Raw genomic sequence first — 54,336 nt, forward strand, 5'->3', positions numbered from 1 at the left:
CCATTGCTGATTTCAAATAAGCATCCACCATTCGCTCAGTCGCCTGTACGGAATCCAGATGGGTCCGCTCGTAGGAATGGCTAGACTCAATCCCCGCACCTAGTAGGGCGTGCTTAACATCTGCACCAGCTCGCATAGCCGCTGAAGCATCGGAACCGTAATAAGGATAAATGTCCAATTTATAAGGAATACCATCCCTCTCCGCCAAGGCTACCAAGTGTTGACGGAGTTCATAATGATATGGGCCTGAACCATCTTTGACACAGATAGAAACTGTGTACTCATCTGTCTGCTGGTCATCTCCCATTGCCCCCATATCCACCGCCAGATACTCAACCACCTGAGCAGGAATGCTGGAGTTGGCACCGTAACCAATTTCTTCATTATTGGAAAAATAGAAATGGGTCGTGTAAGGCAGGGTTACTCCTTCTTCCTTATAAACCTTCAAAAGATGGAGCAAGATAGCAGCTGAAACCTTGTCATCAAGGTGACGGCTCTTGATAAAGCCTGTTTCTGTCACAATAGTCCGCGGATCAAAGGAGATAAAGTCACCGACTTCAATCCCTAACGCCCGTGTCTGATCGGCACTGGTCACTTTTTCGTCCAAACGAATTTCCATATTGGTCTGGTTGCGCTCAGCGGTACTGGCATCCCGATAGACATGGACAGAGGTCTGATGCATTAAAATCGTACCCGTAAAGGTCTTGCCATTTTTTGCACAATGGATGAGGCAGTTTTCTCCCTCAATAGAAGGGTAACCAAATCCCCCCACCAAATCCATTTTTAGTCGGCCGTCTGGCTTGACTGCACGGACCATGGCACCCAAAGTGTCCAGGTGAGCAGTCAGCATCCGGTGTTGCTGGTCATTTTCTCCGAGAACTGTTACTAAAACGCCACCCTTAGCAGTCTTGATAGCCTCATAGCCGAAACTTTCCACTTCTGTCTTGATGTAGTTCATAATATCCGTCGTATAGCCTGTTGGCGACGGAGTGTTGGTTAGTTTAACGATGTAATCAAGTGTCTTCATGAAAACCTCCTTATTTTAAACTATTATAACACCTTTTTATCAGTAATCTTTCAAAGTTTAATAAATTTCTTCTTTGGAATTTAATGAGACAAAATAGAATCTATCAATTCCCTATTCTGTAAGGATTCTATCCAACTTTTAGGAATGGCTTCAAACCCATAAATGGCTCCTGCTAAAGCACCCGTGACAGCTCCAGTCGTATCCGTATCATCACCTAGATTAACTGCTAACAAAACCGCTTCAATAAAATTAGTAGAATGAAGTATGCACCACAAACTAGCTTCCAAAGTATGAACAACATAACCTGTTGATTTTATAGCTTCAATTGGTAATGAGAGCAGACAAGGAAGGCGGTCAAACGGTTTGGGATAGTCTTTATTACTGAGAAATTCATCAAGTTTTTCTCCCTTTAGTAAACTTTCCAAAAGTTCAATAAAAATAATACAGGCAAGTTTAGAAATGGGATGAGCATGGGTAATAGCTGACACCTCTGCAATTTCCCACCGACTTGTATTGAAAAAAGCAAGAGGAGCAATCCGCATTAAGGAACCATTTCCATTTGAACTAACATCTTCCAATCCTCTACCATTTATTAAGGCATGGCTAGTTGTCATACCATAGTCGAATACTTTGCCAGTTGCCGTATATTCAGCTTTGAACAGCCACTTACAAAATTGCTTACGCAGGTCCTCTATTCGAACACCATTATACGTCTTCAAAGAATCAAGGGTAGCTAATGTCATACTCGTATCATCTGACCAGGTACCTTCCGGCTGATAATAGGTTCCGTATCCAACCATTTCGCTTACCTTAAAACTCCCGCGTTCACAAAATTCAAAAGGAACTCCCAAAGCATCTCCAACAGCAATTCCATATATCACACTCTTCACCTGATAGCTATTCATAGTGCGGCCCTCCTATTATACAGTATATCATATAGATAAATTGTCTTGATTATCATTTTTTATTTACTACCTGACTTATGCTATAATGAAGACATGAAAACCTACCAGAAGATTTATTTACTGTTAAAAGAAAAAGAAGACTACATCAGCGGAGAGGATTTGGCACAGGAATTGGGTATTTCTCGGACTTCCATCTGGAAAGCTATTCGCCAGTTAGAGGCACATGGTCTGACCATTGAGGCAGCCCGCAATCGTGGTTACAAATTGGCCGAGGGGGATTTGCTACTGCCAGACTTGATTGCAGAAGAACTCCAACTACCTGTCCACATGAAAGCCGACAGTGATTCGACCCAGCTTGATGCTAAACAAGGCATTGAAGCAGGTCATGTCAGCCCAGCCCTCTACCTGGCTCCCCATCAGAACAAGGCCAAGGGCCGATTTGGGCGTCCATTTTATGCTTCCAAATCAGGCGGTATCTATATGTCCCTCCGCCTTTCTCCAAATGTCCCCTTCCTGGAATTTAAGCCCTACACCATTCTGGCTGCAGCCGCTGTTGTCAAGGCTGTCCGATCCCTCTGTGACCTGGATGTTCAAATCAAGTGGGTCAATGACATTTATCTAGGACAGAAAAAGGTAGCTGGCATTTTAACAGAAGCCATTTCCTCCATGGAAAACCAACGGGTGACCGATGTTATCATTGGAATTGGTATCAATGTTCATATCGATGATTTCCCAAAAGAACTCCAGCAATCCGCAGGAAACCTCTTTGACGACCAGCCACCATTTACCCGCAATCAGCTGATTACAGCCATCTGGAAAGCCTTTTTAGAAACCGATGAAAAAGATTTGATTGCTCTTTATAAAGAAAAATCACTTGTCGTGGGGCAACAAGTGAGCTTTGTAGAAAATCAGGTTGAATTCAGGGGAACTGCCATTGCCGTCACCGACACAGGCAATCTAGTCATCCAGCTAGATAACGGCAAGGCAAAAATCATCTCCAGCGGAGAAATCAGCCTTACTTCTTGGTCTGCTTCTCCACCAAACGAATAAATCGTGTCACCTTGTAGGCAAAGTGGAGATTACGAAAGGCGATGAAGGCAAAAATACCTGCAAGCAAAAAATCCTTGGAGAGAATAGAGATATTCATAAAGTAAACTGCAATAAGTGTCGAAATAGACAAGAAAAGAAATTGTGACATTTTCATAGCTAAATTATACCAAAAATTCAGTCCATCGGCTGAATTTTTTTACGCCTTCTTTCTATGTATGCTAGCTAAACAAGAAAGCACCAACTCAGTCGGTGCTTTCTTAAGGAGATTATGAAAAATATTTAGGATTGATTATAGTATACCTTAGTCAAGCACATTTCACATCAGTCCTAAGACCGATATTGCTATCAATCATTTACTATCTCAACTGTGTCTGCTAGAAAGCCAAATTCTTCTGGAACAGGGCTTTCTTCTTTTTCCCTTTCTTGTGTCTTTTGCCCCTTAGCCTTGGCTGAAAATTCAGCTCGAATGCTGACCCAATCTTCCTGAGCAATGGCCAAAATCTGTGGCGAAAAGCCTGCTGCCTTGCTGAGAATATTTCCAAACATGGTATTGAGATTGTCACGCTTCATGGTCTGTTCGGCATTGAGTGGGGATTCAAATGCAAGAATGGCGTGGTTTTCATTGGCAGCTACTGGCTGGGAACCAACAAGCAAGGCACGATCAGCCCCAGATAAGCTCTCAATAATTTCACCCCAGGCATTTTGCAGGCGGGTCAAATTCTCACGCGCCTGAGCTGGATTTTCCATGGCTTCCTGCAAAATAGCATGAACCTTGCTGGTATCCAATCGGTACTTCTTCGGTGCTTGTGGCTTGCGTGAAACGGGCTTGGCAGCACTTGGCTGGCTAGAGAGTTGGCTCAATTGCTTCTGTAAGTCAGCCACTTGTTCTTGTAGTTTACTGATTTGGCTGATCAAATCCGCTGGCAGCTCTGCCATTGCCCCCGAAGAAGAACTATCTTCAGCCAAACGAATAGTCATCATTTCAGCGTAAATCTTGGGTTGGGGGCTGGACTTGATGTCCGCCAATCCCTTGGTCACCAGCTCAATCATGGTAAAGATGCGAGCCTGATCCAGTGCTAGATTTTCCGTAAAACCAGCCGTCAGGTGGGTATTCTCACCGCCCGTCTGCACGATAAGGAGATCCCGCAGATAATGCAAGAGGTCTGTCGCAAAACGGCTCATACTCTTGCCCTGGTCAAACAAGGTCTGCAGGTGTCCCAGTGCCGACACACTGTCCGCCTGACGCAGACTAGCTATATAGTCATCTAGAGCGCGAAGGCTAATGGAACCCGTGATTTCCTCGGCAATTTCCAAACTAACCGTTTGGTCAGGACTAAGGCTGAGGGCCTGGTCCAAAATAGACAGGGCATCCCGCATACCACCTTCTGCCCGACGGGCAATGATGGTCAAAGCCTGCTCGTCAAAAGCCAGACCTTCCTGGCTCAAAATCTTAGCCAAATGGGCCTGAATATCCGTCACCTTGATTGACTTGAACTCAAAGCGTTGCACCCTCGACAAAATGGTCGCAGGAATCTTGTGCAACTCCGTCGTGGCTAGGATAAAGACCACATTCTCAGTCGGCTCTTCCAAGGTCTTCAAGAGGGCGTTAAAAGCCCCGGTTGACAGCATGTGGACCTCGTCAATGATATAAACCTTGTAGGTGGCAAGACTTGGTGCATAGGTCGATTTGTCCCGAATATCACGGATTTCATCGACACCATTGTTTGACGCAGCATCAATCTCAATCACATCTTCCAGACTACCCTCAGTGATGGCCTGACAGATATAGCAATCGTTACAAGGCTCGCCAGCCACCTGATTGGGGCAGTTCATGGCCTTGGCAAAGATTTTAGCTGCCGAAGTCTTCCCCGTACCACGCGGACCTGAAAAGAGATAGGCATGGCTGATTTTCCCCTGCTCAATGGCCTGCTTGAGGGTGGTCGCCACCACCTCCTGCCCCACCATTTCTCCGAAGGTCTGGCTGCGGTACTTCCGATATAAAGCTTGGTACATTAAGATTTTTCTCCAAACATCGTAAAATTCCAGTCCGTTTTCTCTACAAGGAGGGCAACGAACTCTTCTAGGTATTTTTGGTCAATGGCATCATAATCAGCTACCAGTCTGGAATCCAAGTCCAGAACGCCCAACAACTGACCGTTCTTCACCATAGGCACCACGATTTCTGACAAGGCTGCCGCATCACAGGAAATGTAGTTGTCATGCAGACGAACATCGTCTACGAGAATAGTCTGGCGCTTGGCAGCAGCCTCACCGCAGACACCCTTTCCAAGTGAGATATGGACACAGGAAACGCCACCCTGAAAAGGCCCCAAAATCAATTCTTGCCCATCATACAAGTAAAAACCTGTAAAGACAGAATTGGGCAAAGCCTGATTGAGAAGAGCTGAAGCGTTTGATAGATTGGCAAGTGCATTGGTTTCACCCTCTAAAAGAGCTTCCAATTGAGCTAAAAGTAATTGGTAATTTGATTTTTTTTCTTCTTTATTCATAGGTACATTATAGCATAGAAAGATTAACTTTAATAGTTCGAAAATAGTTCGAACAAAAAGAAAAAGGCCTTCGCCTATTTCCAAATCCAATAGATAATAAGAGCATCAATCAAGACACCTACAGCCCAAGCTAATTGAAAATACTTTTTCTGGGTTTTGTGACGGAAATGTGTTCCACCTGCCCAGGCACCTAGACCACCACCCAAGTAAGCCATAAGTAATAAGTTTTTTTCAGAAATTCGATAGGCATCCTTTCTGGCCTTACCCTTATCCAGACCATAGGTCATAAACACGATAAGATTCCAAACCAGCAAGACCATACTTACTATTTGTTGAATGGACATTATCTTCTCCTTCTCTCACATTACTTTTATAACTCTAACATAATCTATCTTAGAGTACAAGAAAAAACGGCTCGGAAAGCCGAACCGTTACAAACTTGCTAAGGTATCTTCCAACCACTTGAGCTGGGCACGATTGCGCTCAATTGCTCGGGTCAAAATCAAGTAGTGACCATAGTTGTCTTGAATACTCTCCTTGGTTGAGAATAACTCAACCTTGCGACTGTCTAGGTGTTTCAAGTGCTTGGTGACTAATTCAATTTGATTCTCCAACAAACCTGGTATCCGCGGGTCATTTTTATCACGGATAAAAAACATCTTAATAGAAAACAGATCCTTTTGTTGAGGAGTCTCATCATTTGGAATGGATAGCCAATCTTCCAAAAGCTGACGACCTGTCGCAGTCATAGCATACTGCTTCTCTTTTTCATTGCCAGGAACAGCATGACAGGTAATCAACTCTTCCTTGGTCATGCGTTTTAGCTCTGGATAGACTTGGCTATGAGCTACCTGCCAAAATTCTCCTAAATCGCGTTGAACATAGTCGGTAATCTGCTTACCAGTTACCATCTGACCGCTAGCACCCATTATCCCTAGTATTATATGGGGTAATATTCTCTGCTTGGGCATCTTAACCACGCTCTCTTAATATACTCTCCACCTTGGTGTTGATCAAGTCGATAGCTACAAGATTGCTGACGCCTTCAGGAATGACGATATCTGCATAGCGCTTGGTCGGCTCGATAAACTGGTGATACATAGGTTTCACCACCGTGGTGTACTGTTCAATGATACTATCTAAGCTACGCCCACGTTCTTCCATATCTCTCTTAATACGGCGAATGATGCGAATATCATCGTCAGTATCGACGAAGATTTTAATATCCATCAAATCCCGTAACCGCTTGTCTTCCAATACCAAAATACCTTCCACAATAAATACATCTTGTGGTTCCTGACGATAGGTCTTATCTGAACGGGTGTGCTGAGTGTAATCATATATCGGAATATCCACCGAACGCCCTGCCAACAATTCACCCAGATGGTAAATCATCAAATCTGTGTCAAAGGCTAGTGGATGGTCATAATTGGTCAATATCCGTTCTTCAAAGGTTAGGTGTGACTGATTCTTATAGTAAGAATCGTGTTCGATCATTGATATGCGAGCATTTGGGAAATTATCCAGAATGGCACGCGACACACTTGTCTTGCCACCCCCAGATCCGCCGGTTACGCCAATAATAATGGGTTTCTGAGTCATCATCATCTCCTTCTATTTTCAATACTATTTTACCATGAAACATGGTATAATGGAAAGGATAACACATAAAGAAATGAGAATTTATGCTAAATTTTGGAATTATTGGTACTTCAGACATCAGTCACAAGTTCATTTCCTCTGCTCATTTGAGTAAATATCTTCAATTATCAGCGATATTTTCAAGAAAACTGGAAACTGCTATGTCATTTTCAACAAATTACGAAAATGTAAAATTATACACAGAATGGATAAAATTCCTTTCTGCACCGATTGACTTGGTCTATATTGCCAGTCCAAACGCCTTGCATTTTGAGCAAGCTAAGGCAGTCCTTTCTAGTGGTAAACACGCTATCGTTGAAAAGCCTATGGTGTCCACACCTCAAGAATTGGCCCAGCTTCGTCAAATTGCCCAGGAAAATGGTGTCTTCCTATTTGAAGCAGCTCGCAATTACCACGAGGAAGCCATTGCTATCATTAAGGACTTCTTGAAGGATAAGACTATTTGGGGTGCCAACTTCTCCTATGCCAAATATTCTTCTAAAATGCCTGACCTCTTGGCAGGACAGACACCGAATATCTTTTCAACAGATTTTTCTGGCGGAGCTTTGATGGATTTAGGAGTTTATACTCTCTATACTGCCATTGGCCTCTTTGGCAGACCAAATGCAGCCCGATACGCTGCCCACCAGCTCCCTTCATCCATTGATTTAAATGGAACCGGGCAACTGATTTACAATGATTTTCTTGTGACTATTCAGGCTGGAAAGAATATCACCAGCAACCTTCCAAGTGAAATCTATACCAGCGAAGGCACCCTCACACTCAACGCCTGCCAGCATATCAGCTCTGCTATTTTTACAAAACACGATGGCAGCCAAGTAGTTCTACCTATCCAAGCTCAGGAAGATTCTATGCTGGAGGAAGCGCAAGCCATTGCCCAAGTCATCCAGCAGAACAATCATGAGCTAGCAGAAGAATGGCTGGATGTGGCTGAGGCGGTCCATCATACTCTCTACACCATGCGCCAAGACGCAGGAATAACCTTTAAGGCGGATACCCATGAAAACTAATTTCCCAACCAGCTGGACTGACCAGCTGACTCAACTTGGCTTTGAGGACTTTACGCCCATCCAAGTCCAAGCCTTCCAGCCAATCAAAACTGGAAAATCCCTATTGGCAATCAGCCCAACAGGTACGGGTAAGACCCTTGCCTACCTCTGGCCCAGCTTACTGGCTCTGACACCTAAAAAGGCCCAACAATTGCTCATTCTTGCTCCAAGTACAGAACTTGCGGGTCAAATCTTTGATGTTTGCAAAATCTGGGCGGAAGCGATTGGTCTAAACGCTCAACTCTTTCTATCTGGTTCAAGTCAAAAGCGCCAAATTGAGCGACTAAAAAAAGGACCCGAAATCCTAATTGGGACTCCCGGTCGAATTTTCGAGCTCATTAAATTGAAAAAAATCAAGATGATGAATATCAACACCATTGTCTTAGATGAGTTTGATCAGCTATTCTCTGATTCTCAATATCAGTTTGTGGAAAAGATTATCAACTATGTACCTCGTGACCACCAGTTGATCTATATGAGTGCAACAGCTAAATTTGACCGTCAAAAAATTGCTGAAGACATTGAAAGCATTGATTTATCTGAACAGAAATTGGATAATATTCAGCATTGTTACATGATGGTGGACAAGCGTGACCGTTTGGAAACTCTCCGTAAATTTGCCAATATTCCAGATTTTCGTGCTCTTACTTTCTTCAATAGCCTATCAGATCTAGGGGCCAGCGAGGATAAACTCCTTTATAATGGGGTCAATGCTGTTTCTCTAGCTTCGGATGTCAATGTCAAATTCCGCAAGGTCATCATTGAGCGTTTCAAAAACCACGAGCTCAATCTCTTGCTTGCAACCGATATGGTAGCGCGTGGGATTGATATTGATAATTTAGAATGTGTTCTTAACTTTGAAGTTCCATTCGATCAAGAGGCCTATACCCACCGTGCTGGACGCACTGGGCGCATGGGCAAGGACGGATTGGTCATTACCTTAGTATCTAGCCCAAGTGAAGTCAAGCAATTGAAAAAATACGCTGATGTCCAAGAAGTCATCTTGAAGAACCAAGAATTATATAAAGTATAGAGAAAAGGAGGTCGAAACCTCCTTTTAATATTGTGCCGGACCATTGTTTTCCTGGTCATAGTAAATGTGTTGAGGGTTTAGATTTGGTCCCAATAATTCTGTTACAGTCACCAGAGTGTAGCCCTCAGATGTAAGGAACTGTAAGACAGGTTCCAAACTATCCACAGTCGGTTGATGAATGTCATGCATGAGAATGATACAGCCTGGGCAAGCCAGATCTTTCACTCTACCAAAAATCGTATGGCTATCTCGATTTAACCAGTCCTCTGTATCCACATTCCAGTAGATTGACGGAAGTCCCATGACATCTACCACCGCCTGATTGACAGCTCCAAATGGCGGACGCATCATGGTTGGTCGCTTACCGATAGCTTTTTCAACGATGGCCTGTGTCATCTCAATTTCCTGCTGAATTTGCTCGGTCGTAAGATAGGTCAAATCAGGGTGACTCCAAGTATGATTGGCAACTTCATGCCCTTCTGCTACCATACGCTGAAGGATAGCTTCATTTCCTTCCACATTACTTCCCAATACAAAGAAGGTCGCCTTGACATTGTATTTCTTTAAAAAATCCAGAATAACCGGTGTCGTCGCAGGATTTGGCCCATCATCAAAGGTCAAGGAAATTTGACGAAGGGCTTTTTTATCCACTTGATTCTGGGCAAGATACTGATCATAATTAGCCTTGTCAACATCTGCTAGATAATCCCCTTTCATAATCGGGAAGAAATCTGAAATAGCTAATTCCAGACTAGCTGTCTTAAAAACTTCCTCAGACAATGCCAGAACCAATTGACTATTGGCATAACTAAAAACGACTGTTTCCAAGTCTAGATTTTGAAACTCTGCAATAATCCTTGCTTTTTCTGCCTCATCCAAGCCTTGACTAGTCAATTTTTCCTGCAACTTATTGACCATGATGGTCTTAGCAGCATTCAAGTCTAGAAACATATCTCCCAAGGTGAAGAGTTGCTGATCTTCTGTCAGCAAGACACGCTCTGACGTAACTTCTTCCTCTTTTTTCACTTGTAAGGGTTGGACAGCATACTGCTCACTATGGATCTCATGAGCCCGAACCTTCTTAAAATTGGTCTGTCCCTCCTTGACATGAACCACAAGGACATTTTTTATCTTTCCCGATGGCTTCTTATAGCCTAACTTATGACGGATATGTCCCACAATTTTTTGTTCTAGTTGGGTAATTCTCTGACCAGACGGGTCTTTTGGTATGGTCGCAACCACATGGGTAGAACCGATATTCCCCTCCTCTAAATCAGATGCTTGTCCTTTCAGTACCAGTTCTTCTTTTTCTTGAATAAAATGCGTTAATTGCCAATCTTGGAAGTTGCGGTATAGATAAATACTTGCAACCACCATCATGGCTACTAGAAATGCATTCAAGAGAAGCCAAAACAACCTTTTCATTTTGTATTTATTCCTTTTCATATTCACCTTATACTATAATATAGTTTTATCGTCTTTCTGTCAAGCATACCTATTTATATTTTAGGTAAAAACCGAACCATTTTTCTGTCAAAAAAAAAAGACTGCCGAGGCAATCTTTTAAGCTTAATTAGCGCGGATGACTTCTACACGGTAGCCATCTGGATCTGTCACAAAATAGTAGCGACCTGGACTACCTGGCAAGCCCTTAATGTCTGTCGTTGGATAGCCCAGCTCCTTATGCTTAGCATTATCTCCCTCCAAATCATCGGAAGAAAGGGCCAAATGTGAGAAACCATCTCCTACAATATATGGACCGTGATCATAGTTGTAGGTCAGCTCAATCTCAAAGTCATCTCCATCAAGTGCCAAGTAGACCAAGGTAAACTTGTGCTCTGGGTAATCTTTTCGACGAGTTTCCTTAAAACCGAATGCTTCTTCATAAAATTTCTGAGATGCTTCTAAGTTTTCAACACGCAAACAAGCGTGCAACATTTTTTTACTAGCCATCATAAACTCCTTTTGTCTGTTAATAGTCTAAGTATATCATATTCTCAGTAAAAAAACTTCTACTCTGTATGCAAAAACACCCGAGCAAGCTCAGGTGTCAATGAATTATGCTTCCAAGTAGTACTCTTTCACAATGTTCAAGTTTTCATCCAATTCGAAAACAAGTGGTGGGAAGTTTGGAATTTCCACATCCATGATTTCGTCATCAGACAAGCCTTTGATGTGTTTTACAAGGGCACGGATTGAGTTACCGTGTGCGCCTACGAATACATTTTTGCCGTCTTTCAAAGCTGGAGCAATCTTGTCTTCCCAGAATGGAAGTGCGCGCTCAAGTGTTACTTTCAAGTTTTCTGCATCTGGGATAACAGAACCGTCAAGGTGAGCGTAACGACGGTCAGTATGTGCTGAATGCTCATCGTCTTTTGCCATTTCTGGTGGCAATACATCGTATGAACGACGCCAGATGTGAACTTGCTCGTCACCGAATTCAGCAGCAGCTTCAGCCTTGTCTTTACCTGTCAAACCACCGTAGTGACGCTCGTTCAAACGCCATGATTTTTCAACCGGTACCCACAATTGATCTGCAGCTTCAAGAGCCAAGTTTGTCGTCTTGATTGCACGTTTCAATACTGAAGTGAAGGCAAGGTCAAATTCGATACCTGCTTCTTTGATCAATTTACCAGCATCGATTGCTTGTTGAGTACCTTTTTCAGACAAATCAACATCAGCCCAACCAGTGAAAAGGTTAGCTTTGTTCCATTCAGACTCACCATGGCGAGCAAAAACCAATTTTACCATTTATGGATTCTCCTTTATATTTTGAGGTTTCCCTCTTATACTTCTCTATTTTACACGAAAATGTAAAAAAATGCTAGCTTTTCCACAATCTGTTTACGCTTTCATTCACTTTCATGTAAATTCAGTCTGTAGACCTACCTTTCTTCTTATGAAAAAAAATAAAATCATGGTATAATAGTTGGGCTGAACACGACAGTTCAAAACGATACCATATAGGAGTTATCATGCAAAAAGTAGCTATCGTGTCTGCCTACCGTTCTGCCATTGGCAGTTTCGGAGGTAGTCTAAAAGATATAAACATCGCTGATTTGGGGGCTCAGGTCCTTGAAGCAGCCCTACAAAATAAACACATCCCAGCTGACCTTATCGACGAAGTAATCTTTGGTAACGTCCTTTCTGCTGGTCACGGACAAAATATTGCTCGCCAGATTGCTCTCAAGGCTGGACTTCCAGAAACCACCTCAGCCTACTGTGTTAATAAGGTTTGTGGCTCTGGACTAAAATCAGTCCTCCTGGCCGCCCAATCCATCCTACTAGGCGACAACGATGTAGTTGTTGCCGGAGGTATTGAAATCATGAGCCAGGCTGCCTACCTATCCAAATCCAGCCGTTTTGGCAGCAAATTTGGTCATATCAGCTTAGAAGATTCCATGCTGACAGACGGTCTGACAGACGCCTTCAATGACTACCACATGGGCATTACCGCGGAAAATGTTGCCGAACGCTACCAAATCAGTCGTGAAGCACAAGATGCCTTTGCCTACAGCAGTCAAGAAAAAGCTGCCAAGGCCATTGCCGAAGGTCGCTTCGCAGATGAGATTATTCCTATTAAGCTTCAAAGTAGAAAAGGTGAAAGTATCTTTGACCAAGATGAATATCCTCGTCTGACCCCACTTGATAAATTAGCAACACTTCGACCTGCCTTCAAAAAAGACGGTACGGTCACAGCTGCCAATGCCTCAGGTATCAATGATGGCTGCGCAGTCCTTGTACTTATGTCTGAAGAAAAAGCAAAGCAATTGAACATTGAACCACTAGCCTATATAGAAAGCTATGCAACCAGTGGTCTAGACCCTGCCTTCATGGGCATGGGGCCTGTAACTGCAAGTCAAAAAGCTCTTGAAAAACTTGGGAAAACCCTTGAAGATATTGACTTGTTCGAGTTGAACGAAGCCTTTGCTGCCCAGTCCATTCCCGTTGTTGACCAATTAGGAATTGATCCTGTAAAAGTCAATGTCAACGGTGGCGCTATCGCACTTGGTCATCCAATCGGAGCCAGCGGCAGTCGGATTTTGGTGACCCTCATCCACGAACTCATCAAGCAAGACAAAGAACTGGGACTATGTGCCCTCTGTATTGGGGGCGGTCAGGGAATTTCCCTTATCGTTTCCAATGCACAAAAACAATAACCTATCACTTGTAAACAAAGGATAAACTATGAACATCGGTATTGATAAAATCGGCTTTGCGGCACCCGATTATGTTTTAGATTTGGCTGATTTGGCCCAAGCCCGCAACATTGATCCCAATAAATACAAAGTTGGACTTCTCCAGTCAGAAATGGCTGTCGCACCTGTTACACAAGATATTGTTACCCTTGGTGCCCAGGCTGCCGCAGCTATTTTGACCGAAGAAGATAAGCAGACCATCGACATGGTCATCGTCGGTACAGAATCAAGCGTCGATCAAAGTAAGGCTGCTGCTGTATCCATCCACGGTCTGCTCGGTATCCAGCCCTTCGCTCGTTCCATCGAGATGAAAGAGGCTTGTTATGGAGCTACTGCTGGACTAAGCTTAGCCAAGAGCCACATCGCTCAATTCCCTGAATCAAAAGTCTTGGTGATTGCCAGCGACATTGCCAAGTATGGAGCAGCTTCTGGCGGTGAACCAACTCAGGGTGCTGGAGCTGTTGCCATGTTAGTTACAGCAAATCCACGCATTTTGGTCCTCAACAATGACAATGTCTGCCAGACCCGCGACATCTACGACTTCTGGAGACCAAACTACGACAAGTACCCTCGTGTTGACGGTCGCTTCTCTACTGAGCAATACACTGACTGCTTGACCACGACCTTTGCCTACTACCAGAAGAAAACTGGCAAGTCCTTGCAGGATTTTGCAGCCATGTGCTTGCACATTCCTTTCTCCAAACAGGGACTAAAAGGTCTACAAGCCATTGCCAAAGATGAAGAAACCCTCAACCGTTTGACAGAACGTTTCCAAGAAGCTATCGTCTATAACAAGGTTGTCGGCAACATCTATACTGGCTCTATCTTCCTTTCTTTCCTGTCCCTTTTGGAAAATAGCAGAGCGCTCAAGGCAGGGGAGCAAATCCTCTTCTATAGCTATGGTAGTGGTGCTGTCTGTGAAATTTTCAGTGGTCAGCTGGTGGAAGGTTTCCAAAACCAATTAGAAGAAAACCGCTTAGAAAACCTCAACCAACGCAAAAAAATCAGTATTGAAGAATACGAAAACATCTTCTTCCAAGAAATCAACCTGGACGAAACAGGTACGGCTATCGACCTACCCGTAGACCAAACACCATTTGCTCTTATCCAAGTAAATAAGCACAAACGGATTTATCGTAAATAAGCATTTTACCTATCATTCATTGGAATAATGAATGATAGGCTGATCGAATTTCCAGCACACTTTTCACAGTTAGCGTCAACATCTCAGCGCAGTGGTTGATTGGGTTTAACAGTCCAGTGGACTGTTAGAGATTGGAGATAAGATTTGCAAAGCAAATCTCAGCAATTCGTGTTACCACACTCTAAATCTGACCATTTCGACTGTTGCGAACAATGTTCGCTCTATTTCCAACTTCCAACTGTCTCCCAGACAGTTGGAACTATGCGGGGGCGGGCTAAAATAGTCCAGTAGACTATTTTAGCCCGAGCCTATTGTTTGGAAGCGAGGAAAACTCTTTTCTATCAGTCAAGTTCTTTCCCGCTCCCCAAAACGGCGCCCTTTGGCTCTCATCCAAGGGCGCTTTTCGTTAGAAATTAGAAAGAGGAAATCATGGCCCATTTCTCAGGATTATATAAAAAATCACGTCAAGAACGCATTGACATCCTCCATCAAAACAACACTTTGTCACCTGAAAACCTTGATATCCTTCATAAGGACAAAAACCTTTCTGAGGCCATTGCAGGCAAGATGGCAGAAAATCATTTAGGAACATTTTCCCTGCCCTTCTCAGTTCTACCTGAACTGCTTGTAGATGGACAAATGTATTCTGTCCCGATGGTCACTGAAGAACCTTCTGTGGTTGCTGCCGCTTCCTTCGGAGCCAAAATCATCGCTAAATCTGGCGGTTTTACCACCACCATCCACAACCGTATCATGATTGGACAGGTAGCACTTTTTGATGTTCCTGATCATAACAGAGCAAGACAAGCTATTCTTGACCAAAAGGACAATATTTTAGAAACTGCCAATCAAGCCCATCCATCTATTGTCAAAAGAGGCGGTGGCGCTCATGACCTGACTGTGGAAAGTAAGGAAGATTTTCTGATTGTCTATCTTCAGGTGGATGTTCAAGAAGCCATGGGTGCCAATATTCTCAATAATATGCTGGAAGCCATTAAGGATGACTTGGAAGTACTTAGCAATGGACAGGCCTTGATGGGTATTCTTTCCAACTACGCAACGGAATCCCTGGTCACTGCCCAGTGTCGTCTTGCTATCTCTAGTCTTGCAACTAGCTCGGCTATTGCCCAAGAAACCGCTCAAAAAATCGCCCTGGCTAGCAAACTGGCTCAGCTGGATCCCTATCGTGCTGCGACCCATAACAAGGGGATTTTTAACGGTATTGATGCCGTGGTGATTGCGACTGGAAACGACTGGCGGGCGGTGGAGGCTGGCGCTCATGCTTTTGCTAGTCGTGATGGCCACTATAAAGGCCTATCCACTTGGACAGTTGACGGGGAGCATTTGGTCGGCTCCATCACCCTGCCCCTTCCGATTGCATCGGTCGGTGGCTCCATTGGACTCAATCCCAAGGTGGCAGTTGCTTTTGACCTGCTCAAGCAGCCCAAGGCTCGCCAACTGGCCTCCATCATCGCTTCTGTCGGGCTCTGTCAAAACTTTGCAGCCCTGCGTGCCCTAGTCACCTCTGGCATTCAGGCGGGACACATGAAACTCCATGCCAAATCCCTAGCCCTGCTTGCTGGCGCTGAGGAAGATAAAGTGGACAAACTAGCCCAGCTCTTGCGTCAAGAAAAACACAGCAACCTTGAAACTGCGCAAAAGCTCTTAGCAAAAATGAGAGAACACTAAAAAAGAGGGAACCCCTCTTTTTTTAATCAATTATTTTCTCCATACGGAATTTTTGTGGTTTCATACCCAAACGGTCATAAAAGCGAACAGCCCCCGCATTGTCTGCCAATACATCCAAGGTTAGATTGTGGCAGCCCTGCTCCTTGGCATAAGAGAGAGCAAATGTATACAATTGCTCACCAATTTTTTGACCACGCGCAGAACTAGCCACACACAGATCATCAATATACAAGGTCTTGACTGGTTCTAATACATCACCAGTCGCAGTCGTGATTTCACAAAAAAGATGACCGACAACCTGACCTTCCAGTTCGTAAACAAAAACTGACTTAGCGGGATTGTCCAATAACTGCCTTAATTGTTCCTCAGAAAATTTTTGACCCCCACTCTTAAAAATATCTGGTCGTGCCTGATGATGAACCTGTAAGATATCTTGCAATAATTCATTTAATACTGGAATATCTGATTGTGTAGCTTTACGTATGGTCATAAAAATCTCCTCTTAATTTTGTTCTCTATTATAACAAAAGTTTGTTTTTTAACAAAATAGGTCTAAAGACCGATGAATTATCTGAAAATTCGGTTATACTATAAGTGTATCCTAAAATTTTTCATAAATCTCCTTAAAAATCAGTCTACAAGGCTGGTTTTTTTGTTTTTCCAAAGTTACAAGTACTGTGATACAATTTGTCGATTACCTGTCACAAGGTCACCTACTCTTGTCAGCCGTCTAGCAGAAAACAGAGTTCCCTTGAAAGCTATCATGGACCGTGTCGGACATGCAGATGCTAAGACAACAACCCAAATTTACACCCATGTCACAAAGAAACTCAAGGCTAATGTAGCTGAAATCATGGAAAATTACTGATTTTATGCCCCAAAAATGATGCAAAAAACTTTTTGCTACATTTCCAACCTCCCAGAGTCACTCCCATGACTCTTTGACGCAAAAGGCTTTTGCTTCATCTCCAACCTCCCAGAGTCACTCCCCTGACTCTGGGAGCCCCAAAACACAGAAAAAAGCCCGTCGGACAAGCTAGAAAGCTTGATATGACGGGCTTTTTCATGCTGAATTATTTTACAGCGTCTTTTTAATAGATGATAATTTCATAAGTATTATATAGCAAAAAACCTTGTTTTGATAGCGTTCATAAGTAGTAAAAATGAACAATTCCGACTGGTTAATATTGGTAAGTTTTAAACTTATGCCCCAATTTTGCCCCAACAAGATCTATTATGACTTTTGGGGCAAGAGCCTTAATTCCCTCATCACATCCCCTACCTTCTCCTCGCACACTACTTCCCACGGCCTGACCTTTTCGTCTGGCAAGACGTAATCAAATACCTTGCCATCTCTGCGGACAATCATGACCGTATCGCCTTTAATATGCCCGTCATCTATTGCCTGTTTTAATTCGTCATAATGTAACATAGTTTATTACCTCCTATCTGTTAATTCGCAAAAAATCTGTCTTTTTACTGTATTCTACTGTATTTTGGGCAACAAAAAAAGCCCAGCAGACCGCTGGACTAAAAATCTATTTAAATGTGCCGTAAGGAACGACATTACGCCGATTTGATTCTTCGCCTGCTGCGACATAGCGACGTACACCGCTACGGCTAACGTACGATACCCAAAAGTAACCGTCAGCAATATAGACCGAATCATAATTAAACTGCTCGCCATAAGTGTAAGTAGCCACAATTTTACCGTCAAGACCAGGTTTGTCTCGAACATTGAGCAAAGACACTTTAACAGTCATTGTCCCTTGCTCGTCTTTGTATTTTCCGAGATTGCCACTATTAGACTGAGTTGGTGCTGCAGTAGAGTCACTGTAAGGTGGATAAAACCAGCCGACAAGATTGCTGATTTGCTGACTAGAGTACTGAGCAGGACCACCGACTGACAAATTACCTACCAAGTTTTGCTCGATCGTTTGGACGGTATTGCCACTAACACCGATAATCAATCCTGTGTGCCCATAGTTGATACCGTCTCTAGCCCAGTAATTTTTGACAAAGATAGCCCCTGGACGAGGACGCTCAGAGGTAGGCATATAATGCACATCGAATCCGTGTTGCTTGGCTGATTTAATCAAATCAATCGCATTGCCCCAAAGAGCCTTGCCGAAATATTTGCCACAAATCCAGTTTGGCAAGTCTACACACTGCTTGCCGTACCAACCGTCATAGTCCACACCTTGACCGCGGTTGGCTAGGTCTTTGGCAAAATTAACCACTTCATTTACTGTCGTCATTTATCAGTCTCCTTCCAAGCATCATTCATCTGCTTAACTGCACTTTCGATAAACGTTTCCAATTGCGTCTCAGTCATATAGATATTGTACTTTTCTAGCTGACTAGTAATCCGTCGCTTTGCCATGTCTAACTTATCAACATGATGCTCTTGGTCTAGCTTAGCAATCTGCTCTACTGCATTGACGGCATTCCGTGCCAATATCTCAGTGATTTCTATGGCACGCTTACCACCTTTGGCAATCAGATACTTCTTGACCTCGTGGATTATCGTGCCACCGATAATAGTTAAAATACCTGCTGCAGAGCTAACAATTATTCCTGTGATTTGATTCATCTTTTTTTCCTCCTACGGCATCATCTGCCTATCTCGTATAGTATCCTCTAGCCCTTCGACTTTTTCATTGAGAGCCGAAATGTCGCGACGTGTTTCGCTAGATAAATTATTTACCGCTTCCGTCAATCTGGCCATCTGCGTCTGATTTTCTCTAGCTATCTCAGTGTTGGCTTTCAAGAGCTCTTTGTTAGTCTCCTGAAAGCCTCCCACTAGTTTCTTGTTTGTCCAAGCCTGCGCCACCACAATAAAAATAACGATAATGACCAAGGCGGTCGCTAAAATACCGCTAATCTTGTCAATCGTCCAATCTTGTAGCATGGCTTCCCGGACGATGTCTTGTCCTGGCATAGGCTATGCCTCTGTATCTAAGCCGATTTCAGCCATTTCAACCAATTCTTTTACCTTGTCACGATAACGTTTTGGAACTTGCTCCAAAGTAATCCACCCAAGTTGTACTTGCATTGCAAAATAGTTAATCATCATTGCTTCTCCTCCTGTTATAAAATCTTTAATTCGTTGTAATACTTTCTTCTGTAACATCATCTTCTGCACCCATGACAGATTCAATTAGTTCATTGACCATTGCTGTTGTCATCTTCATCATTTCCTCAACCCGTGTGTATTGTTTGTTAGACCTCTCTAACGATTCGTCAATTTGAGCGATTTTTGTCCCAGCAAAATCCAATTGCACTCGCAATTCTGCGTTGAGCGTTTTATTTTGCTTAATCGATTGTTCTAATTCGTCAATCTTCTGGACAGACTCCGCCATCGCACGGTCAGCGTACTCAGACTTAAAGTGAGCCTCACGAGCCAACTCAACTAGCTCGCTTTCTGGCTTGTCCATGTGGTTGCCCACCACTTTTTCTGTGTACGTTGCATAACCACCCGTCGTCGATGCGATGGCAATTTCAGTATGACTTACCGCTCCGTCTTTATAGATAGGGTATTTCCCTACCACATTCCACGCTCTCATTCTACTACCTCCACGGTCATATCATCGAGTTGCTTCAATAGCGACTCATTGTGTTCTTTTAAATTTGCATTCTCTGCTTCAAGCTCCTGGATGCGGTTAGCAAGAGTTTGCTCTGTATTCGCTTGTTGATCAACAGTCGCTTGCAAACTCTCATTTTGAGCTTCCAGTGTTGCTTTATCAAGCGACAATTGAGCAATATTGATAGCTAATTTTGATTTGATTAATTGGTCCATTTTTTCTCCTCTAAAAAGTTTTAATTACATCACCACGGCCAGTAATGTTTACCAAATGCATAAAATTAGTGTTAAATTGACGCAACCATGCCATTAGGTTAATTTTGGGACCACCATCATAGTTAACGATTAAGTAATCATTTTCGTATCCATAACCGTGTCTCATGCGTATCTCGTCTCCGATTAACTGCACTTGGTCAATTGTTGTGCCACTGTAACGATTAGGGTTAGTTCGGATTACGCGCACGCCGGCAAAACGACCTGACGAATAATCATTTTGAGTACCTGTATTGTCGGCATTTACACCCATAGCGGTATACACACCGTTGTAGCCATCATCTCTAAAATGGATAAAGGCCGACGTGCCATTGCGGGTCCGAAAGAGCGTATTATTTTCGCTCTGGAACTCAATTTTGGCATTATCTTTAAATCGTATAAATGCATCATTAAGACCTATTGTCATGGCTTCGTTTTGAGCAGTAATCGTTTTACCTTTCATCCACTCAATAAATGCATTTTCGATTTTCGCTTTGATAAATTCTGCATCGAGACCCTTGATGTTCGATACATCCAGATTGATTATTTTAGCTATCCCTGCATCAATCTCTCCGATATGTGCCGTACCGATTTGACCATTGCCAATCATGGCCGACTTGATAACACCATTTTTGATATAGGTCTTGTCGCCTATGCTAATAAGACCCTCATTAATCCTAACAGAGCCATCTGGATTTAGGTTAATCTGCCCAAGCACATCGCCAGCCTTTGTCAGGCTTTTGATCGCATAAGACCCAGCAAGCGTGCTGACTTGTGTCTTGAGTCCGTTAGAACCAGACACCTCCTGCACCAGACCGTTAGCAGTCTGAGTAACCTTGCTGACGTTGTCCAAAATACTGCCAGCCGTGCCGACAGCGCCGATAGTACGTGTGTGACTATCTACTGTGTCTGTAACGTTATGCAATGCTGTGACGGTTGCGAGGTCTTCAGGCGCTGGTGACCAGTCAGTTCTAACGTTCCCGCGTTCAACCTTTAATTTTCTGTGTCTAACCCAACCACTTGTCGCACCATCGACACGTAGTCTTGCAGTCCAAAAGCTATTCTTGATGTGATCCTCATTAACGGTCGCTGAATATTTAAACACGTATCCACCTGCGTTTGTATAAGATCGCCACTGGCTAATTGGGAAGTTTCCTGTTCCCCAGCCTGTCACATCTCCGTCTCCTTGCAGACGCATTTGGATATTGCTACCTTCTAATCCTGCTGATACTTCTACGTAAATTTGTATAATGTCTCCAACTTTGAGTCCGTCAGTCAAGACTTTTGCTAAAAGTATAATAACCGAAGTTCCGTCAGTGTTGAATTTGTTGTAGTCCGTATTCCATTCTGATGACGTTTCAAGTGCAAGGTTGCGAGTACCAACTTCTGTAGGTATCAACGCTTTTGTCTCACTAATTGTCCTACTAAAGCTATCTGCCGTTTCTCTGACGAGGGTTTGGACTGTCGTAGATAGCGCATAGGGTTGTAATGCACTATTCGTGATATACCCACGACCTGTGATATTGCTATCTACTTGTATTTTAGTCTGATAGCCTTTTCCAGTAATTGCCGACTCGACTTGTGTACTAGTCAATCGTTTGCTGATTTCAGTCGCATTTTGAGTAATAGCACTCTCTGCACTACTTACTCGACCAGTTAGCGTGTTGTAATCCGTTTGAGATACTTTACTTGATACGTCACTAATCAACTGATTAATTTTAGTCTCAGCAGTCGTGACCTTGTTATTAGTGGTAGATAGGCTAGTCGATAATTGTTCGACACCCGAAGCGGTTTGAGTGATTGTGGTTTTTACACTTTTTACTTCGTCCATCACTTCTTCCGGTGATGGCTCATATGTCCTCGCTACTCGGCCTTCAACAAGCATAACCTCGCCAAAATACATCACAGCCATTTGACCATCGGTAGAGCCATTATTGTCAAAACGGATGTACCCATTATCATTATCACCAGAGTTGAAAGTTACTGTCACGTACTCAGCTTTAATTGGCGAAAACTTCCTCGCTCCAATAAACATATTAGTTGACGTGAAGTTATTAGTTTCGCCAGACTTCCGTCCCAAGAACCAAACATCGCTAGAACTTACTCTGCTTGAAGAAAATGCATAAAATGATATTGTGTAATCTGTATTCCGCTTTACTTCAAAGCGATTGGTAGATGCCGTTACTTCTGCGGTTGAAGCTGTTTGCAACAGAAAGAGTGTCTTTTGGGCGTTGTAATAATAGTTGTGAGTTGCTCGCTTAAAATTCGTAGGGTTAAGCAATGTCCAGAAATCGAGACTTTCTGGGAATCCGCCATTCTTTATCAAATTGCGTCCACCGATAGTCGTCGGGATCTTACCCTCAACCTCGCTAATCTCAGTCCGTATCTGACCAGCGACGGTATCAACCTTCGCGCTTGCGGTGTTGATTTTACCGTCAAGCGTCTGCGTGCTTGATGTTAGTTCAGTCAACTTACGGTCAACAGTGTCTTGATAAGTCGCTAGATTTTGCTTTGTAGTGTCAGCAGTCGTCTTAATCTCATTGAGTTTTAACGTGGTGCCTCTAACATCCTCATCATATGTTGATTTTGCAACATAATTAGCCGATATTGCAGTACGCTCAGCAGTTAACTGTCTAGCCGTCTCAGTCTTAGATGCCTCAAAATACGACTGAGCACGAGTTAATTCACCGTCCTTATATGTTTCAAGGCTTGTTAATCGGTTTGATAACTGCGTAGCTGTCTGATTGGCTTCGGTCTTATTTTGAGTGACCTTACCATCTAACGTGCTGACGGTTGATTGCAAGCCAGCGTAGTTTTGGTCTGCGTTTTGCTTGTATTCTGCGATTTGATTACTTATCTCAATATCGGCCATTTGATGCGCTTGAGGCGTGTTCCCTTCGACTAGCATAACTTCGCCGAAGTACATCACAGCCATTTGACCATCGGTAGAGCCATTATTGTCAAAACGGATGTACCCATTATCATTATCACCAGAGTTGAAAGTTACTGTCACGTACTCAGCTTTAATTGGCGAAAACTTCCTCGCTCCAATAAACATATTAGTTGACGTGAAGTTATTAGTTTCGCCAGACTTCCGTCCCAAGAACCAAACATCGCTAGAACTTACTCTGCTTGAAGAAAATGCATAAAATGATATTGTGTAATCTGTATTCCGCTTTACTTCAAAGCGATTGGTAGATGCCGTTACTTCTGCGGTTGAAGCTGTCTGTAACAAGAATAGTTTTTTCTGCCCATTGTAATAATAATTATGTTGCGACACAATCATCTGTCCAGACCAATACTGAGTATTGGTTGGAAAGGCACTGTTTAATATTAAGTTGCCTCCACCAAGTCTTAAATTGTCAAATTTGTTATTGATGCCATCAATAGCAGTTTGAAAAGTCGCCGACTTGCTGTTCAAAACGTCGATATTCCCAGTGGCAGTATTTAATATACTCTCTGCACTAGCTAACTGTATTTTGGTGCCTGATAAATCATCTTCAACAGCTTTTGTGCGATCAGTAACCGATCCGAGCTCAGATTTAGTCTCACTGACATCTCGTCTAATTGTAGTTACGTCTTCGGTATAATTAGACTTAGCCACATAATCTGTGGCAGTTTTTGTTCGCTCTACTGCAATTAACTCAGCTGTCTTTAATGCACTTGTCGTTAAATATTCTGTTCTACGTGTACCCTCATCATCAACGTAGGATTGTAGCGACGTGACATCCTCACGTATACTGTCGACAGTTGTTTCGATTCTTGCAGTATTCTGCGCCACCTTACCATCCAATGTCAGGTATGAGTTACTTAGACTTGTCAACTGACCATCAATAGCTTGCTTATATTCAGCAAATTCCATTGACGAGTCTTGTAGCGAGCCAGCCCAATCTCTTATTGTGTTTCCTTCAAAAAGTGCCGGCATTGCAACATAAGCCCTGTCGGTTGAGTAGTTACGTCCAATTAAGACAGTTTTAGCCGTAGTACCTGCTGTTTGCGTCCATTTAATCCAGTAACGTTGCCAAGTTGTTGTCAGAGTGATCGTGATTTTTCCGTCAGCATCTGAAGTCACGGTACCTTGGTTACTTTCTGCTCTTGTCGTTGATGCTGGGTTGAAAAAGTAACAATATATCGTCTGGCCATCAACTACTCCTTTTGCATAAAACGTCATAAAGTAGTCCGTTTTATCAGCGACAATGTTCGTCGTTTGGCGGTATATGTCTGCATGATCTGTACCTGCCGAAACACCGCTGGCTACCGTAAAGCCTTGGTAAGTCTCGCTTGTATTATTAGTTTTGTTGATGTTGTAAAAAAGGTCACGAGTACGGTTGAGTAGATTAGTGCCACCAACCTGGATTTTCGATAACGTTGTATAAACACCATCGATACTGTCCTCGACAGTCTTAATAGATTGAGTAGCGTTTGTGACTTCTCCGCTCAAATCATTAACTGTCTTGCTAAGTTGGGTAACAGTCTCTTTCGTACCATTTGCGGTTGCCTCGACTGTGGTCACTCTGTTTTTCAAAACGGTCTGAGCAGTAGCCTGAGCTAAAATATCGTTTTTTGAATTTGCTAAATCAGCAGTTAATGTCTGTGCTTTAGCATCAATTTGAGAGACACTATTCGACAACTCTTGTTTTGCGGACAACAAATCATCTGCGATGCTGTTTGCTCTTATTTCTAGTGCATCTACATCTGTTTGTGCTTGCACAGCCTTAGCATCAACCGCGTTAACTTGATTTTGCAAGTCCGTTTTAGCCGTACTAAGTGCTTGACTGACCGTCGCAACCTGCGATCTTGCATCTGCGATAGTTTCGTCTTTTGACAGCAACGCTTGCGTAATAGCACTAGCAGCATCTGTCTTAGCTTGGTTAGCAAGCTCTTCGACAGACTGCGTTTTGGACAGAATGTCTGCGACCTGTCTGTCGTGTTCCTCAGATTGAGCTTGCATGGAGGTGTTGACTTGAGCGATTTCTTCCGCAATCCTATCGCGCAAAGATTCGCTTTCGTAGGTTCTCAGAATTTCTTCCCAAACTTCTCCAGTCCACCGAAGCATGATTTTGTGTCCTTCGTGCTCTGGATCTGGCTTATACCAAATATCATTGATCAGCACTTTACCTGGATACTTGACAGTAGGGTCTTCAGCACCGTACCAGTTATTATTAAAACCATCGGCACTTGGTAAGTAGTCAGGCAAATTCTGAACAAAATTGGAAAATTCGTTAGTGACAAACTGCTCCACAGCCTTATCCGCAATTGTTTGAGCTTTGGCTTCGTTACTTTCGCCAATTCGGTCTCCAAGCTTGATGTCGCTGGATTGATTATTCAGTCGGTTGAAGGTAATTTCGAAAATCCGAGTATCATAGTCCAGTTTTTTATCGTGCCGAACCACTCGAATGGTATCCCCAACCTTAACCCCCTTCAAATAGACACTAGATGTCTTTAAGGTCAACTGCGGACGAGCAGCATCAATCAAAGCCTTGTAAGTCCGTTCAATCAAGACTTCTGGATTCTCTTCTTCCGAAAAGTCCACAAAGCCGATTTTAGGACGCATAGAGCCATCAGCATTCTTGATACCATACTGCCTTGTCATCAAGGGCAATTCTAGGTATTTCTGCCCTTTAGGCTTATCAACCGGTTTGCCTTGTGTCCTTGACCAAACCACATCTTCAAATGTGATTTTCCGACCGTAGCCGTCACCAGTTTCCTCGCCTTTGCCACGACCGACAAGGGCGGTGAAGATGTTGGTGCGTTCCACCTCTTGCAGTATCTGCAAGGCATTGTGTCCATAAACCACACGCTTACCGACTGCCTCACCGATTCGTTGCTTAAAGTCGATATAACGGGCACCGATGCGATTGCCGTTCATCTCGACAAAGAATTGCATCTCCAAGTCCCAGACTTCACAGACCTTTTTCAAGGCATCAAAAACAGACGTGTAGTAGAAATTGGTACTGTGTGGAGTGGTTTCGCCAACAAAACGAGCTTGCCAGTTGGTACCAGCAAGCAAGTCTGTAATCACATCACGGGCAAAGGCATTCTTTGGACGCTTATCAAAAACAGGCGACTTCCGAAGCTCCTCAATCCCTGACTGGACACCAATCAGAGTTGTCAGACTATCTGAAAACTTCTGAGCCACGTAGAAATAATGAAAGGTATGAGCATCTTCCATGGTCTGAATAGCCATGTATTCGATTTGCTCCAACTCGGCCGTATTCAGCCCTTTCAACTCAACTGTCAAACGGTCAGATACGTAGCGTTCTATGGTTAGTGCGTACTTCTGCAGGGCAGTCTTGACAGCCGATTTTCTGACAATCTTTATCAGCTTCTCATCTTTATCGAATAAATAAATCACGCTCTCTCATCCCTCCAAACTACATTTTTTACTGTGGCATTCTTTGCCGTGATAGTGTCTCCATTCTTGACCGTGAATTGTTCCAGCGGGCTAAATCGATCTAGTTCGCCAAGAATATTCCTACCGTCGTATGTAGCTGTCACTTCATCAGCTCCAAATCTAACCACAATGTCTTTCCCAGCCACATACGAACCAGAGAAAGATAAAATCTTTGTGCCGTTGATAATCTGTACCTGATTGACCGTTCCAGTTGGTGTGACTGTGATGGACTCAGGTAAGACTTCCAAGGCATCTGACAAAGAAACAAGCCCAGTTGAGTTCTGGGCTGATTTTTTCTTATAACCGTCTGGCACAATCAAAGAAAACTTGCTGACAATGGTCAAAGATTTTTCCTCAATATCCTCTGCGCCGTTGTAATAGCCGTAATAGGTGTAAGTTGGTTCGTCTTTGAATGTGATTTCCAAATAGCCACTGCTTGCATGTGTGCGCAATATCTTGTTGAGTTTGGCGAACCTATCTCGCATTTGCAAGCTAGTTTCTGCGCTCAGTTGGTACCTGATTTCCAAGATACGTTCATCGTCTGAAACATCTTCCACCCAGACACCACGACGGCCAGGGACAGACGTTGACTTGACCGATTGATCAAGCAAACCCCTCCCTGTCACCGTCAAATGTCGGTAGCCCTCGACCAGTTGATTGAGGGGCACACCGTTGATGGACATGTTGTCACTAGGCTCGAAAGCCGTGATAGTTCCGTCAACTTTTTTCAAACTAGCGTAATTATACATAGCTTTCTCCTTCCTAGTAATGATCCAAAATCAATTCCATCTCTTGAGCGTTGGTAATATCTTCCGTAAAGGCCCGATAGACGGTATTGCCCATTTTCAGGACAATATCTGCCGCCTGTTGTCCAACAGTAAGTGTGCCACCACTAAAGGACACAGATGGGTCATAGGCCGTCAAACGCCCTAGCTCTCCGTCAACAGCTCCTAATTCACTTTGCAGACTACCAGCCACATCTTGACTTGTAAAGGCTGAGATAGCCCCCTGGGCCATTCCTGCCATTGATTTCAAGACTTTTCCAGTACCTGCTTTGACACCAATCACAAAACCTTCATCCGTGAATAAACCGAACTGGCGGAATACACGAGACGGAGATTTGATACCAAGCAAGTTTTTGGCTGCGTTGATAGCTCCATCAACAGCATCACTTACGGCTGAAATCAATTGACCTGCCGCATTAGCAACCCCTTGGACAAATCCACTGATAAGGTCATCACCAGCACCGATTGCCTGACTGACAAAGTTTCTTGCAGCATTTACAGCACCATTGAAACTATTGCGGACTGCTGAAACAATTCTTGGTCCTGCATTTGTGACTGTACTAACAACTCTGTTCCACCCATCTGAAACAAAATTCTTCACATTGTCAACTGCATTAGAGACAACCGATTTGATATTTTCCCAAGTATTGGACAAGAACGCTTTGAGAACATTCCAAATTTGTTCTGTATTCGCCTTAATCTTGCCCCAAGCCTTTGAAATAGCCTCTTTGACCATGTCAAAATTACCTGTTACCAAACCAACAATGACCAACAGCAAGGCAGCGAAGAACGTTTTTATGCTGTCCCAAGTCAACTCCCAAACAACCTGTATAGTCTTCAAAACCTGACTAATAAAGGCAGCTATCGGTTGCAAGACGCTCATTACTGTATTTTTAATCGACTCCCAAATAGTCGACAGCGTAGAGGAGATTGCATTCCAAATGGTGTCCCAAATTGATTTCAAAAAGTCAAGCCCTGTCTGGATAATTTGACCCAAACCGTCTAAAGCAACCTGTACCAGGGACTTGATACCCTCCCAGACAGTACCCAGAACCCCTTTGATGGTTTCCCAAGCTCCTGACCAATCTCCGTTGATCATCTGCATAACCGCCTTGATGATTCCTAAGACCACATTTAATGCTGTTTCAATGACGACCTTAATCATCTCCCATACAGTGGATATTATTGTTACGATACTACTCCACGTTGTTTCCAGCATTGGACCGATAATCGCCATAACAGTTTCAATAACTGCTTTAATGCCATTCCAAACTGTCTCTGCAGTTTGTCTAATTAGTTCTTGGTTTTCATTCCACCAGGCGACCATTTGGCCCCACAAATCCATAACAAAGGACACCACGGCTTCAACTGCGGTGCTAATAGCTGATTTAATTGCTTCCCAAACTTCCAAGACTTTCGTTCTAAACTCTTCGTTAGTGTTGTAAAGCAAGACAAAACCTGCGACTAATGCAGCAATAACGGCAATGACTGCCCAAACGGGCGCTGTAATACCTCCAATAATGCCACCAAGTGTGCCAAACACACCAGCTACAGCCGTTCCGCCTGTTTGTGCTGCAAGAAAACCAGCCTTCAGTAAACCAAAGGCTTTTGAAACACTACTGATTACTCCGACAATTTTACCGATAGCCCCAACGATAGATCCAAAGACCATCAAAAAAGGCCCTGCTGCAACTGCAATCAGACCAAGCCACTTCTGCCAAGGGGCAAGAGGGAGATTATCCCAGATGGTCAATACAACATTCTTGACATTGCGAACAAAATTCTGGACTGTTTCACCCAGGTTGCTCAATAGACCTTTGATGTCTGCATCTTTCTGACCAAGTCCAGCAACAAGGTTTTGAGCAGCTGCCTTCATTGAGTCAAAAGAGCCGGATACAGTTTCACTGGCTTCTTTGGCAGTAGTTCCTGTAATTTCGAGTCGTTCTTGTGTAACGTGGATAGCTTCAATGAGCTTGTCGAATGGTATATCCTTGACATTTTCAGCAGTTGCCTCAAATTCACCATTTAAGACTCCTGATTCATTGACCAAGCGAGCCATTTCTGATTGAGTACCGCCGTAACCGAGTTTCAAGTTGTCCAACATGGTGTAGTTATCTTTGGCAAAGCCTTGATATGCATTTTGGATGTCCTGGATGTTAGAACCGAACTTGTTCGCATTATCAGACATATCCACGATTGCCATGTCCGCATATCGTGCAGCTTCTACTGTGTCTCCGCCAAGACCTTGAAGCAGGCTAGCAGAGAATGACGTGACCTGTTCCATGTATTTTACACCAGACACACCAGCGCGTTTATATGCCGTTTCTGAATTGGCAACGACGGTACTAGCGGAGTTTTTGAACATGGTCTCAACACCACCAAGAGCCTGCTCTAATCCTGCGTAGGCTTTTACCACTCCGCCAATCGCACCAACCACAGGAACGGTAAAACCTGCAGTCATACCTGCTCCGACAGCAAACATAGAGGAACCAACAGTCGAAAGAGTTTGAGTAACCTTATCAAGACTTGAGCCCGTTTGGTTTCGGAGACTCTTTAAAGACATTTCAGCTTTCTTCATCCCGCTGGTAAAAGATTTGACATTGGCGCTTAATATTGCTTTTACATCAAATGTTGGCCCCATTAGCCTCCTCCTTTCATAGCTTGATTAAGTAGCCTATTTTTGTCAGCCAGGTCAAGAACCTTCCTGGCTGGTTGTTCAGGCTCAAACAACTTGTCAAATTCTTCTTTATGATTATAAAAATCCTCAAAATTCTTATAAGCTGACTTAGCACTTTTGCCCTTGCCTTTAGTAGCCTGGACACTCTGATTGAACCAAGCCTGTATCGCTGCATGGTACCGCCTGTCTTCTTGTTGAATAGCGTAAGCGGTATTGTAGATATAAAACTCCTCCAAAGTCGTGTTGGCCGCCTCAATATAGGTCATGCCGTGCCTAGCAACCAAGAGAGCAATCGCTTCATCGTAACCAAAATTTGACGTCGATGTTTTTCTTTCCCCTACTCGACTAGGTTCATGGCTTTTTTGAGTAGGGGTGATGTTTTTAACTCGTCCACAATCTCCTGGATAGTCTGATCATACTTGTCAGTTTCAATCAAGTCTTCCAGGTAAGCTTCGATAGCCTCGTTACTTGGCTTTTGATGTTCGTTGACCGTGCCAGCCTTGATGATGTCTACAAAGGCCATCGGGTCATTAAGGGCTTGCCCTGCGTTAAAGAGGGTCATGGCACCGTAACCTGTTTTCATGCCTTCAAGTTCTGCTGAGTGCTGTTTATTCATTTCACGCAAAAAGCCGAGGCCAAAGCGTAGTGTGTATTCACGTCCACCAATTGTTAAAATCATTTTGTAAAACTCCTTTTAAAAAAATAAGGGGCATAAAGCCCCTAACAGTCATCTAACCTAGACACCTACACCAGTTGCATCAGTTTCTTTTGCAAGTGTGTGGTAAGCGTATTGTGCAGCTTCAACGGCTGCCTTTTGCGTTTCAGTCAATGAGTCAACAGCTTGAACACCGTTGCCATCAATTGCCATTTCATAAGACAATTCAACCTTGTCATCAGAAGGCGCTGAGATTTCAAAATTCTTGAAGTAGCCTTGGTAGTAGTCAACGTCATAGACTGTTTTACTGTCTTCAACACGGGCGCTCCCAAGATCCACCTGCCAAACTTCAACCTTGTCTTTAGCCAGGTACCATTTACGCATTTCCTTCCACATGTTGACCGTGTCAACATTTTCACGGTAGGCCAATGAAGTGAAGTCAGCGCTGGTTTCGCCATCTGAAATGCTGTTCACAACACCATCCTTTGTGCTGGTGCTCTCAACTTCTTTTTCAGAGTTGATTGTGTGTTCCGTTTGAAAACGGACTTTGCCTGCATCTTGTTTCTTCTGGTCAGCTACTCGACGGAAGAACACGATCAGGTCTTTTCCTTGAATTAACATCTATTTCTCCTTTTTGGTGTAATCAAAAGTAAAGTCCAGCACAATGTGGAGCAAGGGCTGGACATCCGTATTATCTGGGATAATTTGCTTAGAGGTTGAAGCATGGTGTAGGTGGTAATCATAACCATCATGGGCACGCTTGACCTCACTTTCTAAATAGGCCGAAATATCGTCCAGATTGGCCCTATCCTCCCTCAAACCGTAGAGGTGGACGGTTTGTCTCAATCTGCCCAGAAGGTCCTTATTTGGGCTTTCTGTGCCGTTATTTTCGCCTATGTATACAAAGGGATAAGCACTCTTTGCATCTGGCAAGAAATCATAGGTCGCAACCCTAATGTTACTGATAGCAAACAGCCGTCTGAATAATGCATGAGTAGGGGTCATTTGAAAGCTCCTTTCATGACATCGGTCATGTCCTTTTGGAATTGAGGTTGAATCTCTTCAACAGCTGGACGCATAAAAGGTGTACCAGACTGAAAACGGGTCCCGTATTCCTGATAACCAGAATACACAGCCTCAGCATGGATATGAGCCTCCATACCTGGATAGGATGTGGTGATATGGTCCTTCAGAAAACTAGTATCGACTGGTGCATTCTTCTTAGCCAAAGCCTTCGTCTTTTCCCCGTTGTTCTTCAGGACTTTCAAAGACTGCTCTACAGCCTTTGGATGAGCGTTGCTAATGGTTGCGACCAACTTTTCCATGCCTTGCCACTTGATAGCCATATCAACCACCTACCTTCTTGAGCCTGACAGCTCCCTTGATAGGGGCATCAATCTGATCCATAGGAATGTACTTACCATCATCATAGATAGCGGATTGAAACGGCTCTTGTGCTTGCTGAAAACGGCAAATCATGACAACATCTGTCTGATTGCCATACTCTTTCAAGACCTTGGCCTGTTGGATGAAGTTGACCAGGCAGGGCACAACTTCTTTTTGACCTTCAGCAGCCTCATAGCTATCTGTTTCAGGATTGTACTTTGGCTGTTCGGCTTCCCTGATCAAGGTAATGCGGTGAGGTGTCTTCATAGAAACATCACCTTGCCTTTCTCTCTTAGAGAACCATCAAGACCAAAATCCTTGTTCAGAATTTTTATGTAGGGTTTAAAGAGGTCATCCAGTTCCTGGTAGGTGACTGAATAACCGTCCACAGTCTCAGAGGTCACGGCTTCAGAGCCTTTGCGACCATAGAGCTTGTAAACCACATTCTCAATCATGAAATTGTATTTGGCATCAATTTCAGTTGTATCTGTCAAGAGCTTAAAATAACTTTCAGCATCGTCAACCAGGTCTTCAATGAGGGCCTTTTCTTCTGTATCGTCAGGGGCAATACCCAACCGACGTTTGATTTTTGCAAGCTGGGCATCTGTCATATTACTCCCCTTCAGCACCATCAAGCAAGGCTTTCAATTCATCCTTGCTAGCACGGGAACCGTATTTGATACCAAGCTCATCCAGTTTGGCTTTGAGTTCCTTTGTATTCAAATCACTTTCTGCCTTGGTATCTGGGGACAAATCCCCTTCAGCACCATCAGACTCAATGACACCTTTACCAAGCAATTCCTTAATGCGGTTATCAGATACTGTTAAATCTGGACGAGGATAGGTTTCGCCTTTTTCATACAGACGGTTATTGTCCTTACTGTCCAAAATATTCTTTGTTACGATATAAGCCATAAATCAGCTCCTTTCTTAGACACGCTCAGCAGCTGTCAATTTGGCAAAGGCATCTGTCTTGGTGATCATCACTGCAATATCCATTGTGGCACGGATGGCAATCATTTCTTGTTCGAAGAGGTTTATTGGTGTACCGTCAGTATTTGTGATGGTAGAAATCTGACCTTCTTCTGAAATCTTGTAGTTGATGTTGTAAGGAACACCATAGATAAGATTATCAAAGTCACCAGCAAGCAAGTCACCTTTTTCAAAGTGTGCAGATTTGAGGTCAACCGTGGTGATGCCGTCGATGGTGTTAGCAGCCTTGTCATAGATAGACACTTTGTTGCCGTCACGAGCTTCACGAAGTGCGGAACGGTTTTGAATTTTAGACACGAACGCATTCGGCTCAACATCTGCATCATAGAGAGTATCTTGCAACTTCAAGATGTTGTCGTAATTGATAGGACCGCCAATAACTTTATTTGCATCTTTAGCAGCCTTAGCAACTGAGTTTGCAAAAGGTGTATCACGACCAAGCAGACCAGCTTCATCAATTTTCTTGTAGAAGGCTTCAACGATCTGTGGCTTCATATCGTCAAAGAACTTCTTCCAGGTGTAGTTTAGGGCTTCACGGGATGTCACCAAGATGATACCAAGCTTGTGAGCTTTCAGGGTTACTGGAACCACCTCTGGCTTATCAGTCTTGATTTTCTCAGTTTCATTTACCCAGTATGCTGAAATTCCATCCGTTTGAACATAAACGGTTTTTTCTTGCTGGCCATCCATTTCTTGGTACTGACCAAGTTGCATCACAAGGGAATTTTGAGCAACATCTTTCATTATGATGTCGGTAAATTCTTTGTGCAAAGTCCCATCTTTCTTTTGAGAAACCAGGACGTTTTCAGGGTTAAAAGTTTGTACTGTCATTTATTGACTCCTTATTTGATAATGCGAGAGTCTCGGAAAATGTCGCCAGGACTCTGTTTGCTAGAACCACCGAAAGAAGACGACACTTTGGGAGGTTCGGACTGCGTAAATTCAGCTTTGATTTCGCTGATGATGCTTTCAAAGTCAGCAATTGCCTGCAAGGTCCCGTCTGCGGTGTCTTTAACCACAAATCCAAGCACCTTGTCATTGACTGGCAATTTTCGCTCTGAAAGTGTTTTGATAGCTTCGTCTGTCAGCTCACGCTTGGTTTGTTCTTTCTCAAGGTCAGAAATCTTATCAAGCAATTTTTGCTTTTCAGATTCAGCTACTTGTTTGCGATACTCTTCCAGTTCTTTACCTGATAGTTCGTTCTCAGCTTTGTACTGTTCAAGAGCTTGTGCAATAGCTTCTTGTGTCGCCTGGGCATGCTTTTCTTCTGCCTGCTTCAAGCGACGCTGCATTTCAGCAAGTGAGACTGTTTTTTCAGGTTCTGGCGGATTGCTAGCCTGTCCGTTTTGACCTTGTTCAGGATCAACTGCTGGATTGTTATGTTCTTCTGCCATGTTCTGGCTCCTTTCTTTTACGCTTTAACGTGCAACCTCCACGAACTCATGCAGCCTTTAATGTCATCAGCACGGTCTGGACAAAAAGAAAACTGGTCAATTTCGACCAGTTTAGAGTAATTTAAAGTAGTTTATAGCAGTCTTTCCTGCTGTCAAGATGTCGGACCACCTCCTAATCTTTGATTGCTCTGTTCGATACCTTGGCATAGACATCTACATAGGTTTCTGCCTTATCACCATTGTGAGTTACTTCCGCATAGTCGCCACATTTTTCATCAGACTTGATTTGATTAGTGCCAACTAATGCTTTCCAATTTTGCAACGTTTTGCTAAACCACACGACGTAGCAGTCTTCTGGTTTGATTTCACGACCTGACAGACGTGAAAGTTCTTGAGATGCCAATTGTTTTGCTTTTTCTAACATATTTTTCTCCTCTATTTTTTACTAAACCAAGACTTCTTGGTATTGCTATCAGCTACTTGTTTCTCGATTTTATCAAACCTCTCATTAGTAGCCCGGGCATTGCGTTCGACGATTGAACGTAGATCAGAAATTTCATTTGCCTGTTTGGCATTTTCATTAAGTAGATTTTTAATGATGTTCAATGCAATATCAACAGCTTCTTTAGTCCCCCGAACTTGTTCAAACAGTTCACGTTTCTTTTTGATACGCTTATTCATGAGATTTATAGTCTCCTTTCTTCAGACCAGAAACAACTTGAATATCTGGTTTGAACTCAGATATTTCTTGCAAGGCTTTCTGATAGGCCTGTTGGGTCTCATCAACATTCTTCAACAAACGTTGAAGCTCTTCTTGGTTCTCCCAGTTTAGCGACAGGTCAATTGAACAACTAGCCATTGTAACCTCCTTTCCAAAGCCAACTGAAATCATTATCAGTAAGCACTTGATATAAAATTTTACCAATGCGGTCAGCCTCTTCTTCTTCGTGTTGACCATAACCAGCTTCAACCAAAATACCGTGAGTTATTTCGTGAATAAGTGTTTGGTCTTCAATTTGCTGACTGGTAGAGTCGTCAAGCACAATCTTACCTGTCTTGTACTCAATATGCCCCCATTCACCAGATTTACCTTGTAGGTCTGGTTCCTTGCTGACTTCATAAACTATACCGCCAATTTTGACAGTTTCCATACCTGGTTTCTTATCTCTGTTCATTCTTTACCTCTTTTCTTGATAATAATGATTATTTGAGTTATAATTTAAGTAAGAAATAGAGGTTTTCCATCTCCCCTTGAAACAGCTTGCTGCGGTAGGAGGTGGGACACCTCTATTTTTCTTTTGGTTCAATAATATCAACTAGCTTGTCAGATTTTTTGATGAGCGCTGTGTTCAATCCACGACGGCCTGATTTATAAACCTTATCAAGCAGCTCAAAAATTTCATCTTCGGATAATGGAGTGTTTGTAATGTCAAATACAATGTTTTCAGATTGTTCCTTGGCTTTTTTTGAAGCGTTATCAATGACATTTTTGCCACTTCCTGAAATTTCTTTCAAATCAAACTTTACACCATCAACTAGATAATCAGGGGTAGAGATATTTTTAGGATAATCGACCCTTGGAACCATTTCAACATGACGACCTAAAAGCTCAGACAGCCATTGTGCTGTCTCTTTTTCTTTTGGACTATAATCTAACACAACATTGCGACCATCCACTTGATATTTCTTACCGCCATGTTCCCAAAAATTTCTGTCAGTAAGTTTTGCTTTAGCAGGATCCACATTGTTCAACCACTCATCTTTCACAGAACGGTAATTTTTGCCGTCGTGAGGGGTTTGCTTCTGCCGTTGTCCTGAAATCTGTTTCTGACCTGCTTTCTTAGCTTCAGCTTTGTCATCCTCTCCCCAAACACCATTCGACGCTTCACGGCCAAGCGTGCTACCACCTGCTTTATACTCCATCTTGATATGACCATAAGAAGAACAGCGACAATTGGGGTGCATAGGATACATGTTAACCCCTTTTTCCACATCCTCAATTGGAATAGCTACCTTGTCTAAAGGTCCACACAGGTCACACGCTCCAGGTTCTGCCACGAAAATCATGTGAGTAAAGCCGTTATCTTTGAACATGCTGTACTGCGTGTCAGCGTTAATCCGTGCAATCTCAGTCTTTAACAATCGTTTAGCATTCTGTTCACTGGTGCCGTATTTCTTGGCCAGGCGCTTCATTTCCTGCTTGTAACCCATCATGTCTGTAAAGATACGGTTAAGCGAACCAAACACCTCTCTCTGAAGCGTGGCACGAAGTCCAAGACCGCCCCATACTCTAGCAGAAAATTTCTGACCGTAGAAATCAGCGTCTAAAACGCTCTGCATGCGCTTTTTCGCTCCGCTGGATGAAATACCTATAATACCTGCTTGACGCTTGTATTCGTTCAAATATTCATCTGTCCGTGCCTTATCAAAGACCTCGTTAACCTCAGCAGTCAAATTTTGGATTTCAAGAGTTAATTCTGCTTTCAAAAGCTCCAATCTGCTGACCTTCATCTTCAGATTGTATTCTCTCAACCAAGCATTAGTCCTAGGACTGAAATCTTTCTCCCTGACCGCTTTGGCAGCCTTGTCATTGAACTTGGTCACATCCATTTCAGAGACACGCTTCATGGCTTCCTGCTTGGTCAGACCTTCCCTTCTGGCATATCGCATGTAAAAGCCGTCAATTTCCCTTTGCATACGGTCAAATGACTCTTGATAGATTTGTGCCAATACCTTGTCACGATCCAGGTCACGCTTCATCAGCTCAGCTTGGGCTTTTCGCTCTGCATTATACCGCTGATTACTTGTTATCCGCTTGTCCGTCATCTGAATCACCTACAATCTGGCCAACTTCAAGATCACTGGAACCGCCCTGTTTCAAAATCCGACCTTGTTCTGTCTTGTAGTCGGTAAAGCTAGCATTTTCCATGAGCGTTTCTTGAGAAATCTCACCGCCTGCTTCAATGTAGGCCTTGATTTCCGTCCAAACATCTTGAGGGATATTAGGGTGGAAAGTAAAGGTCAACTTGTTAGCTTCAATCACTGGGGCGCTGATGGCTTTGTGAATGTTGCTGATAAGTTCATACCTGCGACGCAAAGCCTTTGTGAAATAGGTTTCCTTGTCTTTTCTGACCTGTTCTAAACCAATCATCTTGTAAAGCAGGGCAATACCTGATGATGTGGAATTGAAACGGTCATCATCAAGATTTGGGATTCTACTAAAACGGTGAATATCATTTGCAAGGCGATTTTTATAGGCCTCTGTGCCGTTGACATCATACTGTTTGTAAATGTAGTCAGCGTCCGCTGTTGTCTGTTGACCTGTTTGAGAAATTCCAGTCTTCAAAAGAAGCATGTTTGCATCTTTCATTTTGGCTGCACTTTCTGGGTCAAGGTTGATACTGTCAAGATCTCCCTTAATCAACAAAAGAGCATCATTCAGGTCACTCATATAATTAGCCGTGTCTGACTGGCCAGCATCATAGGCATCTATCAAGGAGAGTTCACTTTCATAATCTCCCATCCGGAAACGGTTGTTCCACCATTCGACTACTGGCACATCATTGTAGCTGTGTTTGTTTGCACCTTCCGAAACCAACCTCACTGCGTTGTGAGAAAATGGCTTGTAGGTGATGACCTGGTCCTTAGTATAGACGGTCATATTGACCTTATTGTCATAGACTGGCAAATGCACCGCTGCAATGATGTTCTGTTCAACAGTCAAATCACGTATGACAAACATTTCAAGTGGACTAATTAAGACCACACGATCAACCTTGTCCTTGTCTCTGAAATGATATTCATAGGCCCTGCCATAAACCGAGGCATCAAATGCCAGATCACTGTTTAGGGCATTGATGTCATTTTGCCACTCAATTTCTTTAAGGGTTTTGAGTTGCTCATCATTACCATCAATTAACCCTAGGGTCACGGGATTTCCAATGACGTAGCTTGTAGCGAAACTGGAGATATAACCACCCCACTTATGTCTTACTCGGTAATCTGCCTTTTCATCATCAAGGCGACGGTGTCCAGCCAAAATGCTGAAATTGTTCCCTTGAGCATATGAAGCAAGAATCTTCAAGCGGTTCTTCTGACTACCAAAAAAGGCTGCCAGCATATCCCTGAAAGCCTTCCTACCCTTGTCAGTATTCAGCAGATCATCAGAACTGCTGAACCTGAATTGTTCATTTGCCAGGTTATCAAAAACCAGGCTGTCACTTCGTGTTTTCGTCACGGTGTCAATGCCGTGTTCAAATTCGTTTATCTTGTCCACTGCTTACCTCCTGAACAGTCTATTGATTTTCTTGATTGTCTTATCAACGTCCAAGTCTTTCTTAGCCTGGTAAATTCTATCTTGGATAGCATACCTAATTGCATCTAGGCAGTGGTTATAGCTATCAACTGGCTCATTGATGTACTCATTTGTTTTCTTGTCCTTCTTCCATGTGTAGTTTTCCAATTCTTCAATGGTCTTGACACATCTTTCATCTACAACAATGTCATATTGCAATATGTACTGAATACCCTGCATCACTGACCCTGGTCCTTTGAGAGCGTCAATCACTCTGCTGATGCCACGGTTTCGCAATTCCTGATTGGATTTTTTTTCAGCTGAGTCAGCCCTGATTTCTTCCTTGCCATAGCCCAGGTTTTGAATAGCCTCAGCTATCTTGTCATTGGTCAAGTTCTTTCTCACATATTCTTCCATGATGTAGAGCTTTCTGTTTTCGTCATCAATCTTGACATGCAAAAATGCTGAAGGGTCATTGATGAAACCATAGTCCAGACCAAAGTAAGAGGGCAGATGTGCCAGCTTGTCCTTGTTAAGCAGCCTTTTCTCATATTTTGGAAAAACCAGCTTGTCCAGGGTTGCAAATTCCCCCAGGGCATAAATCTTGTAATAAGCTTCATTCCTGTTAGCAAGTTCCTCAATGTTCTCCCTTGTCACATCGTCTAAGAAACGATTGTCTTTGTAGGTTGTTTGATAGATAACTGTGTTTTTGGGACGCTTAATAAAAAACGCATTAAAAACCCAATTCACTTTTGAAACTGGGTTGAACATGAGATAAATTTGTTTTTGTTTGTGCTTGCGATCACGTAAACGAAGTGTAAGCTGGGTATAATCGTCCAATGTGAACTCAGACGCTTCTTCCATAACCACATCTGATATGCCTTTGATAGACTTTATTTTCTCAGGGTTGTCCAAACCTTTGAAAATGAACTGTGCACCATTTGGTAACTCAATCCTGTATGCTGAATTGTTGACCTTGCACTTGTCTAGCAAGTCCCAGGCATCTAAGCACTGTTTGACATCCTCAAAGATTGAGTCATAGACCGTTGAACCAACCTTGCGTAAAAACAGAACCTTGCGAGGATGCTTCCAGTCTTTGCAAGCCTTGTAAACAACCTTCTGAATAACACCGTGACTCTTACCAGATGAAGCGCCGCCGTAATGAACTTCAGTAAAAGTTGAGTAGTCATTGAGCTTATCATAGATATGCTTGTTGAAGACCCTGCTAGGATATGGGATTGAGATTTGAATACTTAGCTTTGGTCTAGTCTTCGTCAGCATCCCACTCACCTACCTTGATTTCAATCGTTCGTTGAGTGATTTCTTGCTTATCAACAAATAGACCATAACGCTTACCGAGATCAACAGCAGCACTTTTCCTAGTTGAAACGCTAGGTTTTGCCATGACCATCCGCTGAGTACCCTCGCCGTCCAGGATAAGCAAAGGCTCCGTGACCTCTCCACGCATAACGGAAGTGAGAAACTCTAGGACTTCCTGCTGATCTGCAACCCGTTCAGACTGCAACTTTTCCAGCTGTTCATCTATATAGGCTTTGACCATAGCATTTGATAGCAATCTACTACCATTTGCTTGAGCAACTGCATCCTTCTTAACATTCGGATAGGCTTTTTTATAGGCCCTTGTAGCGTTCAAACTTATAATGTACTCATCAGAAAAAATCTTCTGTTTTTCGGTCATCCCATGTCCATCACCTCCAATCAAAAATAAAAAGCCACACTTCGTTGTGTGACTTTGCTTAGACTTCCAACTAAGCTGTGTGGGTTTGCGATGTTACTGTTGCCACATCTAAGAATTGTGCTGTTTCCAGCTAGGTTGCCACCACATTTTAACAACTTAGGCACACTGTAACAGTTGACTGCCATATTGTTTATACGACAAGTGAAGGATTCGAACCTCCAGCCTCTTGGTTAGGAGCCAAGCGTTCTGCACATGCGCTTCTTTTTGATGCGTCCACCAACTGCCTACGCTTTGAACTACCTTGTCTAAAGGAGAGTATGGGATTCGAACCCATGCACCGAAAATTCGGCCTAGCAAGGTAGCAACCTGCCCTCTTTAGCCTCTTGAGTAACTCTCCATAACAGGCAAGGCTTACTGCCTTACCCTTAATTCTTGATACTACCATTCTAGCAGAATATAAAAACTGTGCTAACAAGTATTGATTTGTTCAGTACGGTTTTGTAAAGTTCAATTTAGTTCCATTTGTTCCAACACATCATTCAACTCACAGATAGCCGTATTCCTCCAAGTATAGAAAGTGGTTCTACTGATACCCATTTTGTCACAAACATCATCAACATACATCTTAGTAATGTAAGTCATTCTGAGGACTGATCTGCTCTTTGGATTTTTCAGCTTGTTAATCAATCTACCAAGTTCAAGTTTTCTGTTAATAACTTCGTTAGTGTCTTGTTCAATCGCCTCTTTCATCACGATCAGCTGGGTATAGACATCATCAACCTTTTTAGCCTGACCACCCTTGACCTTGTCTGCTGTCCACTTGGGGCTTGAGAGCAAACCTGCCTCAAGCTCATTGATTTCATCTATACGGCTTTGAATATCCATATCAAGATTTTGTAGCTCATTCAAGAGCTCTTTAGCCTTGTTCACTCTCTGTCTCCTTTTTGTGGTATAATGTATATGAGTTATTACCACAGCCAGGGCAGAGAGTGCCTTGGCTTTTTTTTATAATCTTGAAATTCCGTAGTATTCATAGCCACAATATTCAGAGCAAAAACCATATGTATTAAAATACTTATCAAAAACTCCTATTTTATCTTCACAGACTGGACAATGTGTCCGACGGTATCTTTCTTCTTTGTTCAGGCCGTTCAGCATTATCTTTTTACGTTGTCGCTTGTTCATTCTTCACCTCACAAAAGTCAATTTCATCAAGTTTTAACTGATACAATTTACCACCAAAACGAACAACTGCAACTGGATATGAAACCTGTCCAGCTTTATAACCACCAACCATTGGGCTATCTCCGTGAGTATAAGAATATTGAAATACTCCAACAAAATCAGCTCTTTCCCAATATTTACCCATTTTTGCCAAACAAGGCTCTTGTTTTTCTGTCATCCTAACTTCCTCTTTTCTTCAAATAATCAGGTATTGGGTCACCAACTTTGATAGCCTCGTACTGTTCTCTGGTAACCAGAAACTTCCCGTAAGCATGAACCGTGACCGTGTAGCGTCCTTCTATGATTTCCTTGTCTGTGATTTGTCCTACCATCACACCGTCTGCATTATCTACCTGATAAATAATCACTGGTTGCTGTTCGTTTTTAGCGGTTTGATAACCTACTTGGTAAATCATGTAGATAAATCCTAAAGCAGCAAGCAGCACTATAATCATACTTGCTGTAAATTTTACGGTATCTTTCACTCAACTTACTCCATCTTCACACTATACAACCGCTGACCTAGATACCTAGCTTCAAGGCCTGATTTGCATTTCAAAGCATCAGCTTCATTTTCGAAGTAATGCGTTTCATCAACTACCATGTGATCAAATAATACTGTTACTGTATATGCCATTTTTACTCCTTTTTATTCATTTTTTTGCATAAAATTAAACTGTGACACTGTGACATCACTTTTCCAAAAACATTTTTTATAAAAAACGAGAATCCTATTATACTGGGCTTTATAGCACTTACTATTTTTATTAACTTAAATATTTAAATAATGGTGTCACAAAGTTATAAAAATAGGTTATAACCTCAATAATATCAAGGGTCCAAAGGGTGTGACATCACTTTTTTTATTTTATTATTAAAAATACACCTAAACCCTTGATACATAAGGCTTTATAAGGTGTGACATCAATGATGTCACAGTGATGTCACATGGTGTCACATTTTTTAGATTCTGTGACATCAAATTAACTTTTTGTGACATCAAAATTTATTCACTATTTCTTCGAAAATATCCTCGAAATTGTTTTCCAGCAACACGGCCTCTTCGGTACTCCCAATCCTGGTTGTTGTCCATAATCAGCTTAATCTTCCGAGCTAATTTATCTCCTTTGGCGACATCGATGTCAAAAACATTCTTCAGAATCTGCTTCGATGACACACTTTCTTGCGGTTTAACACCTTCGTAAATAAAACCGGCATCATTCCGATATATACCATTGTTGAAATATGCCCATGTGTACTGATGCTGTTGAACTACGGACATACTATCCCACTCTTCCGGAACTAGCATATCCAAATAATCATAGATTTGGTTTTCTGCCTCATCCCGATACGTAAAGCGTTCCTTGTAAACTGCCAGCTCATCCTCGAAATCTTCGTCAAAGGTCAACGTGAAACCTTTTTTATAAATCGCAACTGCCTCACCCCACAACTGCAGGACATCATCGTCCGTCATGTCGAATGGCTTGACGAATTGTTTAGATGCATCCACCAAGACCGGTAGAAAACGACGCTCACCAGTTTTATCGCCCAGGTACTCGACCTTGTTGCTGGTCCGAGCAATCACAAAGTTCTTGGGAAACTTTTCAGCACGACGACCATAGGATCTACGGAATGTCAAATCGGTCTTGGTCACAAAAGCCTTGAGTTCATCGAAGGTTGTCTTCCTGCTGGCCACCATCTCGTCGTCATTGACAATCAGGGATTTTAGCATAATCTCGTAGTTGTCCTTATCCATGAAATCCTTAGCAGAATCCGTGTACCAGTCAACTGCAATCTTTTGCAAAAAAGTTGTCTTACCTGCCCCCTGGCCACCGACCAGGTCAAGAGTGTAGTCAAACTTTACCCATGGATTGAAGACCTTGGACACAGCCCCGACAAAGAACATTTCTGCGATTTTTTGGACATAGATACTGTCTTCAGCGCCAAGCCAGGTCTGAAAGACTTGATTCAAGCGTTCCTTATGATCCCAACTATCATAGGCATGTTCCATGTATTCCTGGACAGGATTATAGGTCTTTTCAGCAAAGAATGCCTCAATACCATCTTGCAAAGCCCTGGTCCTGAACACCACCTTGAAATGATTTTCTAAGTAAACACTGAGATAAGATTCAAATGCAGAGGGCAACTGACCTTTTCTTATGCTGATAGCATCCAATTTGACATCCACCACAATCTCATGTTCTCCAGTAAATTCATTGTGCCGGAGGAAATCATTGAGTTTGTTATCACTCTTCATGGCCAACAGCACGTTTCGAGGACTGTCTGAGACAATGACATCAATCTCAACCTTTTCTCCGTTTTCATCCAAGACCTTTTTCTTCGTCCTGGTAAATTGCTTAATTGAGATATTTACAACATCACCAATCACTGCCACCTCCCCTCATGTGTTTTTGAATCATACTATCTACTGTCCGACTAAGCTCTCTGTCACTCAGCGGATCAGCAGAATTATTATTCGCAATCTGTGCCAATTCCAAAACACAATTTGGGTCAACACTTCTGGCCAATAATGTTCCAGCAAACTTGGCTGCCGTATCGTTTCGACTACCTTCCTCACCAAAGCCTTTGACAATCATTTCAAAGACCTCCGTGGTCCGATTTCGCTTGCCTGCACCATTCCGAATTTGATAATAAATGTCATCAAGTTCGCTTCGGTTGTTCTTTTTTAGATACTCCTGCTTAATGGCCATGACTAGCGCTCGACTGGCAGTGACCATTGTCCCGCCTTCTTTTGACTTTTCCAAGTCCCATACATACTCCCCTTTGGGTGTTTTTGACGGAGCGACCAAAACATAGTTATTTGGATGTGCTTTGACATCGACACCAGGTAGGAATCCAATCATCTGCGTCATGGAAATATCTGGATGCTTAAAGTAAAAGATATGCTTGCCGCCGCTGGCAGTCTTTGCTTGTAATGTCGGAGTAATCAAGTTGAGATGTTCCCAGTTGGCCAGACTCTCATATCCGTTGTGTTTCCCATGCAAATCAACATCGATTACGAAGAATTTGTCAGTCCGGACAGCGATATTACTATCCGGATACTGATTCCAAAAATCTTCAATTTCCTGCGCGGTCATTGCTGGTTTATCAGCAAATTTAATCATCGGTTGCTTATTTGAAGGGCTTACAGGAATTACAGAAAAGCCCTTTTTTTGATAAGCCAAAGCCGCTTTTTTCATTCCCATCTAGCACCTCCTAGAACGGCAAATCTTCGTCTTGGATATCCATTGGGCTTGAATTTCCAAATGAGCCATCTTGAGAATTCGACTGTTGTCCACGGCTTTCCAAGAGTTGGAAACTTTCTGCAACTACCTCAGTCACGTAGACACGTTGCCCTTGTTGGTTATCATAACTACGAGTCTGAATGCGACCTGTAATTCCAATCAAGGCACCTTTTTTAGCCCAGTTTGCCAAGTTTTCAGCTTGCTGACGCCAAATGACTACATTGACAAAGTCCGCTTCACGCTCGCCATCTTGATTTTTGAAATTGCGGTTGACAGCCAAGGTAAAAGTCGCAACAGCCTGGTTTGACGGAGTGTAACGAAGTTCTGCATCACGAGTCATGCGACCTACCAATACTACGTTGTTAATCATAATTTATCCACCTTCAATGCCTTTCTTACCAAATATTCATCAATCATTGAGTAGTCTCCTGGAAAAGATCTTTTTAATGGTTGAATGACTTTCTTAACAATTTCTTTCAATGTCATTCCATGGATTCTAATCCAATGGAATTCTTTTTTCGTGTAATTATAAACGCAATCAATCTCGCCGCCTTTATAACACACGCCCCAAACTTCGCCTTTATATTTGTAAATCAAGATTTCGTCATAGATATCACCTTGAATTACAATTGGACGTTTTCGTCCGAGTTCTGTATATCCCATTATTCCGTTCCCTTCGCTTTCTTTGTTTTTGCAATCAGATCTTGTGCTTCTTGCAGGCGGTCGGCTGGAATGCTTTCGATTTTATCCACTCCAAGCTGGCCAATAAACCACACTCCAACAGTATTAACCGGACCGCCTGAAGCCTCCGCAATATTCTTGATGTCTTCACGTAGCTTTTTCGCTTGAGCTCCTGTAATGTACTTAACACTGCCAGATGCTTTCTGATTCTGTTTCGGATTTGATGCAGGTTTACTTTGCGCTGGTTTCTGAGCTTGTGCTTGCTTTCCAGTTTGGTTTGCAAACTCATCCGTATCAGGATCCTTGTTATCATCAATGGCAAACAACCCGTTAAGAGCATATTTTCGAGCGTAACTGGATGCAGTTCCGGTGATCTGACTACCATCCATACCTTTCTTTGTATCTTCTTCCCTTGCTGACGCTTGAGTACTAATAGAACTGCCACAAGCAAATAATGTTACTGTAGCACGAACATAATAGCGGTCCCCAATCTGTTCGATATCGTCATTTAAGACCAGGGAGGCATCATGCTTTTTGAGTAAAGGCTTTAGTGCCTCCAAAATATCCTCCGCACTACGATAGTTGTATTTTCCGAAAGAATTGTATTGTCCTTTAGGTGCAACCAGCTCTGCCTGAATACTGCACAGTGTTGCAAATATTGGCGATTCATTTACTGTCATGTATTCTCCTTAAAATTGTTTGAATGCTTCCATCAAATCATCAAATAAATTTGATTCTTTTGGAATAATTTTAGAAACATCTCCTCCATTTGGATAAGTAAGTGTGTACTCAGCATCTACCAAGATGATTTCACAATCGTGCATTTTCGCAAGAGCTTTAATTTCGGATTTTTGTTCCAAATAATACTCGTATGGAAGTGATAGGGCACCGCGGATTTCTTTTACAAAACCTGCTTTCGTTGCTAACGAATGTGGATTATTTTCGATACTTTCCATAAAATAACCCCTTTTTTTCTCACGCAATACGATTAACTTGTTTGAAATTTTCATTTTTTTTGCTCCTTTTGTTTTTTAAAAATGGGAACTATATACCAGTTTACACCACCAACAACATATTGTATTTATGAGAATATCAAAAAGGCGATTTCCGTTTTGGAAGTCGCCTTTTCAATTTTAATAGTTGTTCCCTTTTGAAGAGTTGTGCTTTTTACATAATAGTTGGCAATTTTCAGGGACAGTTTTTCCACCTAAAGACCACGGTGTAATATGGTCGCCTGCTAGTTCTTTAAGAGCATACTCTCTGTTGTTTCCTTCATCCACACAATAAACGCAGTGATGGCTCTGTTCTTCATATTTTTGCTTGATGGTTTTATCATCAAAAGCTCTAAGTTGGAGATATTTGGAATCTCCGTAAATGATGTACTGATAAATCCCTTTCATTTTAGTTGTGACTTCATCATCATTTACCAACTCTGCAATTTTTTCGTTAATGACAGAAGCACTATTTTTGATGATATTGTTGTCTAACTGTCCTAATTGATACTCTTTGTAGATTGTTCCCCAATCCATCCCTTTCAAACTGTTTTGATAGCTTATAAACTTTCCACGAACCCATTCAATTATGGCAGAAAAATTTTGCCATAATTCAGAAGCATCTGCATCTCCTTGATGCTTCAACATATAATCTTCGATTGTATTTGTACTATCGTCATTATCATTTTGTGAAGCCCATTTAATAGCAGTTTGTAGATACTCTTGTCTATTCCAATTACCATTTAATAGTGGTTCTGCTTTATCGTTATTCGGATTCTCGTCAGCAAGTACAACGCCACGTCCAGTCTTTGTTGAAAATCTTTGTTTAGCATCAGAAAGCCAAGTTCCTGTATAAGCAGAGTTTCTTAATTCTTGCTCATTTAATGGTTCGCCTGCTGTATTGATAACATGAAACCATTTCATTTTTTCGGAAGCAGTTCCTTCACAAACATATATGTCTAACTCATAATCAAGAATTTGTTCTGCTAAGTCAGTTAGGTTCATCTGAAGATTTGGGAAATCTTGTTGTGGAGCACTGGATGGAAATTTACTTGATTTTACAGAGTAATTCCCCATAACATAATTACAAATAGCTAAAATACGTTGTTGACCATCGAGAACTTCATATTGTCCGTTTCCTAAATCAACCCAGTACATAATACCTAAAGGACACTCATCTAAAACGGTTTGAATTACAGCTTGTCTCTTATCTTCGTTATATACGCTATTTCTCTGATAAGAAGGACGAATATTCAAGTTACCATTATATCCTTTTACAGCGTCAGTAGTAGCACCATCATCATTATTGGTATACCCACTAGCTAAATCTCTGATAGTGAATGGCCTATCAAGTATATCTCTTAATCTTCTTACTTTCATTTTATTCTCCTTTTATCAATATCCCTTATCTTCATCACGACTAATTGGATTTAGATTTCTAACTAAAATTCTGAAATATGGAGGTTTCCCATCTATTGTTAAATCTTTATCGTCATCTCCTTTTCTGAATTTAATAATCTCGAATTCAGTTGGATTGAAATAATTGATAAAAGTTATTGGTACTCCCATTACACCATCATAATCAATTGGAATGTCTTTAACATTATCTACATTTATTGCATCGTAGTTATCGTATTTAGGGTATTTACTCTCAAACCCTTCGTAATATTTATGAGCTTTTGTTTGGTCAAATACATCACCTACATGCCATAAACCATCATGTCGTTTTTGTAAATCTAAGTTAGTAAACCAACAACCCATTATATGCTTTACTTTTTTTCCATCTTCATCCAATTTTTCATAATCAGCTCCCTCTGGAACGTACAACCAAAAGTCTGAATTCATACTTCTAGCACCAATCCAAATTTGGTTATTCTGAATAAGTGGAAAAATTTCCTTATATGTTACAGAGTTTTTGTTTCCGATAACGATAAATTTTTTTTGATGTTCCACTAATTGAGAAATATATTCTCTAAACAAACTGAACGGAGGATTAGTCACAACAATATCAGCTTCTTTCAGATAGTTTATACTGTCCTCGCTCCGGAAATCTCCAGCGGTATACTCATCATCTCCATAAATAGTTTCAATATTTCCAGCTTCCATATTGAAGTCATCACCACCTTCATAAATCAGAGCATACGAAGGTTCGCTATCTTCTTGAAAATGTGTTGCTATCAGTTTTTTAATACCCAAACTAGCAAAATTGTTATGAAAATAACGCCAAAAATTTGATTGTGTTGGGTCATCACAATTACAGTAGATAACCTTATCTCTAAAGTGTTCTCTATAATGCCCCATTTCCTCAGCAATATCTTTATAACGAGTATAAAACTCATCGTTTTTGGCTTTTTTAGCGTTGTGGAGTGAGCCAGCCATTATGCCACCCCACTTTCGTAGGGAGCATAAAAGGCTTCCTCACAAAAATGTGAAAAAGCCTGTTTTAGAGCTTGACAAAAAACACGTCCGATTACATAATCAGCGTGAGCTGTGAGCTGTGAGCTGTGAGCTGTGAGCTGTGAGCTGTGAGTGCGTTCATAATGCTTAATTTCCTTTATTTTTGATACTTCTATTATATCAAAATTCTGGCTTTTTGCATAGTAGAAGTTTACATTTTTATTGACAATCATTCTTATTTTCGATATAATATACTTACGAAGTAAGGAGTACCAGTTATGAAGTTTGAGTTTAAATCATTATTTGATTTACAATCTGCTTTTCCAGACGAACAGTCATGTATTGACCATTTAGAAAATATGATTTGGGGCGATGTGATTATCAGCCCTTTTGATGCTACCTCAAAGGTCTACAAATGTAAAGGTAACAAATACCGTTGTAAAAATACTGGAAAATACTTCAATGTCAAGACTGGTACTCTTTTTGATAATACTAAAATTGAACTTCGTAAATGGTTTATGGCAATTTGGCTTGTGACTTCTCACAAAAAAGGAATCTCATCTGTACAATTATCAAAAGATATTGGTGTTACGCAAAAAACAGCTTGGTTCATGCTGGAACGTATCCGTAAGTGTTTTAGTTCTGAAAACAACAATAGTCTTGATGATGTTGTGGAAGTTGATGAAACCTACATAGGTGGTAAAAACAAGAACCGTCATAACTCCAAAAAAGTTAAAAATGCTCAAGGGCGTTCATTGAAAGACAAATCTGCTGTAGTAGGCATGGTACAACGTCAAGGTAAAGTTAATGCTCATCATGTTCCAGATACAAAGACGAAAACATTGACTGAACAGATTGTCAAATACGTAAAGGAAACAGCTCAACTTTACACTGATGAATGGCTGGGTTATAATAAAGTGGCTAAGATGTATAATCATGACTTTGTTAATCATGGAATTAGTGAGTATGTGCAAGGTGATGTTTATACTAACACGATTGAAGGCTTTTGGGCTGGATTGAAACGTGGCGTTTTAGGAATTTATCATTCATGGTCTAAGAAATATCTTCAAGACTATGTAGATGAATTTGTTTTCCGTTATAATACTCGTGATTATTCGGATAGTCAGCGTTTTAATCTCTTACTTTCAAATGCCTGTGTCCGTACTAAATATAGGGAGCTGATTTATGGCTACTAATACACTAAATGATTTACATTTTGAATTGGAAAGGTCTATTTCTCGAAAAGTTGATAGTAAACTAATTGGGTATCAGGTTAGTCTTTCTGATAAATTTTATGACAAGTATACGAAATTCTGGAACAAGAAGTACAGTTTTGATTTTGTTACTAACCATCGTTCTTTTTACGCTCAACTAACAAAGACTTGTGTTTACGATGCGTTGAAAGAAAGCCTCAAAAAAGTAGATAGAAAAGCAATCGCTAAACACATGGCAGAGCTGGAAGCCTTGATTGATGTCGCAGAGAATAAAGAGGAGTTTCAAAACTTTTTTGAGAAAAAGTATCGTCTCAAATTCCCTGATTTGAATGACTGCGTTTATCCAAAGAAAAAAGAACTATCTGATTTTGATAAGAAACTTTGGATAGCCATGCACTATAACCCTAGAGAAAATAAGGGGGAACAGTAATGACAACTTGGTATGATTACATGGTAAGAGCCAGCGAACACGCTGGAAGTGATGGTGATTTATGGTTTCGCTATCTCTATAAGGTTATTCAAGATGATGGTACAAAATTAACCACCGATGATGTTAAACAGTTGTTAAAAAATCCTACCCTGACACCTTTTCAAAAGACAACCCTTCAAGATGCCTTAACAGACGGTACACATACAAGAGAACACGTCTTACAAGCTAATCGTAAGAGCCAACCAAAAGATATTCTGAAGCTGTTTAGAGAGGGGAATTATGGATAAGAAAGTTTTATTTGAAGCTCTCAACACAGAATTATCCAAGGAAAATATAGACCTTGAAATCATTTGTGTTGGTGGTTTTGTCCTAGAGTATTATAATCTTCGAGGAACACAGGATGTCGATGCTTTTTATCAAGAAGATGCTAAAATCAGAAGTATTATTGCAAAAATTGGTGATGATTTTGGTGTGAATGAACCTGATGAATTATGGCTGAACAACAATGTTGCAAATTTGAATAAAATACCGCCACGGTCTATTTGTGAGAAGGCATTTAACTATTCAAATCTAACGATTCTTGTACCACCACTATCTTACATTCTCGGAATGAAGCTAGAAAGTGGACGAGATAGGGATAGACAAGATGCTGGGGAAATTATTAAACTAGTGAAAATTCGTTCTATAAAAGATGTTATCAATAAACTCAAAGAATACGGATTTCAACCTGATATTTCAATGGTTTTAGAAGTGTTTGAAATAGCCTATGGTATGGAATGGTTGGCAGAGTATATGACCGAACATCCAGAAGAATTTAGACATTATTAAAAGACGATTTCTGCTTGGAAGTCGCCTTTTTTAATATTATCGGAAATACTATATGTTGTTGGTGGTGTAAACTAGTATATAGTTCCCTTAAAAATAAAATTCTACGACCCTAACGTCGTGCTGCTGACGGCTACCGGTAATTCGCCAAAGAAGTTGCCGGTAATCATCATAATCTCCGTCACTGGGCTGGGACGGATCCAGAACTACAATTGTTTTGAAGCGGTGCTGGAGCCCATCGACCCCAACTCCTAATACTTGGCTAGTAGCGACCATGTTGGTCCTGTCATGACCTTCTTTCTTATCGCCAGTCCAAATACCGATTTCAGGGTGCCGTTCATAGATAACCTCAACGATTTGTTTGGACTTACTGACAATTAACATTTCCGATTGCTTGGTCAAGAGAAGATCTAGTTGAAGTAACATTGGGGTATCTGCATTGACTGCTTTAATCTTTGGAAAATCCACATCAAAGCCTGTCTGGGTCAGATACCTCTCGAAAGTCTTTCGACCAAATGATTGCTTGGCCATTGCATACTTACCATTCTTTCCGACGATGTTCAGCCGTCGAAGTTGATCAAGTTCTTCTGGATTTGCTGGCAGGCACCACATTGGCTCAAAGATGACTTCAAATCCATTGTTTTCCTCTGCTCCCTCGATTTCCTCAATCTCTTCCCAACGGAAGAAATTTGGCAAACCTGATACATAACTTTCATAGTCACGGAAGTCTTCCCACTTTTCTTTGGAATAACTGAATCGGTCATACTTCATCTTGCCGTGCTTTTTCTGCCAATCAAATTTATTATTTGGCTCCGCCTGGCCAAAGATTGTCTTTTCCAGCGGATAGAAGTTTTGACCTTTTCTTCTGATTGGAGTTGCGGACAAGCCGATTGAATAGTCACGTCGGATTTTCTTGTAAGCTTTATAGTTAGCTTCACTGGACATGTTCTGCCACTCGTCAACAATCAAGACATCAAACTCGAGGACTTCACCGCTTTCCACTATATTCTGCATTCGCTTGCCTGTCATGGCTTCCAGCCGGAAGTCTTGTAAGTAGAGCTTGTTGTGAGTGTCAATCCAGCCATTCAGGATTGACAGCCGATTGTTCAGGACCAATACCTTTTTAGCCCCCTTGTGCTTTGCAATCTCAAAGGCACAAATTGTCTTCCCACGACCACCCAATCCCTCTAGAAAGATACCAGGGCAATCTCGGTCACTCCGCTTCACAGCCTCAGCTTGCCATTTGCGTAATTCGATTTCCAATGTCTTGAATAACCTCCTCGATGTCTTTTCTCTGCGCCCAGAATAGTGCCAATCGAGCAGCAGCCCTCACATCCTGATGATGTGATTTGTCAAAAGTCCAAAGACCAAGCTCCCTAAGTAACTGATCAGGAATATCTGACACATAGCCAGCGTTGCGAACGAGTTCCACGTTGGGATAGCACGCTTGAACAGCTTCCACGGTCTCAGCGACTGAGTTATCTCGAGAATAATCATTGTCACGTACCTGGTATTCTTCTACAATGGCAACATCGTATTCCAAGTCACGACCAACTTCACGAAACCACCGACTGAAATTCCTGGCACCGAACGGAACTATCCAATAGCTCACTAGACCTGCATTATCCAGCAAGACTACTCCTGTTGTGGACGTCTCTATTCGGTTGCTTGATGGATCGATTGAAAGGATTCTCACTTGATCACCAACTTTTCTGTCCGAATAAGCTCCGCACCTTTAATTTTCTTACCAGCCTTCAGCAATTCTTTAAGCGTGGTCTTGTCCGGTTTCAATTCAACTTTTTTTGCAAAGTATTTCTTAGGCAGTAGGTCTTCATACACCTGGACAGATTCAGGATTTTTCTGCACCTTCAAAGTCAAAGCGCCACTTCTAACTTCTAACTGACCTGTCACCGTCATTGCTGTCATGATATTCCCCTTGATATATTCAAGTTTCTTCTGTGCCGCTTGTTTCTTAGCTTTAAAGTTTGCTTCTTCAGCTTTATACATGGCAACATCAGCTTCTAAGTTCTTGATGATATGAGCATAGCCTTCAGCTTTCTCTTCAAACTGTTCCTGCCAATCAAGTGACTCTAGTGTATCTGCTTTTGTTTCGTCGTCAATATCCATCAAATAGATGTCTAGGTATTGACCTGTTAGTTCATATAGTGTTGCCATTTCTTTTTACCTCAGTAATTTTATTTTTTAGTTTTGTATAACCAATACCGACCTTAGTAAAGGCTGCGTCGGATGCAAATAACCCATCTTGGTTCATCCTAACTATTTCATTCTTAGATAAACAAGCAAGATTTGAAATATCCCAGTTGGTCTTGTCACCATTCAAAAACACAACCGAATGACCGCTTGGAATTGGTCCGTAGTGTTCTTCCCAAACTTTACGATGCATTTGTTTCCAAATGCTCGGTTCAGCAATTTTTATCTTTGGATATCCATCTGTTGTATATCGAATCGTTCCAACAGGTACCCAGTTTGGAGGCTTGCTCCCTTTTTTGAATTGACCACTATTCGGTGGCATGTTCGGAAACTTTTTTCCCTTATTAACGGGGATATGTCCTTTTTTAAAGTGACCTGTCAACCCACTGTATAAATTATTATTATTTCGGTATCTTTTAATTTGTTGGCCAGTTAGGGTTAGACCGAATTTCTTATTCATTTCCTCGGCGAAGATATGAGCCATTTTACCTTGATGATTATTTAAGAAATATTGATGTTGCTCGTAAGTCAGTAACTTTTTTTGAAACACTTTCCCGACTGGCAATCCTAGCCGTTTTCTGACACATGCAATTTGTGACTTTGTGTAACTGGTTCCGAACTTTGCATTTAACATTTCAGTAACTTCTGGCGTTAATCGACCAGGACAAATCTCATGCATATAAACAGTATATTCATCCTTCCAGCAAAGCGATTGGGGCATGTTCAATACCTGCTTC

At 42.0% G+C, this 54,336-nt stretch carries 68 protein-coding genes, 2 tRNA genes and 1 pseudogene (2 of these 71 cut by a window edge); 11 read left to right on the forward strand and 60 right to left on the reverse strand.

Going from position 1 to position 54,336, the window contains the following annotated elements; all coding sequences use genetic code 11:
* Positions 1-1,027, reverse strand: partial view of a M42 family metallopeptidase gene (locus ACEE44_RS02355; RefSeq protein WP_449171126.1) — the 5' portion only. The gene continues 8 nt to the left of window position 1, outside the view; 1,027 of the gene's 1,035 nt are visible here — the first part of the coding sequence; the start codon lies at positions 1,025-1,027; its stop codon lies beyond the left edge, outside the window.
* A gap of 80 nt (positions 1,028-1,107) precedes the next feature.
* A complete protein-coding gene (locus tag ACEE44_RS02360; RefSeq protein WP_332413462.1) occupies positions 1,108-1,932 on the reverse strand; it encodes an ADP-ribosylglycohydrolase family protein in 825 nt (274 codons plus the stop codon).
* A 93-nt stretch (positions 1,933-2,025) separates the two neighbouring features.
* On the opposite strand from ACEE44_RS02360, the gene birA reads away from it, so the two are divergent.
* Entirely contained in the window at positions 2,026-2,982 is a 957-nt protein-coding gene (birA, locus tag ACEE44_RS02365) for a bifunctional biotin--[acetyl-CoA-carboxylase] ligase/biotin operon repressor BirA (protein WP_449171127.1), read from the forward strand.
* Here birA and ACEE44_RS02370 read toward each other — a convergent pair.
* From ACEE44_RS02370 to udk, 6 genes are all read right to left on the reverse strand, one after another.
* Complete coding sequence (locus ACEE44_RS02370) at positions 2,948-3,136, reverse strand: DUF3272 family protein (RefSeq protein WP_105124727.1); 189 nt, start codon at positions 3,134-3,136, stop codon at positions 2,948-2,950. The two genes, birA and ACEE44_RS02370, sit on opposite strands and share 35 nt — an antisense overlap.
* A gap of 191 nt (positions 3,137-3,327) precedes the next feature.
* Positions 3,328-4,995, reverse strand: coding sequence for a DNA polymerase III subunit gamma/tau (dnaX, locus tag ACEE44_RS02375; RefSeq protein WP_449171128.1), 1,668 nt, complete (start codon positions 4,993-4,995; stop codon positions 3,328-3,330).
* The gene (locus ACEE44_RS02380; protein WP_449171129.1) at positions 4,995-5,492 is read right to left on the reverse strand and encodes a GAF domain-containing protein; all 498 of its coding nucleotides are present in this window, start codon (positions 5,490-5,492) and stop codon (positions 4,995-4,997) included. The genes dnaX and ACEE44_RS02380 overlap by 1 nt, the downstream gene beginning before the upstream one ends.
* 74 nt (positions 5,493-5,566) lie before the next feature.
* Positions 5,567-5,836, reverse strand: a complete 270-nt coding sequence (locus ACEE44_RS02385; RefSeq protein WP_332413471.1) for a DUF1294 domain-containing protein — start codon at positions 5,834-5,836, stop codon at positions 5,567-5,569.
* 87 nt (positions 5,837-5,923) lie between these two features.
* Complete coding sequence (locus ACEE44_RS02390) at positions 5,924-6,463, reverse strand: PadR family transcriptional regulator (RefSeq protein WP_332412926.1); 540 nt, start codon at positions 6,461-6,463, stop codon at positions 5,924-5,926.
* Position 6,464: 1 nt separating this feature from the next.
* Positions 6,465-7,094: a uridine kinase gene (gene udk, locus ACEE44_RS02395; protein WP_248050662.1), complete on the reverse strand. Its 630-nt coding sequence runs from the start codon at positions 7,092-7,094 to the stop codon at positions 6,465-6,467.
* Between the two features lie 83 nt (positions 7,095-7,177).
* Here udk and ACEE44_RS02400 point away from each other — a divergent pair, with 83 nt between their 5' ends.
* Together ACEE44_RS02400 and ACEE44_RS02405 are read left to right on the forward strand one after the other, a co-directional pair.
* Positions 7,178-8,164, forward strand: coding sequence for a Gfo/Idh/MocA family protein (locus ACEE44_RS02400; protein ID WP_449171130.1), 987 nt, complete (start codon positions 7,178-7,180; stop codon positions 8,162-8,164).
* Positions 8,154-9,236, forward strand: coding sequence for a DEAD/DEAH box helicase (locus ACEE44_RS02405; RefSeq protein WP_449171131.1), 1,083 nt, complete (start codon positions 8,154-8,156; stop codon positions 9,234-9,236). The genes ACEE44_RS02400 and ACEE44_RS02405 overlap by 11 nt, the downstream gene beginning before the upstream one ends.
* Before the next feature lie 24 nt (positions 9,237-9,260).
* Here the strand turns inward: ACEE44_RS02405 and ACEE44_RS02410 are convergent, their stop codons facing one another.
* From ACEE44_RS02410 to ACEE44_RS02420, 3 genes are all read right to left on the reverse strand, one after another.
* Positions 9,261-10,661, reverse strand: coding sequence for a polysaccharide deacetylase family protein (locus ACEE44_RS02410; RefSeq protein ID WP_449171132.1), 1,401 nt, complete (start codon positions 10,659-10,661; stop codon positions 9,261-9,263).
* 144 nt (positions 10,662-10,805) lie between these two features.
* Positions 10,806-11,189 carry a lactoylglutathione lyase gene (gloA, locus tag ACEE44_RS02415; protein ID WP_105118140.1) on the reverse strand — a complete coding sequence of 128 codons (384 nt, stop codon included), beginning with the start codon at positions 11,187-11,189 and terminating at the stop codon, positions 10,806-10,808.
* A 105-nt stretch (positions 11,190-11,294) separates the two neighbouring features.
* On the reverse strand, positions 11,295-11,987 hold the full coding sequence (locus tag ACEE44_RS02420) for a phosphoglycerate mutase (RefSeq protein ID WP_105144426.1): 693 nt from the start codon (positions 11,985-11,987) through the stop codon (positions 11,295-11,297).
* Positions 11,988-12,211: 224 nt separating this feature from the next.
* Between ACEE44_RS02420 and ACEE44_RS02425 the strand changes: the two genes are divergently transcribed.
* The 3 genes from ACEE44_RS02425 (at position 12,212) to ACEE44_RS02435 (ending at position 16,268) form a co-directional block, all read left to right on the forward strand.
* Positions 12,212-13,396, forward strand: coding sequence for an acetyl-CoA C-acetyltransferase (locus ACEE44_RS02425; protein WP_449171133.1), 1,185 nt, complete (start codon positions 12,212-12,214; stop codon positions 13,394-13,396).
* 28 nt (positions 13,397-13,424) lie between these two features.
* A complete protein-coding gene (locus ACEE44_RS02430; RefSeq protein WP_449171134.1) occupies positions 13,425-14,579 on the forward strand; it encodes a hydroxymethylglutaryl-CoA synthase in 1,155 nt (384 codons plus the stop codon).
* 429 nt (positions 14,580-15,008) lie between these two features.
* Complete coding sequence (locus tag ACEE44_RS02435; RefSeq protein ID WP_449171135.1) at positions 15,009-16,268, forward strand: hydroxymethylglutaryl-CoA reductase, degradative; 1,260 nt, start codon at positions 15,009-15,011, stop codon at positions 16,266-16,268.
* Between the two features lie 22 nt (positions 16,269-16,290).
* Here ACEE44_RS02435 and ACEE44_RS02440 read toward each other — a convergent pair whose 3' ends face one another.
* Entirely contained in the window at positions 16,291-16,758 is a 468-nt protein-coding gene (locus ACEE44_RS02440; protein ID WP_449171136.1) for an N-acetyltransferase family protein, read from the reverse strand.
* A 225-nt stretch (positions 16,759-16,983) separates the two neighbouring features.
* Here ACEE44_RS02440 and ACEE44_RS02445 point away from each other — a divergent pair.
* A pseudogene (locus tag ACEE44_RS02445) lies at positions 16,984-17,136 on the forward strand (tyrosine-type recombinase/integrase); the annotation flags it as partial.
* Between the two features lie 366 nt (positions 17,137-17,502).
* On the opposite strand, the gene ACEE44_RS02450 reads toward ACEE44_RS02445, so the two are convergent.
* From ACEE44_RS02450 to ACEE44_RS02660, 43 genes are all read right to left on the reverse strand, one after another.
* Positions 17,503-17,700 (reverse strand): competence regulator inhibitor paratox, encoded by a 198-nt coding sequence (locus tag ACEE44_RS02450; RefSeq protein WP_449171137.1) that lies wholly within the window; start codon positions 17,698-17,700, stop codon positions 17,503-17,505.
* Positions 17,701-17,806: 106 nt separating this feature from the next.
* The gene (locus ACEE44_RS02455) at positions 17,807-18,526 is read right to left on the reverse strand and encodes a CHAP domain-containing protein (RefSeq protein WP_449171138.1); all 720 of its coding nucleotides are present in this window, start codon (positions 18,524-18,526) and stop codon (positions 17,807-17,809) included.
* Positions 18,523-18,861 (reverse strand): phage holin, encoded by a 339-nt coding sequence (locus ACEE44_RS02460; protein WP_449171139.1) that lies wholly within the window; start codon positions 18,859-18,861, stop codon positions 18,523-18,525. Before ACEE44_RS02460 ends, ACEE44_RS02455 begins: the two co-directional genes overlap by 4 nt.
* Before the next feature lie 12 nt (positions 18,862-18,873).
* The gene (locus tag ACEE44_RS02465; RefSeq protein WP_172068657.1) at positions 18,874-19,209 is read right to left on the reverse strand and encodes a hypothetical protein; all 336 of its coding nucleotides are present in this window, start codon (positions 19,207-19,209) and stop codon (positions 18,874-18,876) included.
* A gap of 3 nt (positions 19,210-19,212) precedes the next feature.
* Positions 19,213-19,344 (reverse strand): hypothetical protein, encoded by a 132-nt coding sequence (locus tag ACEE44_RS02470; protein WP_449171140.1) that lies wholly within the window; start codon positions 19,342-19,344, stop codon positions 19,213-19,215.
* Between the two features lie 25 nt (positions 19,345-19,369).
* Complete coding sequence (locus ACEE44_RS02475; protein ID WP_449171141.1) at positions 19,370-19,834, reverse strand: DUF1366 domain-containing protein; 465 nt, start codon at positions 19,832-19,834, stop codon at positions 19,370-19,372.
* Entirely contained in the window at positions 19,831-20,067 is a 237-nt protein-coding gene (locus tag ACEE44_RS02480) for a hypothetical protein (protein WP_449171142.1), read from the reverse strand. The genes ACEE44_RS02475 and ACEE44_RS02480 overlap by 4 nt, the downstream gene beginning before the upstream one ends.
* Positions 20,068-20,077: 10 nt before the next feature.
* The gene (locus tag ACEE44_RS02485) at positions 20,078-26,458 is read right to left on the reverse strand and encodes a phage tail spike protein (protein WP_449171143.1); all 6,381 of its coding nucleotides are present in this window, start codon (positions 26,456-26,458) and stop codon (positions 20,078-20,080) included.
* Positions 26,455-27,246: a distal tail protein Dit gene (locus tag ACEE44_RS02490; protein ID WP_449171144.1), complete on the reverse strand. Its 792-nt coding sequence runs from the start codon at positions 27,244-27,246 to the stop codon at positions 26,455-26,457. The genes ACEE44_RS02485 and ACEE44_RS02490 overlap by 4 nt, the downstream gene beginning before the upstream one ends.
* A 13-nt stretch (positions 27,247-27,259) precedes the next feature.
* On the reverse strand, positions 27,260-29,923 hold the full coding sequence (locus tag ACEE44_RS02495) for a hypothetical protein (protein ID WP_449171145.1): 2,664 nt from the start codon (positions 29,921-29,923) through the stop codon (positions 27,260-27,262).
* Positions 29,923-30,225, reverse strand: a complete 303-nt coding sequence (locus tag ACEE44_RS02500; RefSeq protein ID WP_449171146.1) for a hypothetical protein — start codon at positions 30,223-30,225, stop codon at positions 29,923-29,925. Before ACEE44_RS02500 ends, ACEE44_RS02495 begins: the two co-directional genes overlap by 1 nt.
* Positions 30,226-30,296: 71 nt before the next feature.
* Positions 30,297-30,638 carry a tail assembly chaperone gene (locus tag ACEE44_RS02505; RefSeq protein WP_449171147.1) on the reverse strand — a complete coding sequence of 114 codons (342 nt, stop codon included), beginning with the start codon at positions 30,636-30,638 and terminating at the stop codon, positions 30,297-30,299.
* Positions 30,639-30,695: 57 nt separating this feature from the next.
* Positions 30,696-31,235, reverse strand: coding sequence for a phage major tail protein, TP901-1 family (locus tag ACEE44_RS02510; RefSeq protein ID WP_449171148.1), 540 nt, complete (start codon positions 31,233-31,235; stop codon positions 30,696-30,698).
* Positions 31,236-31,619, reverse strand: a complete 384-nt coding sequence (locus tag ACEE44_RS02515; protein ID WP_449171149.1) for a hypothetical protein — start codon at positions 31,617-31,619, stop codon at positions 31,236-31,238. It abuts the gene before it with no gap.
* Positions 31,616-31,960 carry an HK97-gp10 family putative phage morphogenesis protein gene (locus tag ACEE44_RS02520; protein ID WP_449171150.1) on the reverse strand — a complete coding sequence of 115 codons (345 nt, stop codon included), beginning with the start codon at positions 31,958-31,960 and terminating at the stop codon, positions 31,616-31,618. Before ACEE44_RS02520 ends, ACEE44_RS02515 begins: the two co-directional genes overlap by 4 nt.
* A gap of 1 nt (position 31,961) precedes the next feature.
* Positions 31,962-32,267, reverse strand: coding sequence for a hypothetical protein (locus tag ACEE44_RS02525; protein WP_434065746.1), 306 nt, complete (start codon positions 32,265-32,267; stop codon positions 31,962-31,964).
* Positions 32,264-32,611: a phage head-tail connector protein gene (locus ACEE44_RS02530; RefSeq protein ID WP_449171151.1), complete on the reverse strand. Its 348-nt coding sequence runs from the start codon at positions 32,609-32,611 to the stop codon at positions 32,264-32,266. Before ACEE44_RS02530 ends, ACEE44_RS02525 begins: the two co-directional genes overlap by 4 nt.
* Before the next feature lies 1 nt (position 32,612).
* Positions 32,613-32,915, reverse strand: coding sequence for a hypothetical protein (locus tag ACEE44_RS02535; protein ID WP_449171152.1), 303 nt, complete (start codon positions 32,913-32,915; stop codon positions 32,613-32,615).
* A gap of 15 nt (positions 32,916-32,930) precedes the next feature.
* The gene (locus tag ACEE44_RS02540) at positions 32,931-33,824 is read right to left on the reverse strand and encodes a phage major capsid protein (protein WP_449171153.1); all 894 of its coding nucleotides are present in this window, start codon (positions 33,822-33,824) and stop codon (positions 32,931-32,933) included.
* A gap of 11 nt (positions 33,825-33,835) precedes the next feature.
* Positions 33,836-34,387: a capsid assembly scaffolding protein Gp46 family protein gene (locus tag ACEE44_RS02545; protein WP_449171154.1), complete on the reverse strand. Its 552-nt coding sequence runs from the start codon at positions 34,385-34,387 to the stop codon at positions 33,836-33,838.
* A 172-nt stretch (positions 34,388-34,559) separates the two neighbouring features.
* On the reverse strand, positions 34,560-34,811 hold the full coding sequence (locus tag ACEE44_RS02550; protein WP_449171155.1) for a DUF6275 family protein: 252 nt from the start codon (positions 34,809-34,811) through the stop codon (positions 34,560-34,562).
* 11 nt (positions 34,812-34,822) lie between these two features.
* Positions 34,823-35,068, reverse strand: coding sequence for a hypothetical protein (locus ACEE44_RS02555; RefSeq protein ID WP_449171156.1), 246 nt, complete (start codon positions 35,066-35,068; stop codon positions 34,823-34,825).
* A complete protein-coding gene (locus ACEE44_RS02560; RefSeq protein WP_449171157.1) occupies positions 35,061-35,246 on the reverse strand; it encodes a hypothetical protein in 186 nt (61 codons plus the stop codon). Before ACEE44_RS02560 ends, ACEE44_RS02555 begins: the two co-directional genes overlap by 8 nt.
* Positions 35,239-35,562: a hypothetical protein gene (locus ACEE44_RS02565; protein ID WP_449171158.1), complete on the reverse strand. Its 324-nt coding sequence runs from the start codon at positions 35,560-35,562 to the stop codon at positions 35,239-35,241. The genes ACEE44_RS02560 and ACEE44_RS02565 overlap by 8 nt, the downstream gene beginning before the upstream one ends.
* Before the next feature lie 112 nt (positions 35,563-35,674).
* Entirely contained in the window at positions 35,675-37,213 is a 1,539-nt protein-coding gene (locus ACEE44_RS02570) for a CdiA C-terminal domain-containing protein (RefSeq protein ID WP_449171159.1), read from the reverse strand.
* On the reverse strand, positions 37,188-38,663 hold the full coding sequence (locus tag ACEE44_RS02575) for a phage portal protein (protein WP_449171160.1): 1,476 nt from the start codon (positions 38,661-38,663) through the stop codon (positions 37,188-37,190). Before ACEE44_RS02575 ends, ACEE44_RS02570 begins: the two co-directional genes overlap by 26 nt.
* A gap of 3 nt (positions 38,664-38,666) precedes the next feature.
* Positions 38,667-39,962: a PBSX family phage terminase large subunit gene (locus ACEE44_RS02580; RefSeq protein ID WP_449171161.1), complete on the reverse strand. Its 1,296-nt coding sequence runs from the start codon at positions 39,960-39,962 to the stop codon at positions 38,667-38,669.
* Positions 39,946-40,380 carry a terminase small subunit gene (locus ACEE44_RS02585; RefSeq protein ID WP_449171162.1) on the reverse strand — a complete coding sequence of 145 codons (435 nt, stop codon included), beginning with the start codon at positions 40,378-40,380 and terminating at the stop codon, positions 39,946-39,948. The genes ACEE44_RS02580 and ACEE44_RS02585 overlap by 17 nt, the downstream gene beginning before the upstream one ends.
* A 195-nt stretch (positions 40,381-40,575) precedes the next feature.
* Positions 40,576-40,686: transfer RNA gene (locus ACEE44_RS02590), tRNA-Arg, on the reverse strand.
* Between the two features lie 3 nt (positions 40,687-40,689).
* Positions 40,690-40,777: transfer RNA gene (locus ACEE44_RS02595), tRNA-Ser, on the reverse strand.
* A 110-nt stretch (positions 40,778-40,887) separates the two neighbouring features.
* Positions 40,888-41,310: a DUF1492 domain-containing protein gene (locus ACEE44_RS02600; protein WP_024377658.1), complete on the reverse strand. Its 423-nt coding sequence runs from the start codon at positions 41,308-41,310 to the stop codon at positions 40,888-40,890.
* A 235-nt stretch (positions 41,311-41,545) separates the two neighbouring features.
* The gene (locus ACEE44_RS02605; RefSeq protein WP_263930498.1) at positions 41,546-41,782 is read right to left on the reverse strand and encodes a hypothetical protein; all 237 of its coding nucleotides are present in this window, start codon (positions 41,780-41,782) and stop codon (positions 41,546-41,548) included.
* Between the two features lies 1 nt (position 41,783).
* On the reverse strand, positions 41,784-42,089 hold the full coding sequence (locus ACEE44_RS02610) for a DUF1372 family protein (RefSeq protein ID WP_449171163.1): 306 nt from the start codon (positions 42,087-42,089) through the stop codon (positions 41,784-41,786).
* A 5-nt stretch (positions 42,090-42,094) separates the two neighbouring features.
* Positions 42,095-42,241, reverse strand: a complete 147-nt coding sequence (locus ACEE44_RS02615; protein WP_449171164.1) for a DUF7204 family protein — start codon at positions 42,239-42,241, stop codon at positions 42,095-42,097.
* A gap of 369 nt (positions 42,242-42,610) precedes the next feature.
* A complete protein-coding gene (locus tag ACEE44_RS02620; protein WP_449171165.1) occupies positions 42,611-43,999 on the reverse strand; it encodes a VapE domain-containing protein in 1,389 nt (462 codons plus the stop codon).
* A complete protein-coding gene (locus ACEE44_RS02625) occupies positions 43,983-44,810 on the reverse strand; it encodes a bifunctional DNA primase/polymerase (protein WP_449171166.1) in 828 nt (275 codons plus the stop codon). Before ACEE44_RS02625 ends, ACEE44_RS02620 begins: the two co-directional genes overlap by 17 nt.
* A 10-nt stretch (positions 44,811-44,820) precedes the next feature.
* Complete coding sequence (gene ssb, locus ACEE44_RS02630) at positions 44,821-45,219, reverse strand: single-stranded DNA-binding protein (protein ID WP_449171167.1); 399 nt, start codon at positions 45,217-45,219, stop codon at positions 44,821-44,823.
* Positions 45,216-45,512 carry a hypothetical protein gene (locus tag ACEE44_RS02635; RefSeq protein ID WP_449171168.1) on the reverse strand — a complete coding sequence of 99 codons (297 nt, stop codon included), beginning with the start codon at positions 45,510-45,512 and terminating at the stop codon, positions 45,216-45,218. Before ACEE44_RS02635 ends, ssb begins: the two co-directional genes overlap by 4 nt.
* On the reverse strand, positions 45,512-46,210 hold the full coding sequence (locus ACEE44_RS02640; RefSeq protein WP_449171169.1) for an ERF family protein: 699 nt from the start codon (positions 46,208-46,210) through the stop codon (positions 45,512-45,514). Before ACEE44_RS02640 ends, ACEE44_RS02635 begins: the two co-directional genes overlap by 1 nt.
* Before the next feature lie 9 nt (positions 46,211-46,219).
* Positions 46,220-46,540: a hypothetical protein gene (locus tag ACEE44_RS02645; protein WP_449171170.1), complete on the reverse strand. Its 321-nt coding sequence runs from the start codon at positions 46,538-46,540 to the stop codon at positions 46,220-46,222.
* Between the two features lie 123 nt (positions 46,541-46,663).
* On the reverse strand, positions 46,664-47,902 hold the full coding sequence (locus tag ACEE44_RS02650; RefSeq protein WP_074485112.1) for a GmrSD restriction endonuclease domain-containing protein: 1,239 nt from the start codon (positions 47,900-47,902) through the stop codon (positions 46,664-46,666).
* 15 nt (positions 47,903-47,917) lie between these two features.
* Entirely contained in the window at positions 47,918-48,901 is a 984-nt protein-coding gene (locus ACEE44_RS02655; RefSeq protein ID WP_449171171.1) for an adenine-specific methyltransferase EcoRI family protein, read from the reverse strand.
* Positions 48,901-49,152 (reverse strand): hypothetical protein, encoded by a 252-nt coding sequence (locus ACEE44_RS02660; protein ID WP_449171172.1) that lies wholly within the window; start codon positions 49,150-49,152, stop codon positions 48,901-48,903. The genes ACEE44_RS02655 and ACEE44_RS02660 overlap by 1 nt, the downstream gene beginning before the upstream one ends.
* 45 nt (positions 49,153-49,197) lie before the next feature.
* Here ACEE44_RS02660 and ACEE44_RS02665 point away from each other — a divergent pair, with 45 nt between their 5' ends.
* From ACEE44_RS02665 to ACEE44_RS02680, 4 genes are read left to right on the forward strand one after another with little or no spacing between them, the layout of a single operon-like run.
* Positions 49,198-50,115: an IS1595 family transposase gene (locus tag ACEE44_RS02665; protein WP_074485110.1), complete on the forward strand. Its 918-nt coding sequence runs from the start codon at positions 49,198-49,200 to the stop codon at positions 50,113-50,115.
* Positions 50,105-50,563, forward strand: a complete 459-nt coding sequence (locus ACEE44_RS02670) for a hypothetical protein (protein WP_024385309.1) — start codon at positions 50,105-50,107, stop codon at positions 50,561-50,563. The genes ACEE44_RS02665 and ACEE44_RS02670 overlap by 11 nt, the downstream gene beginning before the upstream one ends.
* A complete protein-coding gene (locus tag ACEE44_RS02675; RefSeq protein WP_024385310.1) occupies positions 50,563-50,850 on the forward strand; it encodes a hypothetical protein in 288 nt (95 codons plus the stop codon). Before ACEE44_RS02670 ends, ACEE44_RS02675 begins: the two co-directional genes overlap by 1 nt.
* Entirely contained in the window at positions 50,843-51,391 is a 549-nt protein-coding gene (locus tag ACEE44_RS02680; RefSeq protein WP_449171173.1) for a DUF6036 family nucleotidyltransferase, read from the forward strand. The genes ACEE44_RS02675 and ACEE44_RS02680 overlap by 8 nt, the downstream gene beginning before the upstream one ends.
* A gap of 87 nt (positions 51,392-51,478) precedes the next feature.
* Here ACEE44_RS02680 and ACEE44_RS02685 read toward each other — a convergent pair whose 3' ends face one another.
* The 5 genes in view from ACEE44_RS02685 to ACEE44_RS02705 are tightly spaced (each overlapping or abutting the next) and all read right to left on the reverse strand, a layout consistent with a single transcriptional unit that may run on beyond the window.
* On the reverse strand, positions 51,479-52,651 hold the full coding sequence (locus ACEE44_RS02685; protein ID WP_449171174.1) for a DEAD/DEAH box helicase family protein: 1,173 nt from the start codon (positions 52,649-52,651) through the stop codon (positions 51,479-51,481).
* Positions 52,620-53,084, reverse strand: coding sequence for a hypothetical protein (locus ACEE44_RS02690; protein WP_449171175.1), 465 nt, complete (start codon positions 53,082-53,084; stop codon positions 52,620-52,622). The genes ACEE44_RS02685 and ACEE44_RS02690 overlap by 32 nt, the downstream gene beginning before the upstream one ends.
* Complete coding sequence (locus ACEE44_RS02695) at positions 53,081-53,563, reverse strand: siphovirus Gp157 family protein (RefSeq protein WP_449171176.1); 483 nt, start codon at positions 53,561-53,563, stop codon at positions 53,081-53,083. The genes ACEE44_RS02690 and ACEE44_RS02695 overlap by 4 nt, the downstream gene beginning before the upstream one ends.
* Entirely contained in the window at positions 53,547-54,320 is a 774-nt protein-coding gene (locus ACEE44_RS02700) for an HNH endonuclease signature motif containing protein (protein WP_449171177.1), read from the reverse strand. Before ACEE44_RS02700 ends, ACEE44_RS02695 begins: the two co-directional genes overlap by 17 nt.
* Positions 54,292-54,336, reverse strand: partial view of a hypothetical protein gene (locus ACEE44_RS02705; protein WP_395378630.1) — the final stretch only. 186 nt of this gene lie beyond the right edge of the window; 45 of the gene's 231 nt are visible here — the last part of the coding sequence; its start codon lies off the right edge, out of view; the stop codon is at positions 54,292-54,294. The genes ACEE44_RS02700 and ACEE44_RS02705 overlap by 29 nt, the downstream gene beginning before the upstream one ends.

The organism is Streptococcus sp. 32226D021BW (assembly GCF_053545015.1).

Coding starts and splice junctions, on each gene's coding strand:
- ACEE44_RS02360 (WP_332413462.1), bottom strand. CDS start 1,932: ATGAATAGCTATCAGGTGAAGAGTGTGATATATGGAATTGCTGTTGGA.
- birA (WP_449171127.1), top strand. CDS start 2,026: ATGAAAACCTACCAGAAGATTTATTTACTGTTAAAAGAAAAAGAAGAC.
- ACEE44_RS02370 (WP_105124727.1), bottom strand. CDS start 3,136: ATGAAAATGTCACAATTTCTTTTCTTGTCTATTTCGACACTTATTGCA.
- dnaX (WP_449171128.1), bottom strand. CDS start 4,995: ATGTACCAAGCTTTATATCGGAAGTACCGCAGCCAGACCTTCGGAGAA.
- ACEE44_RS02380 (WP_449171129.1), bottom strand. CDS start 5,492: ATGAATAAAGAAGAAAAAAAATCAAATTACCAATTACTTTTAGCTCAA.
- ACEE44_RS02385 (WP_332413471.1), bottom strand. CDS start 5,836: ATGTCCATTCAACAAATAGTAAGTATGGTCTTGCTGGTTTGGAATCTT.
- ACEE44_RS02390 (WP_332412926.1), bottom strand. CDS start 6,463: ATGCCCAAGCAGAGAATATTACCCCATATAATACTAGGGATAATGGGT.
- udk (WP_248050662.1), bottom strand. CDS start 7,094: ATGACTCAGAAACCCATTATTATTGGCGTAACCGGCGGATCTGGGGGT.
- ACEE44_RS02400 (WP_449171130.1), top strand. CDS start 7,178: ATGCTAAATTTTGGAATTATTGGTACTTCAGACATCAGTCACAAGTTC.
- ACEE44_RS02405 (WP_449171131.1), top strand. CDS start 8,154: ATGAAAACTAATTTCCCAACCAGCTGGACTGACCAGCTGACTCAACTT.
- ACEE44_RS02410 (WP_449171132.1), bottom strand. CDS start 10,661: ATGAAAAGGTTGTTTTGGCTTCTCTTGAATGCATTTCTAGTAGCCATG.
- gloA (WP_105118140.1), bottom strand. CDS start 11,189: ATGGCTAGTAAAAAAATGTTGCACGCTTGTTTGCGTGTTGAAAACTTA.
- ACEE44_RS02420 (WP_105144426.1), bottom strand. CDS start 11,987: ATGGTAAAATTGGTTTTTGCTCGCCATGGTGAGTCTGAATGGAACAAA.
- ACEE44_RS02425 (WP_449171133.1), top strand. CDS start 12,212: ATGCAAAAAGTAGCTATCGTGTCTGCCTACCGTTCTGCCATTGGCAGT.
- ACEE44_RS02430 (WP_449171134.1), top strand. CDS start 13,425: ATGAACATCGGTATTGATAAAATCGGCTTTGCGGCACCCGATTATGTT.
- ACEE44_RS02435 (WP_449171135.1), top strand. CDS start 15,009: ATGGCCCATTTCTCAGGATTATATAAAAAATCACGTCAAGAACGCATT.
- ACEE44_RS02440 (WP_449171136.1), bottom strand. CDS start 16,758: ATGACCATACGTAAAGCTACACAATCAGATATTCCAGTATTAAATGAA.
- ACEE44_RS02450 (WP_449171137.1), bottom strand. CDS start 17,700: ATGTTACATTATGACGAATTAAAACAGGCAATAGATGACGGGCATATT.
- ACEE44_RS02455 (WP_449171138.1), bottom strand. CDS start 18,526: ATGACGACAGTAAATGAAGTGGTTAATTTTGCCAAAGACCTAGCCAAC.
- ACEE44_RS02460 (WP_449171139.1), bottom strand. CDS start 18,861: ATGAATCAAATCACAGGAATAATTGTTAGCTCTGCAGCAGGTATTTTA.
- ACEE44_RS02465 (WP_172068657.1), bottom strand. CDS start 19,209: ATGCCAGGACAAGACATCGTCCGGGAAGCCATGCTACAAGATTGGACG.
- ACEE44_RS02470 (WP_449171140.1), bottom strand. CDS start 19,344: ATGATGATTAACTATTTTGCAATGCAAGTACAACTTGGGTGGATTACT.
- ACEE44_RS02475 (WP_449171141.1), bottom strand. CDS start 19,834: ATGAGAGCGTGGAATGTGGTAGGGAAATACCCTATCTATAAAGACGGA.
- ACEE44_RS02480 (WP_449171142.1), bottom strand. CDS start 20,067: ATGGACCAATTAATCAAATCAAAATTAGCTATCAATATTGCTCAATTG.
- ACEE44_RS02490 (WP_449171144.1), bottom strand. CDS start 27,246: ATGTATAATTACGCTAGTTTGAAAAAAGTTGACGGAACTATCACGGCT.
- ACEE44_RS02495 (WP_449171145.1), bottom strand. CDS start 29,923: ATGGGGCCAACATTTGATGTAAAAGCAATATTAAGCGCCAATGTCAAA.
- ACEE44_RS02500 (WP_449171146.1), bottom strand. CDS start 30,225: ATGACCTATATTGAGGCGGCCAACACGACTTTGGAGGAGTTTTATATC.
- ACEE44_RS02505 (WP_449171147.1), bottom strand. CDS start 30,638: ATGATTTTAACAATTGGTGGACGTGAATACACACTACGCTTTGGCCTC.
- ACEE44_RS02510 (WP_449171148.1), bottom strand. CDS start 31,235: ATGTTAATTCAAGGAAAAGACCTGATCGTGTTCTTCCGTCGAGTAGCT.
- ACEE44_RS02515 (WP_449171149.1), bottom strand. CDS start 31,619: ATGACCCCTACTCATGCATTATTCAGACGGCTGTTTGCTATCAGTAAC.
- ACEE44_RS02520 (WP_449171150.1), bottom strand. CDS start 31,960: ATGGCTATCAAGTGGCAAGGCATGGAAAAGTTGGTCGCAACCATTAGC.
- ACEE44_RS02525 (WP_434065746.1), bottom strand. CDS start 32,267: ATGAAGACACCTCACCGCATTACCTTGATCAGGGAAGCCGAACAGCCA.
- ACEE44_RS02530 (WP_449171151.1), bottom strand. CDS start 32,611: ATGACAGATGCCCAGCTTGCAAAAATCAAACGTCGGTTGGGTATTGCC.
- ACEE44_RS02535 (WP_449171152.1), bottom strand. CDS start 32,915: ATGGCTTATATCGTAACAAAGAATATTTTGGACAGTAAGGACAATAAC.
- ACEE44_RS02540 (WP_449171153.1), bottom strand. CDS start 33,824: ATGACAGTACAAACTTTTAACCCTGAAAACGTCCTGGTTTCTCAAAAG.
- ACEE44_RS02545 (WP_449171154.1), bottom strand. CDS start 34,387: ATGGCAGAAGAACATAACAATCCAGCAGTTGATCCTGAACAAGGTCAA.
- ACEE44_RS02550 (WP_449171155.1), bottom strand. CDS start 34,811: ATGTTAGAAAAAGCAAAACAATTGGCATCTCAAGAACTTTCACGTCTG.
- ACEE44_RS02555 (WP_449171156.1), bottom strand. CDS start 35,068: ATGAATAAGCGTATCAAAAAGAAACGTGAACTGTTTGAACAAGTTCGG.
- ACEE44_RS02560 (WP_449171157.1), bottom strand. CDS start 35,246: ATGGCTAGTTGTTCAATTGACCTGTCGCTAAACTGGGAGAACCAAGAA.
- ACEE44_RS02565 (WP_449171158.1), bottom strand. CDS start 35,562: ATGAACAGAGATAAGAAACCAGGTATGGAAACTGTCAAAATTGGCGGT.
- ACEE44_RS02570 (WP_449171159.1), bottom strand. CDS start 37,213: ATGACGGACAAGCGGATAACAAGTAATCAGCGGTATAATGCAGAGCGA.
- ACEE44_RS02580 (WP_449171161.1), bottom strand. CDS start 39,962: ATGCTGACGAAGACTAGACCAAAGCTAAGTATTCAAATCTCAATCCCA.
- ACEE44_RS02585 (WP_449171162.1), bottom strand. CDS start 40,380: ATGACCGAAAAACAGAAGATTTTTTCTGATGAGTACATTATAAGTTTG.
- ACEE44_RS02605 (WP_263930498.1), bottom strand. CDS start 41,782: ATGACAGAAAAACAAGAGCCTTGTTTGGCAAAAATGGGTAAATATTGG.
- ACEE44_RS02615 (WP_449171164.1), bottom strand. CDS start 42,241: ATGGCATATACAGTAACAGTATTATTTGATCACATGGTAGTTGATGAA.
- ACEE44_RS02625 (WP_449171166.1), bottom strand. CDS start 44,810: ATGGGAATGAAAAAAGCGGCTTTGGCTTATCAAAAAAAGGGCTTTTCT.
- ssb (WP_449171167.1), bottom strand. CDS start 45,219: ATGATTAACAACGTAGTATTGGTAGGTCGCATGACTCGTGATGCAGAA.
- ACEE44_RS02635 (WP_449171168.1), bottom strand. CDS start 45,512: ATGGGATATACAGAACTCGGACGAAAACGTCCAATTGTAATTCAAGGT.
- ACEE44_RS02640 (WP_449171169.1), bottom strand. CDS start 46,210: ATGACAGTAAATGAATCGCCAATATTTGCAACACTGTGCAGTATTCAG.
- ACEE44_RS02645 (WP_449171170.1), bottom strand. CDS start 46,540: ATGAAAATTTCAAACAAGTTAATCGTATTGCGTGAGAAAAAAAGGGGT.
- ACEE44_RS02650 (WP_074485112.1), bottom strand. CDS start 47,902: ATGAAAGTAAGAAGATTAAGAGATATACTTGATAGGCCATTCACTATC.
- ACEE44_RS02655 (WP_449171171.1), bottom strand. CDS start 48,901: ATGGCTGGCTCACTCCACAACGCTAAAAAAGCCAAAAACGATGAGTTT.
- ACEE44_RS02660 (WP_449171172.1), bottom strand. CDS start 49,152: ATGATTGTCAATAAAAATGTAAACTTCTACTATGCAAAAAGCCAGAAT.
- ACEE44_RS02665 (WP_074485110.1), top strand. CDS start 49,198: ATGAAGTTTGAGTTTAAATCATTATTTGATTTACAATCTGCTTTTCCA.
- ACEE44_RS02670 (WP_024385309.1), top strand. CDS start 50,105: ATGGCTACTAATACACTAAATGATTTACATTTTGAATTGGAAAGGTCT.
- ACEE44_RS02675 (WP_024385310.1), top strand. CDS start 50,563: ATGACAACTTGGTATGATTACATGGTAAGAGCCAGCGAACACGCTGGA.
- ACEE44_RS02680 (WP_449171173.1), top strand. CDS start 50,843: ATGGATAAGAAAGTTTTATTTGAAGCTCTCAACACAGAATTATCCAAG.
- ACEE44_RS02695 (WP_449171176.1), bottom strand. CDS start 53,563: ATGGCAACACTATATGAACTAACAGGTCAATACCTAGACATCTATTTG.
- ACEE44_RS02700 (WP_449171177.1), bottom strand. CDS start 54,320: ATGCCCCAATCGCTTTGCTGGAAGGATGAATATACTGTTTATATGCAT.